45 protein-coding genes, 10 pseudogenes and 1 riboswitch (1 of these 56 running past the window's edge) are annotated in these 57,671 nt (G+C 59.7%); of the genes and pseudogenes, 26 read left to right on the forward strand and 29 right to left on the reverse strand.

Annotation, left to right across the window (positions count from 1 at the left end; all coding sequences use genetic code 11):
• Positions 1-226 (forward strand): annotated as a pseudogene (locus AC0L14_RS27315) (LysR family transcriptional regulator); the annotation flags it as partial.
• Between the two features lie 14 nt (positions 227-240).
• On the opposite strand, the gene AC0L14_RS27320 reads toward AC0L14_RS27315, so the two are convergent.
• The 4 genes from AC0L14_RS27320 to nodB form a co-directional block, all read right to left on the reverse strand.
• Positions 241-1,053, reverse strand: coding sequence for a TIM barrel protein (locus AC0L14_RS27320; RefSeq protein WP_473529166.1), 813 nt, complete (start codon positions 1,051-1,053; stop codon positions 241-243).
• A 296-nt stretch (positions 1,054-1,349) separates the two neighbouring features.
• Positions 1,350-2,000: a LysE family translocator gene (locus tag AC0L14_RS27325; protein WP_473751367.1), complete on the reverse strand. Its 651-nt coding sequence runs from the start codon at positions 1,998-2,000 to the stop codon at positions 1,350-1,352.
• Between the two features lie 27 nt (positions 2,001-2,027).
• Entirely contained in the window at positions 2,028-2,651 is a 624-nt protein-coding gene (locus AC0L14_RS27330) for an FMN-binding negative transcriptional regulator (protein WP_473751368.1), read from the reverse strand.
• A 490-nt stretch (positions 2,652-3,141) separates the two neighbouring features.
• Positions 3,142-3,801 carry a chitooligosaccharide deacetylase NodB gene (gene nodB, locus AC0L14_RS27335; RefSeq protein ID WP_473751369.1) on the reverse strand — a complete coding sequence of 220 codons (660 nt, stop codon included), beginning with the start codon at positions 3,799-3,801 and terminating at the stop codon, positions 3,142-3,144.
• Between the two features lie 329 nt (positions 3,802-4,130).
• Here nodB and AC0L14_RS27340 point away from each other — a divergent pair.
• Positions 4,131-4,289, forward strand: a pseudogene (locus AC0L14_RS27340) (LysR family transcriptional regulator); the annotation flags it as partial.
• A gap of 22 nt (positions 4,290-4,311) precedes the next feature.
• Here AC0L14_RS27340 and pdxR read toward each other — a convergent pair.
• The 9 genes and pseudogenes from pdxR to AC0L14_RS27385 all read right to left on the reverse strand — a co-directional run.
• Positions 4,312-5,781, reverse strand: coding sequence for a MocR-like pyridoxine biosynthesis transcription factor PdxR (gene pdxR, locus AC0L14_RS27345; RefSeq protein ID WP_473529162.1), 1,470 nt, complete (start codon positions 5,779-5,781; stop codon positions 4,312-4,314).
• Between the two features lie 897 nt (positions 5,782-6,678).
• Entirely contained in the window at positions 6,679-8,700 is a 2,022-nt protein-coding gene (locus AC0L14_RS27350) for a carbamoyltransferase family protein (RefSeq protein WP_473751370.1), read from the reverse strand.
• Positions 8,701-9,003: 303 nt separating this feature from the next.
• Positions 9,004-9,792, reverse strand: a complete 789-nt coding sequence (locus AC0L14_RS27355; RefSeq protein ID WP_010913823.1) for an ABC transporter permease — start codon at positions 9,790-9,792, stop codon at positions 9,004-9,006.
• A 3-nt stretch (positions 9,793-9,795) separates the two neighbouring features.
• A complete protein-coding gene (gene nodI / locus AC0L14_RS27360; RefSeq protein ID WP_473529189.1) occupies positions 9,796-10,818 on the reverse strand; it encodes a nodulation factor ABC transporter ATP-binding protein NodI in 1,023 nt (340 codons plus the stop codon).
• Positions 10,819-10,867: 49 nt separating this feature from the next.
• Positions 10,868-12,142 carry a chitooligosaccharide synthase NodC gene (gene nodC, locus AC0L14_RS27365; protein ID WP_473751371.1) on the reverse strand — a complete coding sequence of 425 codons (1,275 nt, stop codon included), beginning with the start codon at positions 12,140-12,142 and terminating at the stop codon, positions 10,868-10,870.
• Positions 12,143-12,197: 55 nt separating this feature from the next.
• Positions 12,198-12,794 carry a NodA family N-acyltransferase gene (locus AC0L14_RS27370; protein ID WP_473529159.1) on the reverse strand — a complete coding sequence of 199 codons (597 nt, stop codon included), beginning with the start codon at positions 12,792-12,794 and terminating at the stop codon, positions 12,198-12,200.
• Positions 12,795-13,741: 947 nt separating this feature from the next.
• On the reverse strand, positions 13,742-14,350 hold the full coding sequence (nodS, locus tag AC0L14_RS27375) for a nodulation methyltransferase NodS (RefSeq protein ID WP_473751372.1): 609 nt from the start codon (positions 14,348-14,350) through the stop codon (positions 13,742-13,744).
• 584 nt (positions 14,351-14,934) lie between these two features.
• A complete protein-coding gene (gene ubiM / locus AC0L14_RS27380) occupies positions 14,935-16,116 on the reverse strand; it encodes a 5-demethoxyubiquinol-8 5-hydroxylase UbiM (RefSeq protein WP_473751373.1) in 1,182 nt (393 codons plus the stop codon).
• 419 nt (positions 16,117-16,535) lie between these two features.
• Positions 16,536-17,106: pseudogene (locus AC0L14_RS27385) on the reverse strand (hypothetical protein); the annotation flags it as partial.
• 23 nt (positions 17,107-17,129) lie between these two features.
• Between AC0L14_RS27385 and AC0L14_RS27390 the strand changes: the two are divergent.
• The 7 genes and pseudogenes from AC0L14_RS27390 to tdh all read left to right on the forward strand — a co-directional run.
• Positions 17,130-17,324 (forward strand): annotated as a pseudogene (locus tag AC0L14_RS27390) (IS6 family transposase); the annotation flags it as partial.
• A 396-nt stretch (positions 17,325-17,720) separates the two neighbouring features.
• Complete coding sequence (locus AC0L14_RS27395) at positions 17,721-17,885, forward strand: hypothetical protein (protein WP_473751374.1); 165 nt, start codon at positions 17,721-17,723, stop codon at positions 17,883-17,885.
• Between the two features lie 317 nt (positions 17,886-18,202).
• Positions 18,203-19,288 (forward strand): HlyD family secretion protein, encoded by a 1,086-nt coding sequence (locus tag AC0L14_RS27400; RefSeq protein WP_473751375.1) that lies wholly within the window; start codon positions 18,203-18,205, stop codon positions 19,286-19,288.
• A 32-nt stretch (positions 19,289-19,320) separates the two neighbouring features.
• Positions 19,321-21,477: a peptidase domain-containing ABC transporter gene (locus AC0L14_RS27405; protein WP_473751376.1), complete on the forward strand. Its 2,157-nt coding sequence runs from the start codon at positions 19,321-19,323 to the stop codon at positions 21,475-21,477.
• Positions 21,478-21,594: 117 nt separating this feature from the next.
• The gene (locus AC0L14_RS27410) at positions 21,595-22,560 is read left to right on the forward strand and encodes an adenosine kinase (protein ID WP_473751417.1); all 966 of its coding nucleotides are present in this window, start codon (positions 21,595-21,597) and stop codon (positions 22,558-22,560) included.
• A 404-nt stretch (positions 22,561-22,964) separates the two neighbouring features.
• Positions 22,965-23,163: riboswitch (cobalamin riboswitch) on the forward strand.
• Positions 23,164-23,279: 116 nt separating this feature from the next.
• On the forward strand, positions 23,280-25,625 hold the full coding sequence (metE, locus tag AC0L14_RS27415; RefSeq protein WP_473751418.1) for a 5-methyltetrahydropteroyltriglutamate--homocysteine S-methyltransferase: 2,346 nt from the start codon (positions 23,280-23,282) through the stop codon (positions 25,623-25,625).
• Between the two features lie 647 nt (positions 25,626-26,272).
• Positions 26,273-27,307 carry an L-threonine 3-dehydrogenase gene (gene tdh / locus AC0L14_RS27420; protein ID WP_473751377.1) on the forward strand — a complete coding sequence of 345 codons (1,035 nt, stop codon included), beginning with the start codon at positions 26,273-26,275 and terminating at the stop codon, positions 27,305-27,307.
• A gap of 240 nt (positions 27,308-27,547) precedes the next feature.
• Here the strand turns inward: tdh and AC0L14_RS27425 are convergent, their stop codons facing one another.
• Positions 27,548-28,516, reverse strand: coding sequence for a cytochrome-c peroxidase (locus tag AC0L14_RS27425; RefSeq protein ID WP_473751419.1), 969 nt, complete (start codon positions 28,514-28,516; stop codon positions 27,548-27,550).
• A 585-nt stretch (positions 28,517-29,101) separates the two neighbouring features.
• On the opposite strand from AC0L14_RS27425, the gene AC0L14_RS27430 reads away from it, so the two are divergent.
• Both AC0L14_RS27430 and hemN read left to right on the forward strand, forming a co-directional pair.
• Positions 29,102-29,569 carry a Ros/MucR family transcriptional regulator gene (locus AC0L14_RS27430; RefSeq protein WP_473751420.1) on the forward strand — a complete coding sequence of 156 codons (468 nt, stop codon included), beginning with the start codon at positions 29,102-29,104 and terminating at the stop codon, positions 29,567-29,569.
• A 202-nt stretch (positions 29,570-29,771) separates the two neighbouring features.
• Positions 29,772-31,109 (forward strand): oxygen-independent coproporphyrinogen III oxidase, encoded by a 1,338-nt coding sequence (gene hemN / locus AC0L14_RS27435; protein WP_473529151.1) that lies wholly within the window; start codon positions 29,772-29,774, stop codon positions 31,107-31,109.
• Between the two features lie 386 nt (positions 31,110-31,495).
• On the opposite strand, the gene AC0L14_RS27440 is transcribed toward hemN, so the two are convergent.
• The 7 genes and pseudogenes from AC0L14_RS27440 to AC0L14_RS27470 form a co-directional block, all read right to left on the reverse strand.
• Positions 31,496-32,329 (reverse strand): prephenate dehydratase, encoded by an 834-nt coding sequence (locus AC0L14_RS27440; RefSeq protein WP_473751378.1) that lies wholly within the window; start codon positions 32,327-32,329, stop codon positions 31,496-31,498.
• 375 nt (positions 32,330-32,704) lie between these two features.
• Positions 32,705-32,917: a cold-shock protein gene (locus AC0L14_RS27445; RefSeq protein WP_008874821.1), complete on the reverse strand. Its 213-nt coding sequence runs from the start codon at positions 32,915-32,917 to the stop codon at positions 32,705-32,707.
• A gap of 1,055 nt (positions 32,918-33,972) precedes the next feature.
• Complete coding sequence (locus tag AC0L14_RS27450; protein ID WP_473751379.1) at positions 33,973-34,311, reverse strand: hypothetical protein; 339 nt, start codon at positions 34,309-34,311, stop codon at positions 33,973-33,975.
• Positions 34,298-35,329 (reverse strand): aspartate aminotransferase family protein, encoded by a 1,032-nt coding sequence (locus tag AC0L14_RS27455; RefSeq protein WP_473751380.1) that lies wholly within the window; start codon positions 35,327-35,329, stop codon positions 34,298-34,300. Before AC0L14_RS27455 ends, AC0L14_RS27450 begins: the two co-directional genes overlap by 14 nt.
• A 1,147-nt stretch (positions 35,330-36,476) precedes the next feature.
• The gene (locus AC0L14_RS27460; RefSeq protein ID WP_473751381.1) at positions 36,477-38,030 is read right to left on the reverse strand and encodes a ParB/RepB/Spo0J family partition protein; all 1,554 of its coding nucleotides are present in this window, start codon (positions 38,028-38,030) and stop codon (positions 36,477-36,479) included.
• A 78-nt stretch (positions 38,031-38,108) separates the two neighbouring features.
• A complete protein-coding gene (locus AC0L14_RS27465) occupies positions 38,109-38,528 on the reverse strand; it encodes a DUF2958 domain-containing protein (protein ID WP_473751382.1) in 420 nt (139 codons plus the stop codon).
• 245 nt (positions 38,529-38,773) lie between these two features.
• Positions 38,774-39,070: pseudogene (locus AC0L14_RS27470) on the reverse strand (zincin-like metallopeptidase domain-containing protein); the annotation flags it as partial.
• 197 nt (positions 39,071-39,267) lie between these two features.
• On the opposite strand from AC0L14_RS27470, the gene AC0L14_RS27475 reads away from it, so the two are divergent.
• From AC0L14_RS27475 to AC0L14_RS27490, 4 genes are all read left to right on the forward strand, one after another.
• The gene (locus tag AC0L14_RS27475; protein ID WP_473751383.1) at positions 39,268-40,092 is read left to right on the forward strand and encodes a hypothetical protein; all 825 of its coding nucleotides are present in this window, start codon (positions 39,268-39,270) and stop codon (positions 40,090-40,092) included.
• Between the two features lie 92 nt (positions 40,093-40,184).
• The gene (locus tag AC0L14_RS27480) at positions 40,185-41,408 is read left to right on the forward strand and encodes a tyrosine-type recombinase/integrase (protein ID WP_473751384.1); all 1,224 of its coding nucleotides are present in this window, start codon (positions 40,185-40,187) and stop codon (positions 41,406-41,408) included.
• The gene (locus AC0L14_RS27485; protein ID WP_473751385.1) at positions 41,405-42,349 is read left to right on the forward strand and encodes a tyrosine-type recombinase/integrase; all 945 of its coding nucleotides are present in this window, start codon (positions 41,405-41,407) and stop codon (positions 42,347-42,349) included. The genes AC0L14_RS27480 and AC0L14_RS27485 overlap by 4 nt, the downstream gene beginning before the upstream one ends.
• Entirely contained in the window at positions 42,346-43,338 is a 993-nt protein-coding gene (locus tag AC0L14_RS27490; RefSeq protein ID WP_473751386.1) for a tyrosine-type recombinase/integrase, read from the forward strand. The genes AC0L14_RS27485 and AC0L14_RS27490 overlap by 4 nt, the downstream gene beginning before the upstream one ends.
• Here AC0L14_RS27490 and AC0L14_RS27495 read toward each other — a convergent pair.
• Positions 43,260-44,093: an ArdC family protein gene (locus tag AC0L14_RS27495; RefSeq protein ID WP_473751387.1), complete on the reverse strand. Its 834-nt coding sequence runs from the start codon at positions 44,091-44,093 to the stop codon at positions 43,260-43,262. The genes AC0L14_RS27490 and AC0L14_RS27495 overlap by 79 nt on opposite strands.
• A gap of 510 nt (positions 44,094-44,603) precedes the next feature.
• On the opposite strand from AC0L14_RS27495, the pseudogene AC0L14_RS27500 reads away from it, so the two are divergent.
• The 4 genes and pseudogenes from AC0L14_RS27500 to AC0L14_RS27515 all read left to right on the forward strand — a co-directional run.
• Positions 44,604-45,231: pseudogene (locus tag AC0L14_RS27500) on the forward strand (aldehyde dehydrogenase family protein); the annotation flags it as partial.
• A 148-nt stretch (positions 45,232-45,379) separates the two neighbouring features.
• Positions 45,380-45,816: pseudogene (locus tag AC0L14_RS27505) on the forward strand (transposase); the annotation flags it as partial.
• A 308-nt stretch (positions 45,817-46,124) separates the two neighbouring features.
• Positions 46,125-47,096, forward strand: a complete 972-nt coding sequence (locus AC0L14_RS27510) for a glycosyltransferase family 10 domain-containing protein (protein WP_473751388.1) — start codon at positions 46,125-46,127, stop codon at positions 47,094-47,096.
• 201 nt (positions 47,097-47,297) lie between these two features.
• A pseudogene (locus AC0L14_RS27515) lies at positions 47,298-48,200 on the forward strand (IS630 family transposase); the annotation flags it as partial.
• Between the two features lie 82 nt (positions 48,201-48,282).
• On the opposite strand, the gene AC0L14_RS27520 reads toward AC0L14_RS27515, so the two are convergent.
• From AC0L14_RS27520 to AC0L14_RS27530, 3 genes and pseudogenes are all read right to left on the reverse strand, one after another.
• Positions 48,283-48,654: a hypothetical protein gene (locus AC0L14_RS27520; protein WP_044549118.1), complete on the reverse strand. Its 372-nt coding sequence runs from the start codon at positions 48,652-48,654 to the stop codon at positions 48,283-48,285.
• Between the two features lie 55 nt (positions 48,655-48,709).
• Positions 48,710-49,930 (reverse strand): acyltransferase family protein, encoded by a 1,221-nt coding sequence (locus AC0L14_RS27525; protein WP_473751389.1) that lies wholly within the window; start codon positions 49,928-49,930, stop codon positions 48,710-48,712.
• A 188-nt stretch (positions 49,931-50,118) separates the two neighbouring features.
• Positions 50,119-50,223: pseudogene (locus AC0L14_RS27530) on the reverse strand (transposase); the annotation flags it as partial.
• 352 nt (positions 50,224-50,575) lie between these two features.
• Between AC0L14_RS27530 and AC0L14_RS27535 the strand changes: the two are divergent.
• Positions 50,576-50,710, forward strand: a pseudogene (locus tag AC0L14_RS27535) (hypothetical protein); the annotation flags it as partial.
• 98 nt (positions 50,711-50,808) lie between these two features.
• A complete protein-coding gene (locus AC0L14_RS27540; RefSeq protein ID WP_473751390.1) occupies positions 50,809-51,096 on the forward strand; it encodes an aldehyde dehydrogenase family protein in 288 nt (95 codons plus the stop codon).
• On the opposite strand, the gene AC0L14_RS27545 is transcribed toward AC0L14_RS27540, so the two are convergent.
• From AC0L14_RS27545 to AC0L14_RS27555, 3 genes are read right to left on the reverse strand one after another with little or no spacing between them, the layout of a single operon-like run.
• Entirely contained in the window at positions 51,097-51,498 is a 402-nt protein-coding gene (locus tag AC0L14_RS27545) for a ubiquitination-like system serine protease family protein (protein WP_473751421.1), read from the reverse strand. It lies immediately after the preceding gene.
• Positions 51,498-52,688 (reverse strand): ThiF family adenylyltransferase, encoded by a 1,191-nt coding sequence (locus tag AC0L14_RS27550; RefSeq protein WP_436258181.1) that lies wholly within the window; start codon positions 52,686-52,688, stop codon positions 51,498-51,500. The genes AC0L14_RS27545 and AC0L14_RS27550 overlap by 1 nt, the downstream gene beginning before the upstream one ends.
• A complete protein-coding gene (locus tag AC0L14_RS27555; RefSeq protein WP_244420604.1) occupies positions 52,663-53,319 on the reverse strand; it encodes a multiubiquitin domain-containing protein in 657 nt (218 codons plus the stop codon). The genes AC0L14_RS27550 and AC0L14_RS27555 overlap by 26 nt, the downstream gene beginning before the upstream one ends.
• A gap of 147 nt (positions 53,320-53,466) precedes the next feature.
• Between AC0L14_RS27555 and AC0L14_RS27560 the strand changes: the two genes are divergently transcribed.
• From AC0L14_RS27560 to AC0L14_RS27575, 4 genes are all read left to right on the forward strand, one after another.
• Positions 53,467-53,673: a ribbon-helix-helix protein, CopG family gene (locus AC0L14_RS27560; protein WP_010913797.1), complete on the forward strand. Its 207-nt coding sequence runs from the start codon at positions 53,467-53,469 to the stop codon at positions 53,671-53,673.
• Between the two features lie 69 nt (positions 53,674-53,742).
• Positions 53,743-54,318: a hypothetical protein gene (locus AC0L14_RS27565; RefSeq protein WP_473751391.1), complete on the forward strand. Its 576-nt coding sequence runs from the start codon at positions 53,743-53,745 to the stop codon at positions 54,316-54,318.
• 15 nt (positions 54,319-54,333) lie between these two features.
• Positions 54,334-54,861, forward strand: a complete 528-nt coding sequence (locus tag AC0L14_RS27570) for a helix-turn-helix domain-containing protein (RefSeq protein WP_010913795.1) — start codon at positions 54,334-54,336, stop codon at positions 54,859-54,861.
• Entirely contained in the window at positions 54,858-55,814 is a 957-nt protein-coding gene (locus tag AC0L14_RS27575) for an ImmA/IrrE family metallo-endopeptidase (RefSeq protein WP_473751392.1), read from the forward strand. Before AC0L14_RS27570 ends, AC0L14_RS27575 begins: the two co-directional genes overlap by 4 nt.
• Before the next feature lie 589 nt (positions 55,815-56,403).
• On the opposite strand, the gene AC0L14_RS27580 is transcribed toward AC0L14_RS27575, so the two are convergent.
• Positions 56,404-57,372, reverse strand: coding sequence for an omptin family outer membrane protease (locus AC0L14_RS27580; protein ID WP_473751393.1), 969 nt, complete (start codon positions 57,370-57,372; stop codon positions 56,404-56,406).
• Positions 57,373-57,508: 136 nt separating this feature from the next.
• On the opposite strand from AC0L14_RS27580, the gene AC0L14_RS27585 reads away from it, so the two are divergent.
• A protein-coding gene (locus AC0L14_RS27585; protein ID WP_473593782.1) for a hypothetical protein crosses the window boundary here: on the forward strand, positions 57,509-57,671 show its 5' portion. 5 nt of this gene lie beyond the right edge of the window; only the first 163 of its 168 coding nucleotides appear in the window; its start codon is at positions 57,509-57,511; its stop codon lies off the right edge, out of view.

A 57,671-nucleotide genomic window follows, 5' to 3' on the forward strand; every position in this document is an offset into this window, starting at 1 on the left:
TCGTATAGCGACAATGCCCTTCCGGCTGGTTCAGCATTTCAAAAAAACCTTTCCCCTGCGGATCATCGAACTTCCGCTGCCGCTTCCCGCATTCACCGAGGCCGTTCAATGGCCCGCCCTTCACAACAGTGATCCGGCAAGCATCTGGCTGCGAGAGATATTGCTACAGGAGGCGTCTCGAATGACTTCTCCGGGGGACGCCAAAAGGCGCCCCAGGCAGCCCTAATTTACTCCCGCGTCTCACGCCGGCACTCGCGTCAATAGCCCGTGTCGGAAGAGAGCGATGCTCGCGGCAAGTGCGCCTGCGAGGTCGTCCAGCGGGTGGGCTGCGTCGACAAACGGTGCGAATGAGAAGGGCCCCCCATAGCCGCCATCAAGCAGCGCCCGGATCTGGCTGCCATTGTCGGAACCGACTAGGACGCGATCCGGGTAAATCCAGTGGATCGGATCGTTCACGCTTGAAATGTGGACGAGACCGGTCAGCTCGCAGGAGAAGAACGTCTCCCCGGCAAGCGTGTGGTGGAACGTGTCGTGCACGAGGCGGAAGACGGATTGGCCATCAATGGCGGCAATGGCCTTAGCCGCTTCGTTCTTCGATCGAAGCGAGCAGGTCCGGAAGCCCAGCGGCTCGATGAGACCGATCAGGCCGCGCGACTGGAGGATCGGCTTGAGCGCCTTCAAGGCGACGCGGAGATCGCCCCGGCGCTCGACATTGGCGGGCCAGGAGCCGTCGTTGACCGGCACCAGCATGAGCGTCTTGGCTCCGCAGGCCGCCGCATAATCGGCGAGCTTGCTCGCTTCGGCTTTGCGGGCGGGGGTCCACTCGTTGAAGCGCTGCAAGGCATTGATGGAAATAATCCCCACGCCTGCTTCGGCGGCGGCAGCCCGGACGTCCGCCGCCGGCATGCCGCGTGCAACAGCATTGCTGTACGGTTGGCTGCGGATCTGGACATCGGTCAGGCCCTGGTCACGGGCAAAAGCGAAAAGTGCCCTGACGTCGAGTCCGGGCGTCGCCATGTAATCGAGTGCAAAGCGGGGCGATGCTTGGCGCATGGCTTGGCTTTCCTTCCATGAAACGGGCGTCATTCTCGGCTGACCGGCTTCTACCGTGCGTTGATTCGCGAGGGCCGAAATGATGGGTATGAGCGAGGCGAGGCAGTCGTACTCACGTTTCTCTCACGCTAGTTTTTCTCTCATTTATGAGCCGACGTTCACCCAAACGAGTGGTGCCGCGCCTCCTGAGACATGACCCGAATAGCTGCAATGACCGAAACTGGCTCGCAGCTATCCAACTGCTTCCGCAAAGTGTCCGCCAACCCTGAAAGATGCCCAACCGATCAGATTCAAAATCAGGCAGTAGGGTGTTTCGCCAGAGCGAGGCCGACGCCCAGCGCGATCATCGCGCCGCCTGACGCCTCCCTCAGGCGGCGGATCAACCCGGGACGCGCTGCCGCACCGTCTTGAATGCCGCTGGCCACGACGGCAACCACGATGTCGGCGAGCGTGTTGAGCGCAATGGACACGGAGCCAAGCACCACGAATTGCAGAGCTACGAGCCCTGCGCTCGGATTCACGAACTGCGGAATGAAAGCGAGGAAAAAGATTGCCGTCTTCGGGTTGAGCGCCTCGACCAGTACCCCTTCACGAAACGCCCGCCGGGGTCCGACTGGACCCACTGCGGCGCCGTCATCGCCGCCAGTCGCTCCCTTGAGGCGGGCGGCTTGAAAGGTGCGAAAGCCGAGCCAGACGAGGTAGACCGCGCCGAACAGCTTTAATGCGGAGAACAGTTCCGAGCTCTCGAGCACGATCGCGGAAACACCTAAGCTTGCGGCGAGGACGTGGATCATGCCCCCCAACCCCGTGCCGAAGCTGGAAGCGATACCTTCCCGACGACCACCGGCGAGCGTGCGCGCGGCAACGTAGAAGATGCTCGGACCGGGGGTGATGGCGAGCACGGAGGCCGCGGCGAGGTACAGGGCGAGTGGGGTCAGTTCTGGCATGATGGTCGATTCCGACGAAGTTCATGATTATTTTGGGATGAGAGCGGCGACGTCGCGGTCAGATGCCCGCTCGCTCGCCGCAAGGCCCGCCGCCACGCCAGCGCGGTCGGCCGCGTTTCGATTCTGGCTCATTTTGCGCTTGCCCTCCAGCCTCGTGATTGGCATGCGCAGGCCGACGATTCCGCGGAGTTGCGCCTGTACAAAATCCGGCGGCGCGTCCGACACGGCCCAAGGCGAGGCGCGCTCGCCCTCGTGGTGGTCGGTCAGCCGATTCACGACGTCCAGCAGTCTTCCCGCATCCTCGAAGAACTCGACCGGGCCATAGGCGTGGACGGCGACGTAATTCCAGGTCGGGACGACCTTCCCGGTTTCCCGCTTGGTCGCATACCATGCCGGCGTCACGTAAGCGTCCGGCCCCATGAAGATGGCCAAGCCGTCGCCCAGCGGCGGAACACGGCACTGGGGATTGGCCTTCGCCAGGTGCCCGTAGATCACGCCGTGCTCGCCGTCGCTCTCGTCAAGGAAGAGGGGCAGTGGCGTTGCGAGCGGCCCTTCCGCCGTGACGGTAACGAAGTTCGCCAGCAGCGCCGCGCGAATGGTCGCGCGCAGGCATTCCTTGTCGTCGTCGCGGAAAGCGGGAGGGATGTACATCGCGAAACTCCTTGCGTTACCAAGTCAGGTATCGGCAAGCTGGCCTGTTGGAAACAGCCAGTCAGAAGCTATTGAGGTAGTCCAGTTGGTGAAAGATGGCATCGCGCGCCGCATCAGAGCACCGGAATCCCCCGGTGCCGGTCACGGTATGCGAATTGCTTGCCAAACCTTTTGGACGCAGCCAGCGATCCCGCTTGGTCGCGCTATGTGAGCCTGCGGCAAGCCCAATGAAATTGATCCAACGCGAAGTGAACCACATTCAAACAATCGTCGAAAAGTGAACCTACCGGCGATGCTAGGCACGCCGATCGCGTGCGCGGGTCCTCACTGTAGCAGGTGACAGCACTACCCTTAGCCAACGGGTCGGAGCCGACCAGTTCGTCCGATGTCGACGAAGTGCTTGTTCGCAGGGCGTAAACGGCCTGTAAGCCTTCATAAGCGAGACCACACAGGTACTGGCTGGGAAAGCAGGTCCATGCGATCTCGCATTTCAGTGATGTTCTGGAAGCGAGCGAATTTCATATCCCCAGGCATCCAATGCAGGAATCAGATTGGACAGCGCCATAACGGTCTGGTTGCGCAGACTGGCTTGAGTGCTCCGTGTCGACTCGTCGGGAGGGCATCCGTCGTGCAAGAGCACGATTGCGCCGGGGCGTACCGAGGCGAGCACTGCATCGACGATCGCGTCGGTGCCGGGGCGCGACCAGTCTCTTGGGTCGATCGACCAATGAAGGGCCGCCAACCCCGCGATCTCTGAGGCAGTGAACACTTCTTCGCTCCAGGCGCCGTATGGCGCGCGAATGTAGCGGATCGAGGCCTGCGGGCATGCCAGCATGATGGCCTGGTTCGCCTCAAATACCTCACGTTGCACTTCGCCCAAGCCGCATTTGGACAGGTCCGGATGAGACATCGTGTGGTTGCCTACCTCATGCCCTTCTGCGATCATTCGCTGGATGAGACCCGGATGCTCTGCGGCGTAAGCACCAATGACGAAGAATGTCGCTGGCACCCGATTTTGCGCCAGCACATCGAGTATCTGTGGTGTGAAACATGGATTGGGACCGTCGTCAAACGTCAGATAAACGCTTCGACGCCCGGTGCCGTCAGCGCATTCACTCTGCACCTCCCATCTGTCATCGAGACGTCTCATAGCTGCGAACCCTTGCGGTCAATTGTTGTACCGGTCGGCCATTCGCAATCGGCATAACCCCGATCCTTGAGGTAGGGGCCTACGCTATCGGGGGGAGCTTGTCGCGAAGAGCCGACGCGATGCAGCTTGCGCCGATCACCGATGTACCTGGTCGAAAAGGGGATCGGCTCGCTTGATGTTCGGCGCAGACCAGGAGGGACACACCAGAAAATGCTCCTCGGAGCCAACGCATGCATCGACAATCTCCTTAGGGCTGCATCCTTGAATTCTTCCTATGGGACGTTCTGTCGAATCGGCAAAATCGATTGTTTCGATGACAAGCATCCACGTTGCGGATAGATGAGACAAAGGCTTGGATCGCGCGCAACCTCACGGCGGCAGCAGCCATCAACCTTAGTCAGCCGGCCATGAGCGCGGCCGTCGCCCGGCCGCGCGACTATTTCAACGATGAACTGTTTATGATGAGCGGCCGCGAATGCGTTCTAACCCGCGTGCGGAACCGTCAGCGTCTCAGAGTCGAGCGACGACGTCCCGCAGCATCTCGACGCCTTTTTCGATCTGCCGGATGCTCAGGGCGGAATAGCCCATGACAAGCCCGACGCGGTCGGCTTCGCCTGCTCCCGACTGCCGATGATAAAGCGGCGAAATCGGGTGCAGACCCAGACCCGCGTATTGGGCAGCTTCGACCAACGCCGTTTCACGCGATCGCGGCAGGTCGTTGAACCATATGACGACGTGCAGTCCAGCCTCTGCCCCCTGGACGGCGATCCGACCTTGAAAACTCCGCTTCAGGGCGGTCAGCAATGCCTCCCGGCGCTCGCCATTGATGCGGCGCACGCGGCGCACATGGCTTTCATAGCCACCGCTCTCGATCAGAGAGGCCAATGACTCCTGCCCCGCCATCGGAGAATGCCGGTCGGCAAGCTGCTTGGCGGTTTCGAAAACCTGCAGGAATTCCGCCGGGACGACGAGATAACCGATCCGCAGCATCGGCGAGAGCGTCTTGGAGATGGTGCCGAGGTAGATGACGGCCCCATGATCCTCGAGGCTATGCAGCGGGGGAACGGGGTTGATATCGTAGCGATATTCGCTGTCGTAGTCGTCCTCGATGACATAGGCGCCCTGCTCCCGCGCCCATTCCAGAAGCTGATGCCGCCGCGGGATCGGCATGACGCCGCCGAGCGGAAACTGATGCGAGGGCGTCACATAGGCCAGCCGGGCCGCGACCCCCGCCAGTTGCTCCGTTTGCATGCCGTGATCGTCAACCTCGACGGGAACGGGCGTGGCACCTGTACTGGCAAAGACCTGGCGCGCCATCCTGTAGCAGGGGTCCTCGATGACGAAGCTGTCCCCGGGGTCGAGCAGCAGGCGCGCGCAGAGATCGAGGCCCTGCTGCGAACCATTGACGATGACGATCTGCTCGGGGTCGCAGCGCACAGTACGGGCGCGCCAGAGATAACCCTGAAGCGCTTGGCGGAGCCGGCTCGAACCGCACGGATCGTCATAGGCGAGCCGTGCCGGCCGCTGCGCCATCGCCGCGTTCATCGCGCGTTTCCAAACCGATGCGGGGAAATCTGAGGGCGCCAGGACGCCATATCGGAAATCAACCTTCAGCGTGTTCGGCAGGTAATCCGGCCAGCGCGGAGTACCACGCAGCCGTTCGCCATAGCTTGACAAGTGAACCGGGCCGAACCGTTTTGGGGGATTGGCGGTCAGCTCATGTCCCAGCAGTGAGGATGCGACACGAGGGCGCGCGCCTTGACGGATGTCGATGAAACCTTCCGCGGCCAGCTGCTCGTAGGCGACGGTGACGGTCGTTCGCGAGACTCCAAGTTCCTCGGCGAGACCACGGGAGGACGGCAGCTGGCTACCGGTGCCGTAAACGCCTCTGAGGATCTGCTCGCGAAGCGCTTCGTAGATCTGGCGCGCGCCCATGCCATGCGAGCGGGTTGAGGCACCGGGACCTGGAGACTGGACCATTTCTTTTCCTGCCAACTGGACATTCCATATCAACCAGTTTGCGGCCACTCCTTCCGAAAGCCAAGAGCACGTCTTAAGCCGATGCCCGAGACCGCAATCCAAGAACGGCAAAGTGGCACATCTGCGAGCGATGCGAAATTCGGCTTCGCTACCCGCGCGATCCATCACGGCTACGATCCGGCTGGTTTTCCCAATGCCGTTCAACCACCCGTCTTCCTGAGCTCGACCTGCGATCGAAAGCGTTGCGGCGAATGAGGCCGCCGCCTTGGCGGCGCAATCCTCGGCGACGCGAAAGCCCTCCACACGCTGTACGAATCGGACTTGCGCTACATCTCCGGCGCGGCGCTCTCGCCCATGTCAGCCTTCCTGGTTATGCGCGGGCTGAAGAAGACTCTCACGCTTCGCTTCGCATCGCATCGCCAGCGCTGACCGCGCGGGGGCCTTGACCAACAGATCTCGATTTCCTGAAGAAAACGCCGGCGAAATCCGCAATGGCCTCATGATTGGAGGCCGAAGGGTCAACCGGCGCTAAGACATGATCGTCGCCCCACCGACGCATTTTGCCAAAAGCATCTCAACGACGAATATGCCGGGGCCGCCGCCTTATCCCGCGAGCGGCCCAGCCCGCTCGCACGTCCCGTCCCGTCCGCTATGCGTAACACCAGGCTGATGCCGGAGACGTAGGCAGTCACCGAACCGGTACTCCGTCGAGACACGACAAATTGGTCTGTCTTGAGCCACCGGCAAGCAAATCCATTACTGATCCTCGACTGCCATAAGCGTTAGATGGGTTGAACATGACATGCTCGCAGCAGATGCAATCGTCAGGACCCTTGCCTCAGATGCTTGGACAGACCGGTGTTTCGGCAAGTGTTATCTGTCGTCCAGCGATTGGCATCAGTTTTGATGGACGCGAGTAGCTTGCGAGGGACGCATGCGAACGCGGCGCTGCTCCCACAATCGTCGCAGTTCTCCTGTGAGAGCCTCGCGCTGGGCCTGATCCAGCGTAATTGTATCGAGGAGATCCGCGAGCACGGCTTCGCCTTCGATCCGCGTCAGCAGATCGAACAAGTCATGTGAAATACGCACACCGTCACGGCTGGAGTGATCCGTTCGGATTTCGCAGACAGTCTCCTGGCGATCCAGCGCCGTGTGAGCGCGGACCTTATACAGGGATACATAAGGCGGCAATGAAACCGCGAGCGCAGTCCAATCCTCCAGCGTTGCGGCCCGTTTTTTGACGAGGAACGGCCCGACCACAAGTCCATCCAACCCTGTCGTCAGGAACGTGGCAATCGAGTCTGCAACTGAATCCACGATCGGCTCGGCATTGTTGTTAAAGGACGTGTTGAGCAGAATTGGGATGCCAGTGCGCTGCTTGAATGCATTGATGACGTCCCAGTAGGCCGGACTGGCCTTGCGCGATACTGTTTGCAGCCGAGCCGTACCGTCGACGTGCGTGATGGCGCCGAGCAAACCACGCTTGGAGTCGCGCACACGGACCACGAAATTCATGAAGGGAAAATCGCACGCACTGCCTGGGAGGTCGAAAAATTCGCGCGCATCCTCCTCCAGCACTGATGGGGCGAACGGGCGATACCCTTCCCGCTTCTTGACCATGGCGTTGATCCGGTCCTTGTTTGTGGCGGGCCTGGGGTCGGCAAGAATGCTGCGATTTCCGAGCGCGCGCGGCCCGAACTCCGAACGACCTTGCACCCAGCCGATCACGGCGCCACCGGCCATCCACTCGGCTGCCCTATCCGCCACCGCCTCAGTGCGTTCAAACTCCAGGTGCCCCGCCCATGCCTTTAGTTCCTCCTCGACAGCGTGATCGCTCGTGAGATCCGGCCCCCAATAAACCTCCTGCAATCGCGCACGCGGCGCGGGGCGGCCCAGCTCACCAGACACGATGAGTGCAGCGCCCAATGCGCAGCCAGCGTCATGCGACGCGGGCTGCACGAAGATGTCTTCGAAAAGGCCTGAATAGAGCAGCTTGCCGTTCATCGAGCAATTGTGCGCAACGCCACCGGCCAGGCACAGCCGCGTCATCCCGGTGGCCTCACGATGATGCCGAAGAATGTGAAACACGATGCGTTCGAGTGCTTCCTGTAGCGACGCACTCACATCTTTGTGCTGCTGAGTGAATGGCATTCCCTTTTGCCGGACCTGAATGGTGCGAAGCAAAGTCGGACCGATGCGGTCCAGGTGGACGCGATACTCGCCGTTCGCAGACAGTTCATAGAACTGCTCGAAAAGCTCGCGATAGGGAACGGGATCGCCGTAGGGGGCAAGCCCCATTACCTTATATTCATCGAACAAGCCGTAGCCGAGATACCGGATCACCTCGAGATAAAATAGCCCAAGGGAATTGTTCTCTGGGAAAGTCGCGAGTTGCGAAATTTCAGCACCAGATCCTACCGCCACAAGACCCGACTGGAAATCACCAGAGCCATCAATCGCGAAAATCAGACTTTGCTCGAAGCCCGACATTGCAAAAGCACTCACGGCGTGCGCCTGATGATGACTTACGAATGAGATACGCGAAGGGTCGAGCTCGCTACCGAACTCCTGCGCCAACAGCTGCTGCACCAAAAGTTTGGCATCCAACGGAATGGAGGCGTCCGGCTCGGAAGCAAGCATGTTTTCGAGCATGGCGTTGCAATAGGCTTCGGTAGCGTAGTACGCCACATGATCGATTTCGCTGAGCTGAACCCCAGCGGCTGAAAGACAGTATTGAACCGAACTGATTGGGAGCTTGTTGGAGTGTTTGATCCGATTGAGGCGCTCCTCTTCTACGGCCGCGATGACCTGTCCGTCTCGGACGAGCACCGCAGCGCCATCGTGCATGAATGTATTCGCAATCTGGAATCGGTTTTCATAGACTTTGTCTAATCCGCCGCTCAATCCTAGACACAGCATCTCGCTCTCCGTTTATCGTACAGGAAGACTGAATTGGCCTGTCTCAAGGCCGTTTGATCAAAAACACAGGCTGCGTTGTCGTTCGCCGCCGCGAACGCCAGTCAGACATCACCAACCTCAAAGAAATTCTCTTACGCCTGGATCAACATGAGATCCTGTGAACGAGGTCCCGGGCGTTCCATAACGTTGAGAGATTGAGTGAATGCCACGAAGACCCTGGGTTGGATGCCGATTTGCGTTGGCGATGTCGTTTTTATTTGCAGCACGAAGTCCGTAGCGCATTGTTTATCTCACTCTCTTTCGTCAGCGCATTAGTCGGCGGCGCAACAGCGCCATCGAGAGGAAGAATGGCAACAGCGCGTACAGGCCGAGCACACCGACGTGCAGGGCGATGCCGCTGATCGGGCGATCAAGCATAACCGGACGAATGAGGTCGATCGCATGTGACAGCGGCATGCATCGCGCTATCTGCTGAAAGGCGCCAGGCAACTGGTTCAATGGGAAAACGGCGCCCGACAGGAACAGCATAGGTGTGAGGACAAGCGTCTGGTAAAACACGAAGTAATCGTAGCTGGGCGAAAGTGCGGTGACGATCATCGCGAGGCTCGCAAATACGCACCCTGTCAGAGCAATGATTGGCAGCGCATAGAGGACGGAAGGCCAGGCGGCATAGCCCAAGGTTGCGGTGACGATGGTAATAGCCGTACCGGCCATGAAGGCCTTGGTGGCTGCCCACGCCAGTTCACCCAGAACGATGTCGCCGAGGGTAACGTGCGTATACAGCATGGCTTCCCATGTGCGTTGAGAATGCATGCGAGCGAAAGCCGCGTACAATGTTTCCAGGGTAGATGCGGTCATCGCACTTACCGCGACCATGCCGGCCGCCAAAAAGGCGATATACGACGCACCGTCGACGCGGCCGACCATTATGCCGAGGCCGGTGCCTAGGCCGAAAAGGTAGATCATAGGATCGGCGAGGTTACCGAGAAGCGACACGAGTGCGACTTTCTTCCATGCCAGATAGTTGCGTCGCCATACCGCAACCCAGTTCCACGCATTGGCCGGCAGCGCCGCCGCAAAACCTTCAATCATCGTTCACTCCTCCATCTCGCGCCCGGTCAGCCGCAAGAAAACATCCTCGAGATTGGCTGGACGCAGAAGAAGACGCAGACCTGCTCGCCCCTGCAGTTGCGTGCGCACCTGGTCAGGGTCTGGCGCATAGCAATAAAGGGTTTCGCCGCTGACCTCGATGCGCTGGGAATGTGGCTTGACCAGCGACAGCAACTCGTGCGGATCGCCGCCATAAATCTCCATGACCTGGCATCCGATATGCTCGTCGATCAGCGCCTGCGGGCCGCCTTCGGCGATGTTGCGGCCCTTTTCGAGCACGCACAGCCGATCGCATAATCGCTCAGCCTCTTCCATGAAATGCGTCGTCAGGATAATCGTCTTGCCGCGTGCCAACAGGGCGCGCAGCCGCTCCCAGATCAGGTGGCGCGCGTGCGGATCGAGGCCGGTGGTCGGCTCGTCCATCACAATGAGCTGGGGGTCGTTGATCAACGCCCGCGCCATTGTCAGGCATCGCTTCATGCCGCCGGACAGTTCCGAGACGCGCGCATCCGCCTTGCGCTCGAGGCGAGCGAACTCGAGAAGCGACGGGATGACCGCTTCGCTCTGACGTGTGCTCATGCCGAAGTAGCGTCCGAACACCAGCAGGTTCTCGCGTACGGTGAATTCCTGGTCAAGATTGTCGAATTGCGGGACCACGCCAATGCCCCTGCGTGCCAGCCGAGCGCGCGCCGGCACCGGGACGCCGAGCACCGTGATCGTGCCCGCGTCAGGGCATGTCATGCCGAGGAGCATACGCGCAATCGTGCTTTTGCCCGCCCCGTTTGGTCCGAGGAGGCCGAAACACTCTCCCGACGCAACGGAGAACGACAGTTCGTCGACAACGATCTTGTTCCCATACGACTTGGTTACGCCGGCAAAATCGACTGCCACGGTCGACAGAGAGTCAGGCACGGAGCTTTTCGTGCTTGTTTGCCCGTGAGACTCCCGTTCGATCGCAGGAGTCTCGAATCGCCGCAAATCCTCTGGGCCCAACTTACGCTTCAACAGTTGATGTTTCTGGTCCTGGCTCAAAACTCTTCCACCTGAGATCACGTGACTATTGCTGTTCGCTGTAAGCTGCGTCAGATCCCACCAAGTTCGGCTTTGAACTGGTGCCGCCAGTGTCTGTCACATTGGCGGCAGAGCTGCGCGACAACCAATCGCTGTTGCTCAATGTGCACAGCGCGTATGCTTTCAACGGGAGCAAGAGAAAGATGTTGATGAGTGTGTGGAGCGAGAATCCGAGAAATCGAAGTTGGCGCGCACGAAACGCTGCCACGCCGCAGCGAACTATAGTCATGGCCGCAATCGTCAGGCATGCCGTCCAAGGCACAGTACCTGCCGTTACCAATTGCGCGAGTCCCGCCAGGATCGACAAAGAGAGCAATAATGGGCCAAGATTCTGGCCAATCACGTCCAATGTGAGATAGATATTAAGGCCGCGCAGTAGTTCGAGCCCCAGCAACGTGTCACGGAAAGTGCTCCGGGCCCAGCGAAGTTGTTGGCGCAGATAGGGACCTATCCTGTTGGGAACGACTGTTGCCGCGACGGCGTCTGGAACATACTCTGTTCGAAAGCCTGCTTTCAGCATCAGGATCGTAAGATGGCGGTCCTCACCGAAGTCGCTCAGCTTCCCTCGAAAGCGTTGCGTCTCGTACTGATCCAGCAGCGAAAGAAGCGCGGATCGCCGGTACATGGCACACGGACCGCAGCAACACATGACGGCACCGAACCGAGCCTGCGCTGCCCGCTCTTCGTTGCAGGCGAGCCAGTATTCCATGTCAATCAACCGCGTCAGCCAAGTTTCACTGCGATTGCTAGCCGCCAACTGGCCCATGGCGGCGCCGACCGTTTGATCTTGCATCTTTAGCGCAAGCCTGGTGATGACGTCCGGGGCGAGTATCGTGTCCGAATCTACATTGAGCACCAAATCTCCGCACGAGCGGCGAATGGCGGCAATCTGCGCCTTGCGCTTTCCGACATTCTTTGGGAGCGCAATGAAGTTGAACCTCGGGTCGCCCGCGTATTCCTCGTGTACACCCACGAGGGCATCGCGGTTTGCAGAACCGTCATCAACAACATAGACCTGCAGTTTGCCGGCGTAGTCCTGACTTGCAATGGAAGCCAGGCAGTCCGAGAGGGTGCGAGGCGCCTCGTTGTAGCACGGGATAATGACATCGACGCTCGGCCAAGGCTCACCGCTGGGCGGGTCGCCCGAGGTCGGCGGTACGTTTGTAGGCAGGGTATAAAACACCTGCGCGGTTTTGTAGACGGTCGACAGCAGCGCATAAGAGCAGATGGCAACAGTACTGGCTGTGGCAAACAGGGTCATGAGATGTCAGATTTTTCTGTGAATTTGAGGAAGCGAGCGGATAACAGATCCGCGGTCATAGCTCTGGACCGTTCCGATCGATCAAAGTGCCGGCCGGCCACTCGCTCATCGAGCGTCCAATTGGGAGCACCATGAGGAGTACGTCGTCGTCGACTCGCGTCGTGGAAGGCAGATCGGGGTACACGTCCGGGAGGGTTGAACGCACGCGAACGCCCGTCAGAATGTTCGCCAAGCCTTTGCGGCAGAACCTCCCAACATGGTTCCGGAGCGCTTGCCGAACCGTGCCGAAAGCGAATGGAACGCCAAGCTGCTGCAGCACTGGATACATGACGCTAATCGAATGGGCGATTCCCAGCCCCTCAAGATCCGGACGCACCCCGTATAGACCGAGTTCAGCGACCAGCAGATCAACGTCGCCAACTTTGATGTATCGGCGCAGCACGCCCATGTGAGCCGCTACCCCGTGCACATCATAGCCGATTGCGCGGACCTCCGGCCTTGCACCGGCCCAACTTCGACCGCCTTCGAATTGCTTCCCATTAAAGGCTCCGGTCGGCTCATACGTCTTCCGGAAGAACTCAGAGAGTTCGAGGTGATCGGAAAGCTGCAACTCATTTTCCCAGCACAACCTCCACTGCACGTCAGGGCGCATGCGAAGACTTCCTCTTTTTCGGGTTCTTTTGTGCACCTCACGCGGTAGAGCAATGGCGGTGCATGTCATGGGTCTATGAACGACCCTCCCGGATTGGTAAAATTGATTGTTTAGATCGCGAGCATCCACGCTATGGATGTTAAAACCATGCCTTTCAAAGGCCCTGATCTGAACCTTCTGGTCGTGCTCGATCGGCCTGATAAAGCGACGGCGCTACTTCGAACGAATTGTTTGAGGTTTTGGCCGACTGGAACACCCGGCTTGAGCACCTGAAGCCTGAAGTGAGCGAAGGGGCTGGCCCCTAAGTCTTCATTCCGTGCGAGGGATCAAAGATCGCCGCACACAGAAAAGGCAGCCTAAGGAGCGTCAGCACTTGCGCCCGCCGAAGGGCCGGGACGCGGGACTGACTGCAACGAGGAGATCGGTTAAAAGGGCACCCGTAGGAGTGTCAGCATAGCGCCGCCTAAGGCGGGACGCGGGACCGACGGCCCCCGACGAGGAGTGCCGCATTCCCGGCTAGGGATCGTCACCCACCTGGGCCGAAACCCCTTTGAGGTTTGGTGGCGGCAGCCACAGAGCCCGTCCCGCATAGGGAGAGCCAGGCAAAATAAGGACTTCGCTTCATTTGGGTATTTATGGGTCATTTATTGGGTAAAGCCGTTACGCAAAATGGCAGAGGTGGGGAACGGTCACCCCGTCGCTTCCGAACCTGATGTCTGGACCGGAAAGGCTTCGGCCGACGTGGGGGGCCGTTGAGGTGGAAGCCGGCGAAAACCCCTCGAGGCTCGCGGCGCAGAACATCGAGCCGCATGAAGAAGCCGGATGTAGTCAGCAGTTGTTACCATCAACCGGATCCAGCTAACTTGTTGCAATCGGGCGCTCTTATACGTCCCCATATTGGGTCAGCTTGACACCACAGAAAGCGCACAGAGTCTCCAAGTGTTTCATCAGGAAGCGGAAATCGGCTTTCGGAAGAGGGCCAACAGGCAGTCTTCATTGATCGACGCGCCCCGGCACTCGATGCACTCGATCTCGGTCAACGATTCGTTCAGCATGGCGATGGTGGTCTCTGCACCAGCAGCGTGCCCCCAGCGTTGGCAATTGGCGTCACGTGCCGACCCGAAAACCAGCTGCCCGCCTGGCGCAAGCAGGCCTACCAAGTTGCGGACTGCCGCGCGGATCTGAACGAGGTCTCCGACGTAGTAAAGAACCTCCGCCACGACGATCAGGTCGAACAGCTCATCACTCGAAAACTGTTGAACATCGGAAATTATCCAGCTGATGTGCGGCGGCTCCTTCATGCGTAAACGTGCTCGCGTAATCGCTGCCTCCACGACATCGATCACAGTGAGCCGCTGGCAAATGGGGGCTAGCCGCTCCGTAAAGGCGCCGGCAGCGCACCCGACTTCGAGCGCATTTGCGACTCGACCTTGCGCAAGTGACAACCGGAGAATTTGGGTGTGGCGCTCCCGCTCGAACGGGTTGCCATCAAGCCGCCATGGATCGTCTGCGGCCATTTCTCGAATTAGCAGTTCATGATCGATTTTATGGGTCAAATTCGCACCTAGCTAAGGCAGCAATCACCGGCGCTGCAAATGCCGTCAGATGTCGGTAGGGTCGGGACCCGCGCACGCTCATTCTGAGAAGCGGGGGCGTTCGTGAGACCCGAGGTCAAAACACCGCCACGGTTCATCGTGTGGCCCACCTCCCGGCACCAATTTCCACTGCCTTCGGATCGTTGCTTTCTGCTGCTCCCTTGGGCCCAGGTGGTTGGTGCTCAGGCTTTTTCGTCGGACGTACTTCGGGCCGAGGCAGTTGATTTCGGTCACGCTCCTAATTGGGTCGGCAGGATTGGCAAAATTGATTGTTTGGATGACAACCATCCACGCGCTGAACACATCGAAGGCGGAATTGGGCGTGGCTGGGTCCACTTCTGTGTGGCGCCGGCCGACAAACGCTTTGCGGCGGTCGGGAATTCCGCGCACACACGGCGATTGACACGCTGACGATCCGCGATGGAAGGGACTCGCGGCATTCAGCAGCCCGTCTTCATCAAGCTGATCCCGCGCAGCCGCGACCGCACCACACTCGCCCGCCTGCTACGACGCCGCACTGATGCTGACACTATGGTGACTGGGGTTTACCGCCTCAGCATGGCCGCAATGCCATGACGGACAAAGGGAAGATGTTGGCCGAGGCGCAGCCCCACATGCCTTGCAAGCCGTGCCGCCGGATGCTCGCTTGAGTAGAGTCCGACGAGGATATTCGTAGCATGGTAGAGCGGCGCCGCCGACAGGCGCAGTCGGCTTTCATATCTGTGGAGCATGTCAGGGTCGGCAATGTCGCGACGGTCGCGCCATGCGGTCTCTATACCGCGGGCGAGCTGCTTCTGGCCGCCGAGGCCGATGTTGAAGCCATGCGCGGTCACCGGGTGCATGCCAATGGCAGCGTCGCCGATCAATGCGGCGCTCGGCGCCCGGAACCTGTGCGCCCAGGTCGTGGCCAACGGATAGATATAGCGTTGGCTTGCCAGGCTCATGTTGCCGAGGCGCCCTCGACAGCGCTTTGTCAACTCCCTTAGGAACAACTCGTCGTCGAGGGCAAGCAGTCCGTCGGCCTCGTTTGAGGGCAAAGTTAGAAGCAGCGACGACACGCCTGGCGCGAGAGGCAACATCGCCACCGTCTGATGGTGATCGAACCATTCGATCGCGATCTGATGGTGGGGGCGCTCGTGCCTCACCCGGCAAATCAGCATCGACTTGCCAAGCCGATTGATATCGGCGCCGATGCCGAGCAGATTGCGGGTCGCGGAAAAACGCGAATCGGCTGCAACGAGAAGCCGAGCGCTCAGCTGCCTGCCATTGGAGAGCGTTATCACTGCTCCTTGACGGCTGTTTGTTGCACGCACGACCGAGTGGCCGCACAGCAGCCGGGCATGGCCCTGCAAGCGGATGATCTTGAACAGGGCATCGCGGATCTGGCAATTCGGGACCAGAACGCCCAGTGGTTCCGCGGATCCGCCGGGGGAATCGAAACACAGCGCAAAAGGGCTCGATCCGTTGAGGACGCGTGCGCCTTGAAGCGGTGACTTGTCCGAAGCAGGGATAACATCCCAGGCGCCGAGCTCGCGAAGGATTCCCATCGAGGCGTGGGTGAGAGCGATCTCGCGACCGTCGAAAGCCGGACTTGCTAGTCTTTCCAGGGATTGCCCTTCGACAACCGCCAGTTTGAGCTGGCTATGGGCAAGCGATGCGGCGAAGGAAAGTCCGACCGGCCCGGCGCCAACGACGATGATGTCGAAGCTGTCGTCACAGCCGGCCATCAGCGTGCCGCCAGCGCGTCGGCTCTCTTCGTGAGATGTTGAGGGAGTCGAGCCGCAGGTCGTGCATCGATTGCGCTGTGATCTATTGCCCGCATCGCCTCAGGCGCGTTTCTCACGTCGGTTCCTGGCTGGTGAAGCGTCATTTGCCTGCTGTATGATCTGGATTGTCAAGACGTTGGGAGCGACGACCAGGCTGTCGGTCAGCACATGCGTTTTTCCCTGAAGGACTGATCGATCAAACCACGCCGACAAGGGCATGGCCCTGATCTGGGTCAGTCGAGGCGGAACCGGCGTCAGATGACATCGATCCCATCCAGTCATGCGTCAGCTGATCCCATGGCGGCGCAATGGCACCGCCAGCCCGAGGGAGAACCAGGCACGTCTGGTCTGGGGAAGGCGGTTTCAGGACTTTTGCGAGATCAGCGAATGACCGGCTCGCCATGGAAGCGCCGGCGCGAGGGCGGCGAGACACCGAAGCCGACTTCCATCATCAGCCGTGGCGTGCGCGAAGGCACGGTGCCCATGTGAAAGCCGAACGGATCCTCGACGAAACCGCCATAGACGTTGAGAACCTCTTGCGCCGAAGGGCCGACGAGCAGCGTCAGCTGATGCTTGAGGACGCGCCGCTTGTGGCTGCCCCGGACATAGACATGCGGGCCGGTGCCTTCGTCGACGGGCGTCAGGTAGAAGAAGAATTTCAGCATCCGCCAGTCATCGAGATCGAAATGATGCTTCCCGAGCGAGGCACGGTTCTTGTCGGCGTCGGAAGCCTGGCCGGTCGGAAAGCTCCACCAGACGCGTGTGGTGATCAGTTTCGCCTGAGCGCCAGATAATGCGCGGCGATGTCGAGCAGCAGCGGGTCGCGCTGTACGGCGAGCGCTGCCTGGCAATAAGGCCGCGTTCGAAATAATGGTCGCTGAGCAAGGGGCGGCCGAAGCGGACCTCTGCCTGCGCATGCTCACCGGCCAGGAGTTCGAGACGGCGATCGAAGGCGTGCACCGGGCGAAGTGAGGAGAGCGGTTGATCAGGACGGATATGTGCGCGACGAGATCGTCCAGACGTGTCGCAACACCAAAGGCCGCCAGGCGCTTGCTGACGCGACCTCTGAAGAAGCGGGTCTGCCGCCAAAGCGTATGATCACCGACAAACTGCGCGCCTACGGGGCGGCCCAACGCCAGATCATGCCGAACGTGGAACACCGCTCGCACACAAATTCGGATCCATCGACGCCAGGCAATGGCCGCGTGGGAAGCCGTGAGTGCACGGCCTGCCTGAAAAAGCGCGGTGTCGGGCTCACGCGGCCACATTTCAAACGACGTGACAACGCCATGGCCTGCCACCGCAGAGCGCATCCTCTCCCGACGAGCAGGACCAACTTTCGTCATCTCTATTATCGGGTTTGTCGAGTTCGCGACACCGCGATGTTCGGCCCGGCGTGCCGCCGCGCTCTCAATTGAGCAATTGAATCAAACCCATAAGCGCCGTTCACAGTTTCCTGTGCAGTTGGCACGTCTCTTGATGTTCTCGTTATGCGGCGGCACACGCCGCTGACCGTGCATTACTGATTCATCCTCTTATTTTGAGTCCTAGGAAAGGAGAAGACAATGAAGGCGGAAATGTCAGCTTATGGTGTGACCGAACTGGCTCCCGAAGAAGCATCTACAATTGCGGGAGGGATGTTTTGGGCAATAGCTTTCGCGATTTTGGGGACGTTAGGCCTTGCGCTTGTTTGTATAGGTGCAAAAATCCTCGACGAAAAAATCCACTGATTCACCCTCCTGTTTGAGATTTAGGAAAGTAAGACAATGAAGTCAGACCTGTCGTCTTATGATGTGATCGAATTGACTCCTGAAGAGGCCTCTGCAATTTCAGGAGGGTTTTGGCAACTAATTTGGGCAGCTGCTACGATAATAGCCTTTGTAGCTGCATATGTAGGGGAAGCGATAGTACGTCAGTCATATACGGATAGAACATAAGTGCCAACCCAACTATGCTTCATACTGAACATGGACCAGCAGTTCCCCTTTCTTCTGAGATAGCCTGCTACACCGCAGAGAGCATCCTCTCTCGCCGATCAGGGCGATCTTTGGCCATCTACAAGGTGGTTGTGCTCTCTGTGGTTGCGGCATTGTTGTCGCTGCCATTTATCACCATATCGGTGTCTGTCCAAAGTGCCGGTATCATTCGCCCCACCGTCGAGAAGACGCCCTTGGTCGCGCCCGTCTCCGGACGCATCTCCCGCATCCTTGCCGCTGAAAACGATCTGGTTGCTCAGGGGCAAGAGATCCTCGCCCTCGATGATGGGGTGGTTGAGGAAAAGCTCAGGGCGCTTACAGGCGATATTCGCGCAAAGAGCGATTTTGCCAGTGACCTCGAAACCCTGATCTCCTCCGGCACGCAAGCCAAGGACCCGATCCGCCTGTTGACCGAGTTCGCCACGGCCGAGCGCGCCCATTTCCTCAACCTTGTGCGGGAAAACCAATATGCCCGCGGTAATGCGGCTGCGGAACTTCAGCGTGCCAAGCGACTGCTCTCCGCTGCTGTAGCACCGGCAAAGGCCGTTGAGGAAAAGGCCTTCGCACTTCAGCAGGTTGAGATCGAGGGCGAGATCCTCGCCCGGCGCAAATTCGCCGAATGGAACCAGCAGCTGTCCGACGTTAAGCTGCGCCTTGAGGAACTCACGGCCGCCTTGCATCAGCTTGAGAGCGAACGGGACCTGACTCTCATTCGAGCCCCCGTATCAGGCGCTCTCGAGCAATTCTCGGGCCTCACTTCCAGCAGCTACGTCCAGGCAGGGCAAACCGTCGCTTGGGTTTCGCCGGATGGTGAACTGGTGGCGGAAATCTTCGTTTCTCCCAACGACATCGGCTTTGTGCGCCCCGGCCAGTCGGTGCGTCTCCAAGTGGATGCCTTCAACTACAATCAATGGGGCGTCATTGACGCGACGGTGCTCGACGTGGCGCACGACTTCACCCTGCACGACGGGAGCCCGGCCTTCAAGGTCCGCTGCGCGCTCTCTCGCCGCCATCTCGCCCTCAAGCACGGGGTCATCGGTAACCTGAAGAAAGGCATGACCGTGCGGGCCCGCTTCCTCCTGGGCGACCGCACAGTCCTGGAGCTCCTGTACAACGAGGTCGACGATTGGCTCAATCCGCTCCTGGCGAGCCACTGATTCTCCATTTTTCAAACAGTCAGCGAGCCGCTATGTCGAGCAAGATCATCAAGTTCAAGCAGCGCGACATCACGGATTGCGGTGCCGCCAGCCTTGCTTCTGTCGCGGCCTTCTATGGCTACAAGCTGCCATTGTCGCGTATCCGACAGTATGCCTCGACCGGCCGCTCCGGCACCACTGTGCTGGGCCTCGTGGAAGCGGCCCGGAAGCTGGGCTTCGTTGCCAAGGGGGTAAAGGGTGGCTTCGACAGCCTATACAAGATCCCCAAGCCCGCCATCGCGCACGTCGTCGTCAGCGAGGTTCTGCATCACTTCGTCGTAGTCCAGGCGATCAACGCCAGGTGGGTCATCGTCATGGACCCAGCCTATGGTGAAATCCGCAAGCTGGCGCACGAGGAATTCAAAAAGCAATGGACTGGCGCCCTGGTGCTCCTGGTTCCCGCAGACACCTTCAAGCGCCGCGACGAGACCACCTCACCCCTGGGTCGTTTCGCGCGTCTGCTTGCGCCACACAAGGCGGCGATGGCGCAGGCTCTCGCGGGGGCGCTGGTGACGACGATCCTTGGCCTCTCGACTGCCATTTACGTGCAGAAGATCGTCGACCATGTGATTACAGCGGGCAACCGCAATCTGCTCAACCTGATGAGCGTCGCCATGCTCTTGATCTTGGTTGTGCAGATCCTGATCAATCTCCTCAGAAACCGGCTCGTCCTGCAAACGGGGCAGAAGATCGACGTCCACCTGATCCTCGGCTACTACAATCATATCCTAAGCCTGCCTCAGAAGTTCTTCGACAGCATGCGCATGGGCGAAATCATTTCCCGCATGAATGACGCGGTGAAGATCAGGAGCTTCCTGAACGACGTCTCGATCAACATGTTCGTTGACGTGCTAACGGTACTGTTCTCGTTAGGGCTGATGTTCATCTACTCGTGGAAGATCGCCTTGGTCGTGGCGGTCTCCATTCCTTTGTACCTCTCGGTCTATTGGATCATCAACCGGCAGAATAGGAATCGTCAGCGCGCCGTAATGGAGAACGCTGCCGAATTAGAGACACAACTGGTGGAATCACTGGGAGCTGTCTCCACAATCAAGATCTCCGGCATGGAGAGCTTCGCCAACTTCAAGGTGGAGACCCGCTTCATCAAGATGCTGCACTCCGTCTACAGCTCCGGCCTGATCTCGATCTTCGGAGACAGCACCTCGACATTCCTCGCAACTTTATTCACCATCGTGCTGATGTGGTTCGGAACGACACTTGCCCTCGATCAGACCGTCACGCCTGGCGAATTACTCTCCTGCTATACCTTGCTAGGCTATATCACCCGGCCGATTGCCAGTCTGATCCAGACCAACCGGATCGTTCAGGATGCTTTTGTCGCAGCGGATCGCCTGTTCGAGATCTTCGACCTGGAGCCGGAAAGCGGTGGCGGCATCGATGCAGACAAATCCGACATTGGCGACATCCAGCTGGAGAAGGTCACGTTCCGATATGGTAGCCAGTTCGAGCTTTTCCAGGATCTTAGCGCCACCTTCCGCCGGGGGGAAATGACAGCAGTGGTGGGGGAAAGCGGCTCGGGCAAGAGCACCCTTGCGGCGCTGCTGCAGAATGTCTACCCGCTTGAGGGTGGATACATCCGGATCGGCCGTTATGCCCTCCAGGACCTGTCGACCGTATCCCTGCGCAAGGTTGTCGCTGCGGTGCCGCAATCGATCGATGTGTTCTCGGGCTCGGTGATCGACAACATCGCCCTTGGCGAGTTCGAGCCGGACATCGAAAAGATCCTCCAAATCTGCGATCAAATAGGGCTGCGGGAGGTGATCGAGCGCTGGCCCGGTGGCTTCCAGGCCTATCTAGGCGAAAACGGCGTACGCCTCTCCGGGGGCGAGAAGCAGCGCCTTTCGTTGGCTCGGGCTCTGTACCGGGATCCGGAGATCCTGATCCTCGACGAAGCAACCTCCTCTCTCGACTCGGTCGCCGAGGCGTTTGTCCTGCGAGTGGTTGAGGATCTGCGTCGGGGCGGCAAGACCATCGTCATCATCTCTCATCGACTCAGCACCATCCGTTGTGCCGACAAAATAATGGTCTTGGACAAGGGGCGGGTTGTTGCGGAGGGGAGGCATGCTGATCTGCTGACAGCTGAAGGCGCTTACGCTCGCTTGTGGCGGGCGCAAACCGGATCCAGCTAAACAGCTTCAGGTGAGGGGCACGGCAGAATTTTGGGGCAGTGAGGCATGGAACAGCAGCGGCGAATGTATATCGCCGTCGCTTAGTTTCAACCTTGTGGGTGTGCCGCGGTCGGCCATATCCTTCAATGCGAAAATGCGAGTTCATGTTTTGGGCGCCACGGAGCGTCCGAAAATTGTAGCTTACTTGGGGGCGCGATGAACCTGATCGATACGAGGCGCGCCGAGCTGCTCTACAGCCGCATGGGCCCGGCCATCGAAGCCTCCGGCGGCAGCGCCGGCAACACGGCGGCGGGTGTCGCCAGCTTCGGCGGACGCGCCGCCTTCTTCGGCAAAGTCTCGAACGATGCGCTCGGCGAAATCTACGCCCATGATATCCATGCGCAGGGCGTCGCCTTCAACACCAGGCCGCTCAATGGCGAGCCACCGACGGCGCGCTCGATGATCTTCGTTACCCCAGACGGCGAGCGCTCGATGAACACCTATCTTGGCGCCTGCGTCGAGCTCGGGCCTGAGGACGTCGAGCCCGACAAGGCCTCGGGCGCCAAGGTCACCTATTTCGAAGGCTATCTGTGGGACCCGCCGCGCGCCAAGGAGGCGATCCGGCAGACGGCCAGCCTGGCGCACGCCGCGGGCCGCGAAGTATCGATGACGCTTTCGGATTCGTTCTGCGTCGACCGCTATCGCGACGAGTTCCTCGACCTCATGCGTTCGGGCACGGTGGACATCGTCTTCGCCAACAGCCACGAGATCAAGTCGCTCTACCAGACATCGTCCTTCGACGGGGCACTGGCTCAGATCCGCAAGGATTGCCGGATCGCCGCCGTGACCCGTTCGGAAAAGGGCTCGGTGATCGTGCGCGGCGACGAGACCGTCACCGTCGAGGCGACCAAAATCCGGGAGCTGGTCGACACCACCGGCGCCGGCGATCTCTATGCCGCCGGCTTCCTGCATGGTTACACGCAAGGCCGCGACCTCAAGACCTGCGGCGACCTCGGCTCACTGGCGGCCGGATTGGTGATCCAGCAGATCGGCCCGAGGCCTCGTCAGAATTTGCGCCGCGAGGCCGAGCAGGCCGGGTTGTAGGGACGCATCTCGGCGAGGTGCTGCTCACCCTCCCCTTTTTGCGGGCTGTCCAGACAAGCGCTGGGAAAACACCGCGTACCCGTCCGTGAAGGATGGCGGTTCTTCTACAAATTTCTGATTATGAAGGCTCAGGAACGTTGTCGCCCTTCGGCCCAGTACTGCCGGCCGATCATGATGGTCAACACGCCCTCTTACGAAAATCGTTCTGAGCCGGGATCGTACAATTGACAGATTGCCCGACCGGCCAGCCACAGCCACCGGTCAGCCACAGCCTGCGAACCGGAGAGGGGCGCAGATGGTTCAGCTCTACCGCGATCTGCGAATTGAGACACGCCGCGGGTGAATGATTCACATAAACACATAAACATTTCTTTATACAGCATTGACAAGAAAGCGGGCAGCTGCGATTGTCCGCATGTCGTGGTTCTCCGCAAGGCGTTGCCCTAGCGGAGCTAAGAGGGAAGCCGGTGCAATGCCGGCGCTGCCCCCGCAACTGTAAGCGGCGAGCCAACCCACCAATGTCACTGGGGCGAACTGCCCCGGGAAGACGGGCAGAGGCTGTGACCCGCGAGCCAGGAGACCTGCCACGGTGAACAACGTCCACGGGCGGGGTGTCTGGTGGCCGCGGCAGCTCGGCGTTGATGCCGGCCTGTTAGCGCCTTCCTTGTCCCCGCCGCTAACCATCGGGGTATGGAATGAATGTCTCCCAGCAAGTTCCCATAGCAACGCTTGGTGTGCCGCGTATCGGTCGCCGGCGAGAACTGAAATTCGCGCTCGAAAGCTACTGGTCCGGAAAATCTTCTGCTGCCAACCTTCTGGCGACGGCGAAGGCGCTCCGTGCCGCCAGTTGGAGCGAGCAGCACGACCGGGGCGTGTCGAAAATCCCGTCGAACGATTTCTCACTGTATGACCATGTGCTCGACACCGCAGCAATGGTCGGCGCCGTGCCAACTCGTTACGGCTGGACGAGCGGCGAGGTCCCCCTCGACATCTACTTCGCGATGGCGCGCGGGACGCAAGGCGATACCGCGGGTTGCGGACATGCCAGTCACGGGCATGCCGTTCAGGGACAGCGCGTAACCGCGATGGAAATGACCAAATGGTTCGACACGAACTACCACTACATCGTGCCGGAGTTGGGCGACGATCAGACATTCGCCCTCTCGTCGACGAAACCAGTCGATCACTTTCTGGAGGCAAAAGAGCTCGGCATCCATACACGCCCGGTCCTCCTTGGACCGGTCACCTTCCTCAAGCTGGCGAAGTCTCCCGACCAAGGTTTCAATACCATGGCGCTGCTACCGCGCCTGCTGCCCGTCTACGAGCAACTCCTGCGAAATTTGGAGCTCTCTGGGGCCGACTGGGTTCAGATTGATGAGCCGGCGCTTGTGCTCGACCTTAACCCGAACGAACGAGCTGCCTTCGAATTCACCTACGGCCAGCTGTCGAAAGCCGCGCCCAAGTTGAAAATCATGCTGGCTACCTATTTCGGTCCGCTGGGAGACAATCTCGAGACCGCGCTTTCGCTGCGCCTGGCGGGCCTACATCTCGACCTTGTGCGCGCTCCCGAGCAGTTGGAGACGGTTGGTCGGCTCGCACCGAAGGATCTGGTGCTCTCACTTGGCTTGATCGACGGCCGCAACGTCTGGCGCGCGAACCTGACTGCCATTCTCGACCGTATCAAGCCGGTCATTGCCGGCTGGCCGCTGGACCGCGTCGAAATTGCGCCTTCCTGCTCGATGCTTCATGTGCCGATGGACCTGCGGATGGAGACCGCGCTCGATGTGGACGTCAGATCATGGCTGGCATTCGCCGCCCAGAAGACTGAAGAGCTGCTCGTGCTGGCCCAAGCCTTGTCCGAAGGCAGGGATACTGTAGCGGGCGCGCTCAAGGCTTCTGAAGAGGCCGCCGCCGCGCGCGCCATGTCTGCAAAGGTCCATGATCCGCTCGTCCATGGGCGAGTTGTCGGCATTGACGGCGACATGAAGCAACGAAAGAGCGCATTTGCCAAGCGCTCCAGAGTCCAGGCTGACACGCTCGGCCTGCCGCCATTCCCCACGACGACCATCGGGTCCTTCCCGCAGACGGCCGAGGTGCGCAGGGCGCGCTCCGCTCATGCGAAGGGCCGGCTGAGCTATATCGACTACCAGGCCTTCCTGAAGAAGGAGACCGAAGCGGTGGTCCGTTGGCAGGAGGAGATCGGGCTGGACGTGCTGGTACACGGCGAGTTCGAACGAAACGACATGGTGCAGCATTTCGGCGAGCAGCTGTCCGGCCTCGCCTTCACCCAGCATGGCTGGGTGCAAAGTTACGGCTCCCGGCTGGTGCGCCCTCCCATCATCTTCGGCGACGTATCGCGGCCCAATCCGATGACGGTTCTCTGGTGGCAATTTGCCCAGTCTCTGACGAATAAGCCGGTGAAGGGCATGCTCACAGGGCCAGTGACGATTCTGAACTGGTCTTTTGTTCGCGACGACGTACCCCGCGCCGAGACCTGCCGCCAGATCGCGCTCGCGATCCGCGATGAAGTGACGGACCTCGAAAGAGCTGGCGCAAAGGTGATCCAGATCGATGAGGCCGCATTTCGCGAAGGCTTGCCGCTGCGGAAGGCCGACTGGAAACATTATCTCGGCTGGGCTGTCGAATGCTTCCGGCTCGCTTCGACGGGTGTGGAGGACGCGACCCAAATTCACACCCACATGTGCTATTCGGAGTTCAATGAGATCATCGACTCGATCGCTGAACTGGACGCGGACGTCATTTCGATCGAGACGTCGCGCTCTAAAATGGAACTGCTAGACGCCTTCACGAAGTCCAAATATCCGAACGAAATCGGTCCTGGCGTCTACGACATTCACTCACCACGTGTCCCGGAGATCGGCGAGATTTTGCATCTCGCCCAACTTGCCCGCGAGCGACTGTCGGACAGCCAATTGTGGGTGAATCCGGACTGTGGCCTCAAAACAAGGAAATGGGAGGAGGTCCGCCCTGCCCTCGTGAACATGGTCGCTGCAGCATTCGCCCTGCGGGAGAAAGCGCAGGCGCAGGCCGCTGGGCCACTGTGACCGGCAAACATGTGACCAGCGGGCTCCGCGGATGAGTTCAAAGCAGAAGGGACGGCATCGAAAAGCCGCCCAATGATTGGTAGAGGCCCCACCCTTGTCGTCCAGCCGAAGGCCCGCTGGACGGCTGAGCGGCGGAGCAGGATCTCGGAAGCCGCTTCTGGTCCGAGGACGGATGATTTCAACCAGGAACTGGAGTAAGGCGGCTTTGCCCGTGAGCTTCAGCCTCTCACAGCGCCAGCGGTCAACAGACACTTCACCGAGGGGCGAACGATGCCGCCTGTGCACCGACACATCAAGATATCGGCGGCCAGACCGACCATCGAGAGCATCGTGTCGAGTGATTGCGTCGCATGTGGCGGACATCGACGAAATAGCCATGCCGCCCAGCTGCAAGCTGCGACCATTCCTCATCGCTTGAATTGAAACTTCGCTGCATCTGGCGTGGCGCTTGCTCCGCTTCCGCTGAGGTTCGCTGGACTGGGTTTTCAAGCGCACGGATCGCTGTGGAATGTTGCTTCGACACAAAGGAAGGCGTCAACATTACGATCGGTCCAAGGATCTCAGGTGTTCTCCGAGCCTACCTTTTCGTTGCGCAGGCTACCGGAGCAGGGCGAGGAGCGAAATCAACCAAGCGTAAGGAGCACCCGATGTCGAACATGATGAAGGCGCTGGTGAAGGCCAAGGCTGAACCGGGCATCTGGATGGAAGAGGTGCCGGTGCCGGAGATCGGCCCAAACGATGTGCTGATCAAGGTCAGGAAAACCGCGATCTGCGGCACCGACGTCCATATCTACAATTGGGACCAGTGGGCGCAGAATACGGTGCCGGTGCCGATGGTCACCGGCCATGAGTTCGTCGGCACGGTCGCCGATTTCGGCGCCGCTGTCACCGAATACAAAGTCGGCCAGCGCGTGTCGGGCGAGGGTCACATCGTCTGCGGTCATTGTCGCAACTGCCGCGCGGGCCGGGGACATCTGTGCCGCAACACGCTCGGCGTCGGCGTCAACCGCCCCGGCGCTTTTGGCGAGTATCTGGCAATCCCGCAGCACAATGTCGTGCCGATCCCCGACGATGTGCCGGACGAGATCGCCGCGATCTTCGATCCCCTCGGCAACGCGGTCCACACCGCTCTGTCCTTCGATCTGGTCGGCGAGGACGTGCTGGTCACCGGTGCCGGGCCGATCGGCATCATGGGTGCGCTGGTGGCGCAGTGCGTCGGCGCGCGAAAAGTGGTCATCACCGACATCAACCCGGTGCGGCTGGCGCTGGCGAAAAAACTCGGCGTCCAGCATGTGGTCGACGCGTCGAAGGAGAAGCTGCGCGATGTCATGCCGGCGCTCGGCATGACCGAAGGTTTTGACGTCGGTTTGGAGATGTCGGGTGCGGCGCCCGCCTTCCGCGACATGATCGACACCATGAACAATGGCGGCAAGATAGCGATTCTGGGCATTGCGCCCACCGGCTTCGAGATCGACTGGAACAAGGTCATCTTCAAGATGCTGCATCTCAAGGGCATCTATGGCCGCGAGATGTTCGAGACCTGGTATAAGATGATCGCGCTGGTGCAGGGCGCGCTCGATGTGAGCGGCCTGATCAGCCTCCGCATCGGCATCGATGATTTTCAGGTAGGCTTCGATGCGATGCGCAGCGGCAGTTCCGGCAAGGTGGTGATGGACTGGTAGGGCGATTGGCCGGAAGTAGCCTTTCGGCAACGCTGGAGGGACAGCACCCTCTCTGGCCTGCCGGCCATCTTTCCGCGGAGGGAGCATGGCTGGTGCAAGCAATAGCTCCTCCGCAATGTGCGCCGCTCAATCGCCCGCGACGCATCGTGGGCGATCAGAGGACGCTGCGCTTGTGGCAATTCGCCCAGATCGGTCAAGGAATGCTCACAGGCCTGACGCGATCGGCTGTTTTCCAAACGCCTATGATCGAGGCCGAGGTGTTGTGGGCCTTTCAGTCGGCAAGATGGGGTATGTTTTCTCCGACAGCTTCCCGGTCAGCGAATGAAGAAAGGCAACCAGCTGATCGATTTCCTTTTGCGTTAGTTCTTCGCCAAGCTGGGTGGTGCCCATGATTGCGACGGCCTCTCTCAGGTCCCAGACCTTGCCGGAATGAAAATATGGCGCGGTGATTGCTACGTTGCGCAGCGAAGGCACGCGAAAAACATAGGAATCCTCTGGTACATTGGTGACGGCGAATCGTCCCTTGTCGTTCTCCGGCAGAACGTCGGCGGTGGGCTTCTCCACGAGGCCGAATGGATAATAGCCTTCCCCACCAAGATTGACCCCGGAATGGCAGGACGAGCAGCCCTTTTCCATAAAAAGGCCCAGGCCCTGTTTCTCTTCGGGACCGATGGCGGTGTCATCGCCATTGAGGTAGGCGTCGAAGGGGGCCGGCGTGACCAGTGTCACCTCGTAGGCTGCGAGTGCATTGGCTACGTTATCGAGGGTGATGGGATCGGCCTCCTCCGGGAAAGCTGAATGGAACCACTCCACATATTGCGGCATCGATTTGAACGTCTCGACCACTCGAGGCGACGTGTTGGCCATTTCGCCACCGGCTTGTATCGGCCCTTTGGCCTGAGCTTTCAGGTCTTCGGCGCGACCGTCCCAAAACTGTGATTTGTTGAAGACAGAGTTAAACACCGTCGGCGCGTTGCGCTGCCCCTTTTGCCAACCGTGGCCAATCGAAGTTTCACGATTGTCGTCGCCCCCGGTGGCCAGGTTATGGCACGAATTGCAGGAGAAAACGCCTGAGGATGAGAGGCGTGGATCGAAGAACAGTGCCTTGCCGAGGGCAATCTTCTCCGGCGTGCTCGGGTTGGTGACTGCCGGTATGGAGGGCAGGGGCTTGAAGATGGCCAGTGCCGTTTCTCTCAGGTCTGGCAGAATGGACTACGCAGCAAAAGCTGTGGCTGCCACAAGCGCAACAGCCACCGCAGGGGATAGGATTTTCATAGATGGAGTCCTTACGATGTGCACGCAAACCATTCTCCACATGCGGCTCGCGAACGCCCTGCGCTAGATCAGCAGATGAAGGGAACCGTACCTGCCGAGCAAGCCAATCGAGCGGCGGAGCAGTGACTGCGGTTCATCGCCCGACGGCGGACTCCAACGGTGGGGCGCGCGCAATCGCTGTTTGTTCGGTGAGGGTTTGGTCGGTTCCGTGGCCTGTCGCCGCATGCTGCCGCTGCGCCAACCTGTTTCATAGGCGCCTTCTGCCCACCGAGTGCACGGCTCATGGTTTACAAGGTTTCTGCGTCTTGCCTCTGCAATTCAGACGGACGAGATCGGGACTGAACGGCGGATAACGGCGCAGTTAGCGATTACCGCGCAGATCAGTGTCACGACAGCGTGAAGTGGACTATGACCTCAATGCTGGACGAGCAACGAACAATCCTGTCGCGAGATTTGTTGCTTTCATCGGAAATCATCACTAGAAGCGACGCTCCGCAGACCAATCCACTGGAGAGTTTCATGCCAGAAGAAGACCTCGAAAACACCAACAATCTCATCGACCTTACCGCGGATGTTGTCTCAGCCTATGTTTCCAACAATCCCGTACCGGTGGGGGAGCTGTCTGCTCTGATCGGCCATGTGCACGAAGCTTTGAAACGCACGGCGGCCGGTCGCGTCTCGGCACAAGAGCCGACGGTATTGACGCCGGCCGTCCCGATCAGAAAATCGGTGACGCCGGACTACATTGTCTCCCTTGAGGACGGCAAGAAATTCAAGTCCCTAAAGCGTCATCTGTCGACCCATTACGGGCTGAGTCCTGACGAATATCGCGCCAAATGGGGTCTGCCGGCGGACTATCCCATGGTCGCGCCGAACTATGCGGCTGCACGCTCTGCCCTGGCCAAGACGATGGGACTCGGCCGCAAGCCGAAAGAGCCCGAAGTCTCGGCGCCCGAAAAGCGGTCTAGAAAGAAGGTACTAGCGTGACTTCCTCCATCCAGACCCGTTGTGGGGCTGGCGGCTCGATCGGCATGATGTGAGCGAAACACTCGAAAAGGCGGGATCAAGTCCCGCCTTTTCCTTGCACGGTGTGATTGCACACCGCGAAGCGGAATGGAACTGACATAGCGCAGAGACACAGGGAACCGCAGCGGTAAAAGGACCAACTTTTCAGCTTGGGACGGAACCGTTGCAGACCTCTACCCTGAAAGAATGTCGCGAGGCTCTCCTGCCTTGGTACACCATCTATCCGACTGTGCCGGAGTTCACCGCCAGCGTGGGGGTCGTAAGCTATGAGGAATGGCTAAGAGGTCTGCCGGCTGACGATCCGGTGTCGCTCTATCTTCACATTCCGTTCTGTCGATCGATTTGCTGGTATTGCGGCTTTCCGACCACGATTGCCCGCAATCAGGGTCCGATCCTCGATTATCTAGCCGTTCTGCGCGACGAGATCCGTTTGGTCTCGGATCAAGTGCAGCAGGGCCTCGTCATCAACGACGTGCATTTCGGCGGTGGAACCCCGACCCTGATCGGGGCAGCGGAGTTCTTGGCCATGATCGAACTCCTGCGCCGCCGCTTCGCGTTCAGGGAGTCCGCTACGATCGCCGTCGAAATTGACCCGCGCACGTTCACGGCCGAGATCGCCGAAGCATTGGGAGCAGCCAATGTGAGCCGCGCGAGTCTCGGGGTGCAGAGCTTTGATCCGATTGTTCAAAAAGCGATCAACCGGGTCCAGAGCGAGGCGCAGACGGCCGCTGCCGTCGAAGAGCTGCGCCGGCATGGAGTAAGCGGCATCAACGTCGATCTCATTTTCGGTCTTCCGAACCAGACGGTAGAGTCCTGCGTCCAGACTGCGGCGGCGACTGTCGCCATGCGTCCTGACCGGCTTGCTGTGTTCGGCTACGCGCACATCCCATCGGTGATAAGGAATCAGCGCCTGATCGAGAAGACTGCGCTGCCGGACAGCGCCGCCCGCGCCGAACAGGCTGCGGCCGTGGCAGAGACGCTGGTTGCGGCCGGCTACCGAGAGATCGGCCTCGACCATTTCGCCTTGCCGGACGACGAACTTACAATGGCGCAGACCAGCGGTCGGTTACGGCGTAACTCGCTGGGTTACTCGGCCGACACTTGCAAAACCCTGATCGGTTTCGGCGCGTCGGCCATCGGGCGGGTCGGCGAGGGTTACGTCCAGAACGAAGTGACACGTGAGTCCTACAACCGGCACATAGCAGCTGGCCGCCTGGCGACGTCAAAAGGCTACCGGCTCACAGACGAAGACCGCGTGCGAGCCGCAATCATCGAGCGGCTGATGTGCGATTTGCAGGCCGATGTGCCGGCAATTTGTGCGGCCTTTGGATTCGATCCAACTCGCCTCCTCGATTCGGCTGCTGAGCGCCTGGCGAAGCTCGCCGAGGAAGGGATACTTGACATCGAAAAGGGTTTCATCCGGGTGCGGCAGGAGCATCGCTTCGTGGTTCGCGCTGTTGCTGCCGCATTCGATGCTTTTCTCGACCGGGTTGTCCCATAAGCACAGCCAAGCCGCGGGCGGGAGGCCAAAGCGATAAGTTCGTGCAAGCGGTAAAACTGCCGTAGACCCCCGTCACGGCGCCCCCTGCGCGGATTTGAAGTGTTTGATTTCCCGAATGGGCAAGCGTACCGCCTATAAGCGTCACAGTCATACAACGGTGATTGGTTTTGCGAGATGCCCGGCCGGTCGACATCTGTGCCTATGAATACCACCGTTTCGCAGGCAAGAAATTGGGCCGACGAAAGATCGTCGGCGCTATGATCTCGTCCACTTGCCAAGGCACGGATACACCGCATCAAGTTTCGATGCGGCGGTCCCCTGTTCGTCAGTAATGGGTAATGGGGATCAACAGTCTTGGGGTTATGGGCGGAAACTAGCCTAGCCGGCTAATAGCGACGTGGGTAGGATCCGAGAATTCTCAGGCCATCAATCTCGGCCAACGCAGCCAGCGCCGGGTGCGTCAAAACGTGGCCAGCGACGTCGACGACATATTGATGGGCGTCCAGCCGCTCGCATGTCGGACGCTGGTAGACATTGAGAACGGCTAAATTGTCCTTCGAGAACCTGTTCAGGACAAAACTGAGATTTTGCTCTGAAACGCGGAGGTGAAGTGTTGTCCGGTCAAATCCTGAAGGCTCAGGGGTCCTGCGCCCGAGCACCCACCACCGCGTAACGTTATGCAGCCCTTCTTCAATTCCTGTTCGCAATATCTGCAGATTGTACAGCTTGGCACCAAGCGCAGGACCAAATGCCGCTATCCAGGGAGAGTTTTGCTCAGCCACGAAACATGTCGCTCCCCCACGGCTCTCTCGCTCGACGTTGGGCATGTTCTCGTCGAGCCACCCGGCCACCTCCTGCAGGGCCACGGGGTGGCCCACCACCTTTGTGATCATCGAGAAACTCGCGTCCTTGCTGGCCATGAGGCTGTAGCTCAGGACCTTCGGGTACTCGGCGACAATCGTGGGAGACCTCAAGCTCAAGACTTGGTCGAGGTAGGGAGTGGCTCCGACCAGAGAGGTCGTAGCTGGGACGCAGGCAATGTCGACGCAGCCATTCTCATATGCTTCGAACAATCCGTCGCTGAACGGGACGAGTTCAACTCGGTCACCAAAGAGGTCCAGCGAGGCTTGATGGGTCCAGGTCCCCTCAGGGCCAATGTACCCTGCCCTCTTGATTCCGGAGGTGTCGATGGCTGGAGGCTGGCTGAATTGCTCGTTCATTCCCCGGCACACTCGATCGATAATGCGTCAGAGCCCTCATTCATGAAAATCACACGCACGGGGTTCATGACCGAAAATATAGCATTGATCGATGTGAAGCGACCGGACCCACAAGAAGCTCGCAGCTCGATCTCATTTGTCCAGATTCGTTCTGACGCGACGCGGTTGCCGTCGGCCTCTGCTGGTAAGAATCTGCTGCAGAAAATAAGAGGCTGGGGACCCGCCCCTCTTCACTTGCAAACATCTTGTTTCAGTAGAACTTAGCAGCTTCCCGCAATCCGCCGCCCGGTTAGCGGGAGATCCGTGTTCTTGCCCGCTCCTATAGCTGGTCAGTGGCACTTCTGCCCGGCTCTTGCCGGGCAGAAGCAGAAAAAGTCAGCCAGCTTTGCTGAGACTGCCTGCGGAGGACTTGCCGGTACGGCGGTCCTGTTCGACCTCGTAGTTGATCTTCTGGCCCTCATTAAGGGTCGAAAGGCCCGCTCGTTCGACAGCGGAAATGTGGACGAAAACGTCCTGACCTCCGTTGTCAGGCTGGATAAAACCGAATCCCTTGGTGCTGTTGAACCACTTTACCGTTCCAGTCGCCATAGCGTATTCCTTTGTAACCATTCAATGCAGGCAGGCCATAAGCCAGGTCCGCTTCATATCCGAGATTTTAGAGGCAGCAAAAGTGAAAATAGCAAAAGCTCGGTTCAAATCGCAAACCGGCTCGCGCTCCTCGTGACCGCCTGTCGCCCCGAAGCGTCCCGCCCTGGCGCTCCGTTATGGCCTGAACCGCCCAGCCATATAGCGTTCGAGCTTGAGCTTGCGCTTTTCCCAATCCCGCCTCCCCTCCGCGCCCAATTATTTGACCCCTTATGGACTGTGCGACGGTCAGCGTTCGCCCGGGCGGAACTGGTCAAGGTTGCGTAGCCCGGGCGAGCGCGGATCGCGCTTGGCAGCTGGAGGGTGATCAGGGGCGGCTCTTGAAGCGCCAGGACTCGTGTGGAAAGCTGTCAGGCATTGGTGCTGCTGCCTTGCAAGTTTTTGCTGTCGTGAAAGGACAAGTTTTTACTTCACATCCCATGAGGATGATGTTCCCATAGTCTTTTTGCGCGAGGATCCTCACCCGTATGGGGCAAGACCCTGCCTCGCCGAAGGCCGCAGGGGCTTAGCCCACTCTACAACGACGCGATAGAAGCCTTCTTGATGGGGCAGGTCCGGGCCATTGTGCAGGAACCGGGCTCCCACCGAAAACAACTCACACTGGGTAGAAAGGCTCGGAAACGCCGCAAACCAACCCTGCAAAATCGGAAAACGGCAGGAATGCTGGAAATTCGGTGAAAAAAGCCGCGAAGCCGATGGCGCGTCCTTGCGCGGAACCCTCGATTGGCTCGTGTCCACGGGCAGGCAAGCTGAGACTTACCGGTCGATCGCGGACCAGCCGCGCGCTCGCATACTGCGCCACGGCAGTTAGCCCTTTGAATTGCAGCGTTCTCGACATGGCGACGGCTGGCGGCGCGCCGTTCGACGTTATTGTCGTGCATTTCTTTTCCCGCTTTGCCCGCGATCATTTGATCGCTCGGATTATCATGATTAGTGACAGGTATCGGCGAAGCCGCCAACGCGACGCTGCCGCGACTGCGCTTTCCACCGTTGCTCGATCAGTCCCACGGAGATTGTTTCCAGGTTTCATGAACGGCATCCACGAGCGCTGCGGCTAGATCTTTGACATCGGTTTCGCTCATTGGGGTCGAGAGCGCGCCAGAGCAATTCGTCGTCATTAGAAAACTCCGTTCCAGCATTGCAAGGTGCACCTTTGCGAGCGCCGCCTTCTGCAATGCGCTCGGGAACGAGGTCCGGTAGTTTCGGATCACTTCAGTCTTCAGGTGGAGCCGAAAGAGGGAGCTCGCGCCGGTAAGCTGCGCGGGGAGTTCGCGCCTTCTGAGTTGCTCGATGACTTCGCTGCGAAGCGTGTCGCCCATCTGGTTAAGGCGGGCCACGGCATCCTTCGTGTATGATTGCAGTGCCGCCAGCCCAGCTGTCATGCTGAGCGGGTTTGCGCTGAACGTGCCGCCGTGGGGACACGGCTGGCTTGCCCCTGGTGTGATCGAAGACCGCCATGTACGACGCAGGCCCCGCTACGGCTCCAACGGGCAAACCTCCGCCGATGATCTTGCCCAAAGCGACAAGATCCGGCTCAAAGCCGAAGATGTCGTGGGCGCCACGGAAACCGACGCGGTAAGAAACGACCTCGTCAACCACAAGCAGGATGCCGTAGCGGTTACAGCAATCCTGGATGACCTCCCGCAAATCCGCCTCTATCGGAAGCATGCCCACGCGGGAAGCAACTGGATCGAGAAGGATCGCGGCGAGGCGCTCATGGTGTGCACGGATGAGCTCTCTGCACGTCTCGGGCTCGTTGTAAGGAAGGACAAGGACATCCGCGGCAGTGGAGGCGGGAGTTCCTTTGGCATAGAGCACACTGCTAGGCGACGAATCGCCCCAGTTGTCTGGTGTAGAATCAAGGCTCACTTCCACATAATCATAGGCGCCGTGATATGCGCCCTCGAACTTGGCAATCATCGGGCGCCCTGTAATAGCGCGAGCGGCCTTGACGGCGAACATAACAGCCTCGGTGCCGGAGCTCGTAAAGCGGACCTGCTCAAGTTTCGGCGAACGCGTCGTGATTGCTTCCGCAAGTCTGGTCTCGCTTGTGGTCGGAAGCCCGAATGCGGTGCCGTCGTCCAGAACCGTGTGCAGCGCCTCGATCACCGGCGGAAAGGCATGGCCGTGAACGAGCGAGAAGAAGTTGTTTGCGCAGTCGAAGACCTTGCTGCCGTCCGCGTCAGTAATCCAGCAGCCCGCTCCTGCCACAGCATAAGGCGGGTGGGGAGCGAAAAACTGCGCAGCACGCATGCTGCCGCCGGGCGTGATCTTTAGTGCTCGTTGAAACTCCTCGCGAGATTTTGGCCCAACGACCTCTCCCCGGTTGTGGCCTAGCCCTGAAATGCGCTGCATGTCCGAACTCCTTGACTACCTTTGTCGAGATGGCGAGGCGCTACGAAAATTTGCTGCCATTTTTTGCGCTGACAGCGAGTTCTGATGGAGGCTTACACCATCAACACGGATCGAGAATGCTGCCTGCTTTCGTGGCGGAATCGCAGCCCGCCGGCACTCTGGTGCCGCAACGATCACGCAAAAGTTCGGGGTCAGCATGCCGGCATCGCGGACTAGTTTCTGGCAATGATCTTGTCGAGCGCTAGCCATGTCCGAGCGGCCCGGTCCGGTGTACGGGATGCCCGCCGGGTAGGCGGGAAGGTGGGTGAGACCGCTTCTCGCCCTGACTACCGTACGCATGTTGAAGGCGATCCCCGAGGACCCCGGCTTGCGGAGGGGCGGCATAAACCACACGAGCGAAGCGAGCAGATCTTTATCGCCGTTGCACCGCGGCATCTGGTGGCCGCCTCTCGCAGTACCGCGCCGTCACGCTTTTGACCTCGCCGCGGTGGTCGGCCTCCAAGGCGCGGCTATCCGAACCGATTGATCATTCCGGTGTAATCATGGATTTATACGACGACTACGCGCATCAGCTACTCCCTGAGATGCGCACCGTCACGTTCCGCGCGCAGTTGGATGATCGAGAGGAACAACTCGTCTGGCCCCCCGGACGTAACTGCCACCATGCAATTGACGTACCACCGAGGAGTGCGATCAAAGGACGAAAACCACGCATTCATGACACTCGGGCGGGATGCCGGCGCGTCAGTTGTGTCGGGTTTCGAACCTAAGACGTCTTCATTCGGACACGGCCGGACACAAGAACAGTGAAGTCGTCTCCTCGACTCAAAAGTTAGAGGCCCGAGCTCGAGGCAACAAGAAACATGCGATCGGCGCCCATGCTATCTACAAATTGGATCCCTCCAACTCGCTTGCAGCCCCGCTCGTCGGAGCGGAGCTCGAGAAGCTCGGCATCGACAACATTCAGCGCCCCACAGCCTGATTCATCCGGTGATGCTCGATCAAGTCAGGGCAACGGCGGAGCTGCTTCCGGCCGAGCCCGCCATTACGATTCGCGTTCCTTCTGCCTTTTCTCGGGGATTTAATGCGGTTCGGTGAGAAAGGCCGGCGGAGCTGTTTCTCGCGGGCGTGCGAAGCACCTGCCGATTCAGTCGACCGATCCGCCGTGGGCGACATGCTTGCCGCCGATATCGGCGAGTATCAGATTGGCAATTTCCTTGTCGCGCATCAGGTCGAAGAGGGCGTCGTCGGCTTGCCAGCAAGCGGCCATATCGACATTCAGGTGATTGCCAAGCGCCTCGATGACGGCGCTGCCGGCTTCGACCGTCTCGGCCATGACAAGGCTGAGAACGCGCAGGACATCGTCGTCGCAAAGTGCCAGCAAACGGGCGAAGACGGCGGCAAGCGCAAAGGCGTCGCCATTGCCGCCGGCTATCGCACCCTCCTCGTCGGCCTGCCCAAGCAGCGCAAGCACCGCGCGCCGTTTTTCGGCGAATACAGCTTCGGCCCTGGACGCGGCAAGGCTTGCCGCCACCGCTTCATTGGCGGTGCGCTGCGGCTCGACACGCACCTGCCACAGGCCCGAGCCTGTGATGGCATGCGCCACCATCAGGCGCAGCGCGACACAAGGATGGTCGAGCATGGCGGTACGCACGGCACCGTGGCGGTGCAGATCGACATAGTTCTGCATCGGCCCGGTGAGCTCCGGCCGCGACGGCTTGGCGGGGATTTCGTCGAGCGCGCCGGCTTCGCCTTGCGCACGGGCGCGGCGGGCCTCCTTGCGCGACAGCCAGCCCTCATGGCACTCGACCGCGCCGCGATGCGAGACTGAGATGAAGACCTTGCCGCCCTTCTTCCTCGGCGTCTTTTCGTAGTCCCATGACTGGAAATGCTGCCCCGGTTCCAGCACGGCCACCTCGGGCCAGCCGGCTTCCAGATAGGCATCGCGTCTGGCGGCGATCGCCTCGTTCTGCTTTTGCCAGAACAGGTCGGCATCGGCGAAATAGCTGTCCTCGCCGAACAGATCGGAGATGATCAGGCCGGGATAATCCTCGGCGGCAAACAGCGCCACCTTGGTGGAAATCGACTGACCGCCGAACAGCCATTGCTTCAACTGGAGGCCGCGCGGCGCGTATTGCTCGGGATCGGCATAAAGCGCCAGCCAATCCTTCTGCTGCGCCTTGGAGGCCATGGTCAGATGGCGCGCCGTCTCGGCGTCGATGTCCTCGCGCCGATAGGCTTCGCGGATCTTGGGCAGAAGATCGCCGAGCGCCAGAATGCGTTTGACCAGAAGCTCGGTGATGCCGAAAGTGGCGGCGATGTCGGCAACGCCGCGGCCCTCCTTGATCAGCCGCGAAAACGTCTCCCACTGCGACACCTCGTCGGGATCGAGCCGGGCGAAGTTTTCGATCAGCGAGGCCTCGAGCGCGTCGGCGTCGTCGCCCTCTTCCATGATGGCGCAGGGCAAGGCATCGCCCTCGCCTCGCTCGTCGGCGAGCGATTTCGCGGCGAAATAGCGGCGCCGGCCGGCGACGATCTCGAAGCTTTCCGGCGTGCCGTTGGGCCGCACCAGAAGCGGCACCAGGACGCCGCGCGCGCGAACGGACGGCAGGATGTCCGACACGTCGGGCGCGCGTTTGGAATGGCGCATGTTGAGCGCGGAAATGTTGAGCTTATCAAGCGGAATGTGGGCAAGTTGCATGGTTTGTCTCCTTCGTTGAGGGGTGGGATTGCCCCGCCGCAGAGGCTGCAAGCCGGCGCGGCGGGACGGTTTTCGCGCCTAGCGGCGCGTCTGTTCCGCCGTGTCGGGCGGAAGCTTGGAATGGGCGTTGCCAAGGGCTTCTGCTGCCTGTCGCAGCAACCGCTCGTCTTCGGTGATGTGGCAGGACAGCCGAGCGGCTTCGGCATAGACAGAGAGCGGAAAGCGCGCCTTGAAGCAGAGGTCGCGCTCGATGCCGAGGCCAAGCCGGCCCTTGACGCTTGCAAGCTCGGCAAGGCTGACGCTGCCGAGTTCGGGGAAGCCGAAGCCGAGGTCGCAAAGCCCGAACATTGTGTCGCCGTCGGCGTCGAGTTCGGTGAGAAGCCAGGTTGCTGGCCCGGTCGGATCGAACAGTTTTACCACCGGGACATGGTCGGTTTCGGTGTCGGTTGCGCCATTGGCGAGCAGCCGGGCGCAAAGGTCGTCGGTGATCAGGATCATGGGAAAACTCCTCTCAAAACAGGTTCACTTGATTTCTGGCGTTCGGCGGGAGAAAGATTCACTGGATCTTTCTCTGATCCGCCTCACCATCGAGCAGCCCGATATCGAGCGGCTTTTGCGCCGCGCGCGGGCGCATCGGCCAAGAGGGCAAGGCGGTCGCGTGGTGACCCGCCGGACGCCGGGAATGAGCGTCTGCTCGCCTTGCGGCGTCGGTTCGGTCCGCAGGGTGTCGGGATCGCGCGCGCTCATGCCGCGATCTCGTCTTGCTGGGCGCCTTCGGCCTCGGCGTTGAAGCCAAGAAGAAAATCGGCGGCTTTGGAGGCAAGGCTTGCGGCGCGGAAGATGGCGCGGTTGTCCTCGCGCAGCACCTTCAGCCATGCGCCGATATAGTCGGCATGGCGCACGGTCGGCTCGATGCCGAGGGTCGAGCAGACAAAGGCAGCAGTGATTTCGGCAACCAATTCCTCGCGCGCATAGGTCTTGGAACCGAAGGCGCCGGAGAGGTCGCGCGCCAGCCGCGCCGGGTGGCCGGTCCAGTGGCCATTATGCCGATATCGGCATAAGACCCATTATGCCGTAAGCTGGATTATGCCGCATAGCCGAGGTTGGCGACTAATGTGCCGGCTTTTTGGCCGTGCGGCAGTCCGGCATAATCGAGCTACCGGCAAACCACGAGTTACGATGGGAACTGGACGTCCCACTTTGCTAGCATGGTCATTCTGTTCGGGAGAAGACAGCAATGTCGGATGACACTGAGCTGCGTGTAGGCAGCGGTTGCTTCAGCTTCTGGGACATCGGGGCAGGAGCGACTGGAAAAGTACGCGTATTCTATCATGTTCCGGAGCGGGTAAATCCGGCTTCCCGCATGATGATCGCGCTGCATGGCCTTGACCGGAAGGCATCTGAATTTCGCGATGCGTTTGTGGAAACCGCCGAACAACTCGGCAAGGTCGTCGTTGTCCCGGAATTCGATCTGGAGAATTTCCCGACCATCTATTCCTACAACTTTGGAAACGTGATCGACACTCTACCGGGTCTGCCGTTGAGGGACAGAGGGGCTTGGAGCTTCAGCCTTGTCGATCGATTGTTTGCCGCGCTTAAGGGGACCAATCGATATCAGCATCATCAGTTCGACATGTACGGCAATTCTGCCGGCTCGCAGTTCGTCTTACGCTATGTTGCACTCACCGAAGGCTCGTTGGTTCATACGGCAATATCGTCGAACAGCGGAATTTATATGCTCCCTAGGCTAGATCTGGCCTATCCCGCCGGCTTGGGCGGAATCGGCATTACCGAAAGCAATCTGCGTCGATACCTGTCCCGGCCGCTTCACATTCTCCTAGGGGAGAATGACGTCGACACGACCGCTGCCGACCTTCCGCGCGGCCACGAGGCCGCCGCTCAGGGTCCACACCGTCTGGCGCGCGGCCTCTGGCACCATGATCACTGCAAATCACTCGCAACGACGCTCGGGATTGATCTCGGATGGACAGTCGAAATCGTGCCGAAAGCAGGGCACATCAGCCAGACCATCTTCGATCGGGCTTTGATGATCTCGGGGTGAAGCCTGAGTTCGGTCGGAACGTGCTCCAGGACTGGTCAAAAGCTGAGCCTTGGGCGTGAAGATTGTCGCTCCAACAACATGGAGCACAGGAAATGGAAATATCCGATCAGACCACCTGCCTCGATCCCTTCTTCGCGTCGTTCGAGGAAACTCTTTCGTCGAGAAACTACAAACCCGACACCTTGGCGAACTATCGCTACCTACTTCGGCGCTTCGGTCGCTTGCTCGAAACCGAGGGCATTACGCCGTCGGCGTTGACGCCCGACCTTGCTGTCGAACTGGGCCGGCGGTTGCCCGTCACGCCGAAAAGCCAGATCAAGGTTCCTAGTCTTGCCAGGCTGTTCGTCGCGCATCTTATTGAGATCGGCGTGGCGACACGACCACCGCTGAGCCCTGCGCAAGCCGAGCGCGCTGAACTGCTGGCCAATTTTGAAACCTACCTTTTACGGCAACGTGGCCTCAGCCCACGATCAATCGATCATGTTCGGCGGTTTGCATCCCGCTTTCTCGGTCACCGCTTTGGTGATCACATGCTCGATCTGGCAGCGCTGAATGTCCGAGATGTTGTTGCGTTCATGGAGCATGTCCTCACGCGGCACACGACCCCATACCGGGACAAGACGTTAGCCACGCATCTGCGCAGCTTCTTCCAGTACTTGTTCGCGCAGGGTCTCACGTCCACAAACCTGTCCTTATGCGTACCTCGTGTGCGCACGCCTTGGGGAGCAAGGCTTCCACGATATTTGTCGCCGAAAGAAGTAGAGGCCGTTTTGGCGTCGGTGCGCGCAAATCCACGGCATGGTGCCCGCGACTATGCAATGCTGCTGCTGATGGCCCGCCTTGGCCTGCGTGCGGTCGAGGTCACGGCGATCCAGCTCGACGATATCGACTGGCGTTCAGGCGTATTGCTGATACGCGGAAAGGGGCAGCTTCACGACCGGCTGCCGATTCCGCCAGACGTCGGCGAAGCGATCAGCAGATATTTACGGGAGGATCGAACCTCAACGACCACGCGCACGCTGTTCGTGACGCATCGGGCGCCAAATCGTCCATTCAAGGACAGCCAGGTGATCAACGACATACTGAAGGAGGCTTTCACCGCGACGGGCGTCAAGCCGCCGACACCCTATGTGGGATCGCATGTTCTGCGCCACAGTCTGGCGACGACCATGGTTCGCGCCGGCGCTTCACTGGAAGAGATCGGCGATCTGCTACGACATCGATCGCGCGCGACGACGATGATCTACGCGAAGCTCGACACGGATGGCTTGCGCTCTATCGCCCAACCTTGGCCTGTCGCGGAGGTGGCACGATGAGCTTCCTTGCCGAAATTGACCGCTACCTGACTGTCAGAAGACGGCTCGGTGCCAATCTGAGTACCGATGAACGGATACTACGGCGCTTCGCCACCTTCGCCGACCGCGATGACGCGGAATGCGTCAACACCAGCCTGATCATGCGTTGGCTTGAGAGCTTGCCATCCGCCAGTCCCGGAACACGGGCAACGCGCTTCAGGGTGGCCCGCCAGTTTGCGGAATGGCTGCATGGCATTGACCCCAGGCATGAGGCGCCGCCCCGGGGATTGGTGCCTGGCCGCCTTCAACGTGTGCATCCATATATCTACAGTGAAGCCGAAATCGTTGCGATCATCGAGCATGCGCGGACGCTGCCGTCCGTCTACGGCATACGTGGTCTGACTTGCTCGACGCTCTTCGGCCTGATCGCAGTGACCGGACTTCGGATCAGCGAAGCTCTCGGTCTCGATCCTGCCGATCTCGATGTTGAATCCGGCGTGCTCCATGTCCGGCAGGGCAAGCTCGGGAAGGAGCGGCTACTGGCGCTGGACCGGAGCGTTGTGCAGCGGCTGGAAAGTTACGGTAGCGAGCGGGATAGGCTGCTCGGGCGCAGGCCCGAGGCATTCTTCGTGACCTGCGAGGGACATCGTCTTGGCGATTGCGGTGCACGCTACAACTTCGCGCATGTATGCCAACAGATTGGGTTGCGCGAACCGCAGCTTCATCTTCGGCACGGCCGTGGACCGCGCATCCACGATCTTCGCCACACCTTCGCGGTGCGTACCATGCTGAACTGGTATCGGTCGGGCAACGACGTCGGTCGCGAGATGATCAAACTCACGACATGGCTCGGCCACGCGAGTCCAGCTCATACCTATTGGTATCTGGAAGCAGTCCCGGAACTGCTGGAGCTGGCCTCTGCCCGAATGACTGGCGTAGCGGCGGAGGTGGAAACCCGATGAAGGCGACCAACTTCCCTGCGCTGATCCAGCGCTTCTTCACCGACCGGCTCTCTACGCAGATGGAGGCGAGCCGCCACACCATCGCTGGCTACCGGGACACATTCCGGCTGCTGATCCAGTATGCAAGTTCAAGGTGTGGAAAGCCGCCCACGAAGCTGACGATCGAAGATCTCGATGCCGATCTTGTCGCCGACTTCCTGAGCCATGTGGAAACGGCGCGCGGCAACACGGCACGCACCCGCAATACGCGCCTTGCCGCGATCCGATCATTCTTCCGTTACGTTGCTTTGACCGACCCGGGTTGGCTTCTTCATTGCCAGCGTATTCTGTCGATGCCCAACAAACGGTACGTGAAGCGGAGCGTGACGTTCCTTGACGCTGAGGAGATAGCGGCGCTGCTGGTGGCGCCGGATCGAACGACGTGGGTGGGGCGACGTGATCATGTCCTGCTGGTGCTGGCACTTCAGACCGGGCTGCGGGCCTCCGAACTGATCAACCTGCGCTGCAAGGATGTGATGCTTGGCACGGGTGCTCATATCCGCTGCATCGGTAAGGGACGAAAAGAACGCAGCACACCGCTTCGTCGCGATACGGCCAAACTGATCCAGGTCTGGATAGGCAAACGCCATGACATCGACGGGCCATTATTCCCGTCGATCCGGGGCGAGCGGCTCAGCCGTGATGCTTTGGAGCATCTGGTGCGAAAGCATTGCCTGACAGCATCACGAGTTTGCCCGAGTCTCGCAGGCAAGCGCGTCACGCCGCATACGCTGCGGCACAGTATGGCGATGGAATTGCTGCATCATGGCGTCGACCAATCCGTGATTGCGCTATGGCTTGGACACGAATCCGTGGAAACAACCCAAATCTATATCCACGCCGACATGCGGCTAAAGGAAAAGGCGCTCTCTCAGGTCGCCAGCCCAGAAACGCTTCCCGGACGGTATCGCCCCAGCGACGAACTGCTCGCCTTCCTCGAAGCGCTCTGATTATGCCGAACTGCCGCACGGCCAAAAAGCCGGCACATTAGCCGCCAAACTCTGCCATGCGGCATAATCCAGCTTACGGCATAATGGCCAAGCTCGTGGAAGCAGGTGCGGTAATAGTCGATCTGCTGAAAGAATGCCGGCTGCGGCGGCACCTGAATGGTGTCACTGCCCGGCAAGTAGAAAGCGCGATCGCCGCCGATGCGGAAATCCGCGCCGCTTCCTCGAATAAGCGCCTCGGCCTGCGGGACGATCTCGCGTTCGGGCAGCGGTTCGGCGTTGCGGTAAAGGTGCTCGGGCAGGCCGTCGCACTGCGCGACGTTGAAGACGGTGAAGCGCTTCAAATACGGTACCGCCTGCGGCTCGTCGCCGTCTGTCTTGGCGCGCTCCTTCTCGTTTTTGGGGACAAAGCGGTCGGCATGCACGATTGTGGTGCCGCGCTCGCCCTTCCTGACATTGCCGCCAAGGGCAAGCGCCTGCCGGAAGGTCAGCCAGTTCTGGCCGGAATAGCTGCGCTCGATGACGGCGCCCCACAGGATGAGGATGTTGATGCCGGAATAGCGGCGCCCGGTGGCCGCGTTGCTGGGCAGGCCGAGGTCGGCCTTTGCGCTGCCCCATGGCTTGACCCATGGCACGGTGCCGCGCTCCAGTTCGGCAATGATGCGGTCCGTGATTTCCTGATAAAGGCTGGCGCCCGAGCGCCCGCCCCTGCCCGCGCCAGCCTCTCGGCTGCCGGAACGGTTGTGTTTTGCACGCATCGTCTGGTCCTCCGCTCTTCAATCCCGCGCCTTTCCCCGGAAGCGGGGTGGGCGGCGAGACGCGACCGGAAAGGCCCGCCGTCGGAGGCGGACCGCATCCGAAGGACCGGAACGAAGAGGAGGACCCGAAGCGAAGCGAAGGGTTGCGGGATGCCGCGGCGGGCCTAGAAGGGAGTGCCGCCCACCCCGCGCCGCCGGGAAAGGCCAACGAACAAACCGCGCCGGCCGACAGGCCGGCGCCCGTCAGCAGCCGAAGGCTGCCCGCGCCAGGGGGCGAAGCCGGATGGCCGAGACCGCCTGAGCCTGGCGAAGAAAAAGCGGGCTCGGTTCACGAGCACCCGGCACGCGCCGTCAGGCGCGCGGGCGCCATCAAGTGCCGGCAGATTGCCGCTTGTCGCGGACGCCTGGATGCCATGCCTTGCGCTGCGGTTTTATCAGCTCGCAGGGCTCATCGCCCGGTGCCCCCGCCAGGCGTGCCTCTGTGCCAACCGCTGATGCTCCACCTGAAATCTGCATAGCTGTTCGTCTCTATGGACGCATGCCGGCACTCGGCACGCCGCCTGGCGAGCGAACTTTCGAGGGCTTGATCCATCCACTGGCGAAGTGTTGGCAGAGCTACCCGACATGGGCGCTGAGACGAGCACGGCGATCGACGAGGCTTATACGGCCCAGGCTGGATGGGCGGCGTTGACCGCCCGGGATCGCAGGGACATGCTCTGGCGCTGGCATCAATTGATCATCGACCACGCCGCCGACCTCGCTGCCATCCTCACAGCTGAGATGGGCAAGCCGCTTGCCGAAGCCAAGTCGGAGGTCTCGCATGCGGCGGCATATCTGCAATGGTATGCCAAAGAGGCCAACCGCATCTATGGCGAGACGATCTCCCCGCCCTCGACCGACCGGGCATGCTGGTGATCAAGCAGCCAGCCGGCGTTGTTGGCACGATCACGCTATGGAATTTCCCGGCTTCAATGGTGGCGCGCAAGATCTCACCGGCACTGGCGGCGGCTGCACCGTGATATTGAAACCTGCCGAACAGACGCCGCTTGTTGCAGGCGCAATGTGCGCGGCCGGCTTTCCCGAAGGCGTCGTCAACCTGATCCATGCTTGCAAAGGCGATGCCGTCGGCCGCACGCTGATCAACCGATGAACTTGATCCACAGGCGCTTGAACCATGCGACGATGGCCTTGAGCCCTTTCGGCTGGGCGCCGCGCTTGAGAAGGCGTCATAGGCACGGCCGGCTTCGATCTGCTCGCGAGACATCTTGCCGGCCCAATGGATCGATGATGACTGCCTGCAGGAACTGCGCTGGATGTATGACCGGCGCGACCTTTCCGAAATGCGGCGCGACCTCGCCCAATGGCTGGCCAAGTGGGAGACGCGCTGCCCCAAGCTGTGCCAGTGGGCGGAGGACAACGTCGAGGAGACGCTCACCTTCAACCGGCTGCCACGCCAGCATCACAACAGCCTGAAGAGCGCCAACAGCCTGGAGCGGCTCAAACAGGAGATCAAGCGGCGCACCCATGTGGTGCGCATCTTTCCCAGCGCCGAGAACTGCCTGCGGCTCGTCCGCGCGCTCGCCGTCGAAACACACGAAAACTGCTGGAGGCGATTCGCTATCTCAACAGGGAGCACCTGGCCGAGCAAGGAGATGCCGCGCAAGCTGGAGGAGCCCAAGGCCTCCTGACGGCGGCGGGCGGGCTGGGCGCTTGCGTTACTTGAAGACGCCGCGCCTGACCCGCCAACACCGGCGACCGTGATCGCAAATTTGCAGAAGACTCTCGACAGAACTCCCAAACTGCATCAAAAATCGTCAGAGCTAGATTATGGAAGCCGATTGAGATGGAGGAGCAGGGGTTACAAGCATAGTTCTCCCAGACTTTTCGATATCGAAGGGCTTACCTGCGTACCGTTTAGCCATCGATTCCGATCGTTTTAGCTTCATCTCACGACGGGAATAGGCGCAGAGAGGTCTGATCCTGGTGCCGAAATTACTGCCGGTACCACCGAAGTGAAGGAGTCGAACTGCTTTGTCTAGCGCCAAATTGCTGACGGAACGTCCGGCGCCCATAGTTGCTGCCTGCCTCGATTCTTGGGGCGGTCTGGAAGACGCAATCCACCATCTCACTCCAAAGGGCAGTGGAATCTGGAACAATGTCGCTTTTGTACGCAAGACGTCCTTCACGCCGGATTGGCATATAATCTTTAACTCTCCTTCTGTTTTTGGACTTCCTGTTGATATCGAGGCGAGCCCGAACAGGACCATTTTTGCAATCGGCGAACCGCCGACGAAAGCTCATCGCGCCCTCCATCTTGGGCAGGGGGAAAATACCATCGTTCTGACGTCTGACGCAGAGCTGGTAGCTCGGCAGAATGCAGGGCGTCGATTCGTCTTGTCTCCACCTATCACTCGGTCTTGGTCTGTAAGAAAGACGTATGACCAACTTCTGGTCAGCGAAGTCGTTGACAAGCCGCGTCGGCTCTCATGGATTACCAGCAACATCGCCATGCTTAAAGGACATCGATATCGGCTGGCGTTTTTGGAACGGCTGAGAGGGGAGCTCGAGTTCGACCTGTTCGGCCGAGGCTTTCACCTGATTGGAGATAAATGGGACGCACTTGCACCTTACCGCTACAGTATAGCTTTCGAGAATACTAGAGCTGATTACTATTTTACAGAGAAGCTTATGGACTGCTTCGTTGCTGAAACAATGCCGATCTATTACGGTAGCCCGGCAATCACGAGGTTCTTTCCCCCGGACTCAATGGTTCTGATTGATCCAGAGGACAAGAATGTAATTCAAAAGATCCGAGAAATCATCGAATCGGACCTCTGGAAGGAACGTCGCGATGCAATACGAGAGGCGAAGCGGTTGGTACTTGAGAAGTACAATATATTTGCTTATCTCGCGGGCTTCATCGAAAGCGTTCAGGATAAGCCTTTGCCGCCTAAAGTTATGCACATCGGTACGCCTGCAGTCGATTTTGGGGTAGACGAATGAACTCCAAAGTTCATTCGCTTTGCGCGCCCGGCGGTTGGTAGTCTGGCAGGGTCTGTACGGAACACGCGGCGGAGAATACCTCGAGCATCTTTTGATGAACACAGAGTCGGTTTGGGAATCACGCGATAGATCCTGTCTGATTCACTGTCCCGGTGATTTACGAGGATGTGATGATGACGAGGAGCCTAAGGGCGGTCCTTCGTGGGCGCGGGATTGCGGCCATTGAAGTCGGGGGTTTCGACGCGCGAGGCGACGCGTCGCTTCCGGATCGGTATTTCGACGGCCGGGAGTTGGTATCGCCGCTATCGCGAGACCGGCCAGATGGGAGCGCGCAAGCAGGGCCAGCCGTGGCGTTCGAAGCTCGATGCGCCCCTTCATTCTTGGCCTCATCGAGGACGCGCCGGACATCACGCTTGCTGAGATCGGGGAGCGCCTTGCCGCCGAGCGCGGCGTGCGGGCAGCGTCGTCCACGGTCCGGCTGTACCTCGACCGGCGCGGCATCACGTTTCAAAAGAAGACGGCGCACGCCGCCGAACAGCAGCGCCCCAATGTTCTGCGCCGCCGCAGAACCTGGTTCGATGGGCAGCTCGATCTCGACCCCGAGAGGCTGATTTTCATCAATGAGACCGCAGCATCCACAAAGATGGCGCGGTTGCGTGGCCGCAGCCTGCTCGGCGAACGATTGTCGGGCGGCCGTTCCTCAGGGCCATGGGAAGACCACCACATTCACGGCCGGCCTGCGGCTGGGCGGCTTGGCGACGCCAATGCTGCTCGATGGCCCTATGAATGGTTCTGCCTTCCTCGCCTATGCGCAGCAGGTCCGCGCACCCGAGCTTCGCCCCGGCGACATCGTGGTCATGGACAACCTGCCCGCCCACAAGATCAGCGGCGTGCGCGAGGTGATCGAGAAGGTTGGCGCGGCTCCTGTTCCTGCCGCCATACTCGCCCGACTTCAACCCGATCGAGATGGCTTTCTCGAAGCTCAAGGCTCTCCTGCGAAAGGCTGCAACCCGAACCATCGACGAACTCTGGTCGGTCGTGGCCAACTGCCTTGCAGCCTTCACAGCCGAGGAATGCAGGCATTATTTCGAGGCAGCCGGCTACGTCGAATCTGCTCTAGCTGCTCTAGCTGCGCAAGAGGGCCGAGACGGGCGCACGACATCGTACGCCACCCGGCTGCTGCTGATCAGGCGAACTGGGGAAGGCCGGGAACGGAATTGAGGACCTCGTCCACGAGTTCGTCTCCGGCATGTTCCTTGGCGAAGGCGATCATCTCGTTAGCAAGGCCGGCGATATTTCCCAGGCTGAGACCCTCGTTCATCAATTGCTGGCCGAAACCCACCACGCCGCCTCCGGCGAGGACGCTGCCGCCCTCTGCGTCCTCACCATCATGCTTCGCCACTAATTCCGAAGCTCCGGGAATGGCCTCGATCATGCGCGCAGCGGCACCGTCGGCTGCCTCGCGTTGCAGGAAACCCAGCATCATGCCAACGGCCTTGTCTGCGAGAGCCGGGTCGACGCCGACATTGGTGGCGATGCGTGATACGAATTCTTCCAAGGCAGGGCACCTTTCGTTTTATTGAGGTCAGAATGATTAGCTATGTTTGTCCCGCTCAAATGGTTGAGCGCAGCGCCAGTCTACGGCTCCGCAGTCTTACACAAAAACCTCTCAGGTATTGGTCCACCCTCTTGGCCACTTCCATGGACTTCACGTCTACAAGGCGCTGAAAAGGCACCGCAGCAATGATGGTGGTTACAAGTACAATGACGACAGTGCTACTAGCCGCAATGGCATGCCCCCATTGGATAGTCCAGAGATAGACAAAGCACCCGAGGGAACAAAGGATAGGGAAATGAAGAAGGTAGACCGAGAACGACAATCGACCCAGGAGTGGGAAAAAGTATGACGAGAAGGCTCGCTGAAGCGATGGAAGCGCGAGAACGCTAGCGACAAGGAAGGTTGCACCGACGCAGTGCATTGCGTCCTTCAGGGGATTAAAGTCGATTGGGGAGAGTTTGATGATCGGCTCATACAAGATGTCGTTTGAGAAGCCGCCAAGATAGATGGCAGCAAGAAAGATTGCGATCTTGGCTTTGTGAGACCATTTCGCTGGAGAAACGCGAGTCAGGAGGACGCCGACCCCGAACGACAAGGCGAAGGGCAGGTAAGCTATATGGACCGCAAAAGAGAGAGCCGCGGCAAAAACTGTGACGAGGGCGAAGGTGAACCACCTCGTAGCGAAGGCGAACGTGAAGGCTAAGTATGAACCGACGAGCTCAATGGACATCGTCCAGAGTGGTGAATTGAGTTTGTTCTTACCGAGAAATAAGGACTCATATAGGGCCTCCTTGGCGATGTTCGCGGCCGTAATTGAGCTAGGGTAATACCAGGTCAGCCAGATCGAGCCCGTGAGTGGAGCAACTTCAAGATTTCTCATCAGCCCCATGGCAAAAATGGCACCGGCAAAAACGATTGAAGCCGCGATTGGAATGCCGAGGCGGGGTATCCGTCGGATTGCTCTGGATACAAGCACCGACGCATTTCCAGTGTCAGCAAAAGACTTGGTAAGGACGAAGCCGCTTAGAACGAAGAATACACAAACCGCAAAGCTTCCGTTGATAAGCATGCTGAGTGGGGGGAGAGTTAGAAGCTGAGCAGGCCATCCGATTTCTGGCCACGCTGCTTGCGCCAACGGGTACATGGTTTTGAATATCCCTGGCTCGACAGCGAAGAGGGCGTGAGACAAGAGGACGCCAACTGCAGCCAGCCCCCTCAACCCCTCTAAAGCAATAAAACGTTCAGATCCGGCCTGCCCCGCCGCCATTGCGTTCATGGATACTCTGCCCCTTATGATGCGCCGGTTTCGACTTGGTTCTTCCTACAAAGTCCACGCTCGTGAACGTGAGCTGGAAAGCACGGGACATTGGCTTTCCTGCGCTATGCAGCATCATGACGGATGGGTGAACTTGATTGTTTGGATATAATGCATCCATGGGATGGATATGGGGCCATGCCCACCGGCGACAGCCGGTCCTGGATCTGAAACTCGGCCTGATCGTCCGAGAGACAGTAGAGCGCCTGAAGCACCATGATCTTCAACATCATCACCGTATCAAAGGGCGGCTGGGTCCGCCCTTGGCGCTATAGGAGATGGCGAAGCCGGATGGCTGAGGCCGTCTGAGCCTCGCGAAGAAAAAGCGGGCTCGGTTCACGAGCGCCCGGCACGCGCCTTCAGGCGCGCGGGCGCCATCAAGTGCCGGCAGATTGCCGCTTGCCGCGGCCGCCTGGACGCCATGCCTTGCGCTGCCGTTTTATCAGCTCGCAGGCTCAACGGCCGGTGCCCCCGCCAGGCGTGCCTCTGTGCCAACCGCTTGCACCTGAAATCTGCATAGCTGTTCGGCGCTATCGACCGCATGCCGACACTCGGCACGCCGCCTGGCGAGCAAATTTTCGAGGGCTTGATCCATCCACTGGCGACGTGCTGGCGGAAATTTCCCGACATGGGTCGAGGAGGCGCGCAGCGGTCGACCAGGCGTATATGGCGCAGGCTGGATGGGCGGCCATCACCGCCCGGGAGTGCTGCGACATGCTATGGCGCTGGCCTCAGCTGATCATAGACCATGCCGTCGGCCTTGCTGCCATTCTTACGGCGGAGATGGGCAAGCCGCTTGGCGAAGCCAGTTCGAAGTCTCTCACGCGGCCGTATCTGCGATGGTACGCCGAAGGCCAATCCTGTCTATGGCGAGACGATCTCCCCCGCCTTCGTCGGACCGGCGCATGCTGGTGGTCAAGCAGCCGGTCGGCGTTGCTGCCTCGATGGTCGCGCGCAGGATCCCGCCGGTGCTGGCGGCGGGCTGCGCGGTCATCCTCAAACCTGCCGAACAGACGCCGCTTGTTGTTGCAGGCGCGATGATTGCGCTCGCGGCGGAGGCCGGCTTTCCCGAAGGCGTCGTCAACCTGATCTATGCTTGCAAAGGCGATGCCATCGGCCGCAGCTGATTAGCCGATGAACTTGATCCACAGGCGCTTGATCCATGCGAGGATGGCCCTGAACCCCTTTGGCTGGGCGCCGCGCTTGAGAAGGCGGTCATAGGCGCGGCCGGCTTCGATCTGCTCGCGAGACATCTTGCCCGCCCAATGGATTCGGCCATGTTTGACAATGTAGTGTGCGCCACAAGGGAAGTCGTGGTTGCCAATCGACGGCCAGATCGAAGCGCCCTCGTCCTCCATGACAAGGTCATATTCGGTTGGAACGAGCGGTGTCGAAACCTCCTCGCCACAGCCACAGGCGCAATTGTGGAGGGCAACGTGGCATTGGCGCGACACGTAAAGAACCCCGTCTTCCAGCTGTTCGGGAATGTCTTCGACAAAGACGGTTGTAAGACGATCCACCCGAGCCATCATGCCCCCCGGTTGGTGATGTTGTTGCCCTCGATCATGTATGTCGCGTTTCTTTCGTTGCGCTCATCACGATAGAAGGTCAGCCAGCGCTTCCAGCGCATGATCGCCATGATCGCGTTCAACGAATTGAGCTCGGCGGTCTGGATCTCGGTTCCGTACACATCGGCCTCTTCATCGTCGTCACCGAACGACAGATGGGTCGCCACCTCCGCCCACGGCGTGCCGGGGGCAATGAAAGTCGCCCTTGCGCAACCATCGAGCGTGTTGTCGTCGAGTCCAAGACCAATGCCAGTGTCGACGAACGGAATGCCCAGGCGAACCAGCCCTTCGGCAATCACGCGCCGCGACGATCCCTTGTCAACACAGACGAAGACGAAGTCATAACCGGCAAATTCGTCAATGTTGTCAGCCTTGACCCTGGTGGGGTGCGGCTTCACGCCCTTGTGCATGCGCGCGTAAAGCGCTGCGTAATAATCGACCTTGCGGGGAAAATTCTTCGCCAGCACCGGTTCGGGAGCACCAGGCGAACGGAAAAGATTGTGGTTGAGAAGTTGGTCGTCGTCGTAGAGGTGGATCTCGGCAACGCGGGTCTTGGCGGCGAGATCGAGCAGATAGGCACCGGTGCCGCCGAGGCCGATGATCGCGACGCGGCCTCTGAGCTTGCGATTGGCGGCAACGATTCCGTAGCGGGCTGACGCAGAATCGGGGATCGCGAAGGGGCTATCGTCCTGCGCGCTGGCTAGCGTGACGCCTGTGCGCGCGTTCGCGGTCTTGTCGTGCGACCGCGCGGCGGCGCCGAGGTGCGATTCGTAGGTGACAACCTTGTCGTAAATGTTGGCATACTGGCCGGTCCCTTCTGGCTTCGACGAGAAATAGTGGTGGACCTTGATGTCGGACCCGACAGTCGCCTCGTTGCTGTTGTGAATGATATTGGTCATCGGCGCACCATCGCGATGGCAAGGCGTCTCTCCGGTGAACCACATGGTGTGGTCGGTCTGTGGAGATGCGGTCAGGCCTTGGGTATCCAGCGACAGAGTGCAGACAAGCGTGCCGCGGCCAAGCGACTTGTCGCGCTTCACGTAGGGGACGCTGTGAACGAGGAGAAGAACGAGCTCGCGCATCTCGAGCTCGAACCCCTCGTCCAGCAGCCGCTTCAGATGCGGATCACGACTTATCAGATCGGCGGACATTGAAGACCATCCCGTTCTTGACTTCGATGTTCTCGCCCTCCACCAGATCACCTTCCGCGCCGTGGACACCTTTCAGGTAGGTGATCGTGTACTTGAACTTCTCAAAGTTGGCGTCGGGGTAGGCGAGCAGTGCAATCTCGCGATAGCTGTGCTTTCTCCTGGGTACCGTGCGCGATCGACCGTTGACCTTGATGACGACCGTTTTCGCCTCGCGGCTGCGGATGCGCTCCACGCCCTGTCCGCCAAGAGTCACCGCGCCGTCAGCGGGAATGACCGTATCGCCGGCGCTGTCCAGGATCAGCTCGAGATCCTCGTCGATGCTCGCGTAGCGATAGATGTCGGCCGCGGAGATTGTCGCCGATCCCCACTCCCAGCCACGCTCGTTGACGGTGAAAGAAAAGGCCCTGTCGCCTTGGAATGAAAGGAACTCAGAGTGGGGCATCTCCCTGAAGTCGATCGCTTCCTCAAGGCCGATCGAACGCGATGTCCTGTCCGCTATCTGGATGAGAATATAGTCGCTGGCCGGATCAAGCCCACCGAGGGCGCGGACCTCGCGACCAGAAATGATGGCGTCATTGGTAGCCACCACGCGGCCGTCCAGCTTGAATGTAAAGTTCGTCACGTCAGGCATCGAAGCCTCCTTGTCTCTCATTCTGCACAAGACATATATGCAATTTTTAGCCAATGTCTAGCTAGTTAATAGCTATTTTATCCTCATTTTTTGATTGACAATTGTGGACTTTATAGCTACATAAAAAACACCGGTTAGGAGGCGCCTATGAAGCGCACGATGACGCTTAACTTGTCGGACGCGGAAATGAGCGTCCTTGAAACCATGTGTGAAGAAAAAGGACTGTCCAAAACCGCGCTCGTTCGCCAGGCGCTGCGGCTGTACAAATCAGTCGACGATCGACTGGCGCGTGGCGAAAAGGTGTTTGTCGAAAGCGCGGATAAGTCAGAAAAAGTAGAGCTGATGGTTCTATGAAAGAGCTGATCGATCGCGTCTTTCTCTTAAATCGCGCAACAGGCCGGTTCGAAGATGCAGATCTGTATCATGGCCTGGACAGCACGAATCTGGCGCATATCGAAGGACGCTGGCGGCCGCTTTTTTGAGCTGCGTCGCAGGGAAGCCAAGGCCTCTCTTCAGACTCTAGCGGAGGTCAATGCCGAAGACGCCCATTGGGAATGGGGCAAGAAGGCGCTGGCTGCGCTGAACGACCCGTTCCTGTTCGATTTCTTCGTGCTCGAATGTGGTGGCAGCACACAGGCCATCATGATGACGCGCAAAGGTGGCCAAGACTGCTTCAGTCGCCATCCCGAGCATCAGCGAGTGCCGCTGATCTACGTGGAGTTTCTGGCGACGGCGCCATGGAATCGACCAAAGCTGGTTGCTGAGCCGACTTACAAGGGTGCGGGGCGTGCGCTCGTTGGCACGGCCGTCAGCTTGAGCCTGGAAGAAGAGTTTGGTGGCCGGATCGGTCTGCATTCCCTTCCTGGCGCAGAAGTTTTCTACCGGGATGCGATCGGAATGACGGATCTTGGAGCGGATAGCGAAGGAGTGCATAAAGGGCTGAGATACTTCGAGCTTTCCAGCAGCGATGCTGCGACTTTCCTATCCGTGCAACACTAGCAAGAGGAGTCGACCATGAAATTACATTTCACTGCCGATTGGCTACGCAGCCATATCGAACATGATCCAGATGTCGATTGCGACGCGGGACTCCCGCTGCGCGATGCAGCTCCGCTTGAGCGTCTTATGCAGGAGAAGTCTCGTCACCAAGCAACTGCGGGGCAGCCTTCGGCTGCCTCTGAACACAAAACTGTTGTGCTGTTTAAATTGGTGCATCAGCTTCGACGCAAGGACGGATTGAGTATTGCGCAGTTGGCTGCCAAAATTCGTGTTGATGCGGCGGAATTGGAGAAGGTGGAGAAGGATCCCTGCTATGTTCCAGGCCCGCGTACCGTTCATCAGCTAGCCGAGTTCATTGGGGTTTCAGCACGTGCTGTGGAACAGCTGACCGCGGCGTCGTTTGCGCAGAACGACAATCTCACCGAAGCGGCGCATCGTTTTGCCGCGAGTTCGGACGACCTGTCGAAGCTAAGCCAGGCTGAAAGGCGCGACCTCAACGATTTCGTCAAGGTACTGGCGTCAATCGATAAGAAGAATGGATGACCATGTCCGCGATTGAGCCGATAATCGGGGACTTTGAGCGCCGAGATATCCATGAGCACATATCACGTCTGCTGCGTGATCTCGGCAATCCAGAGCCCCCGTTACGGCTCGAGCAGGTACGCGCGCTGCAAAAGCTTGACCTTACCTATTATAGCAAAGCGAACCTGAGCCTACTGGATGAGATCGCCCACCGGGCGCGAATCGCTGGCAACGAGATCACCAGCACGGCCAAGCGCATGGTCGATGTAGTCCAGCAATATGGCCTTCGTGGTATCCTGATGCTGAAGGAAGGCGACAAGCGAATCTTCATCGATGATGATGTAGCCGAGCTGAAGCGACGCTTCCTCATCGCACATGAGATTACACATGATCTTCTGCCTTGGCATCGCTCCCTGCTTCTGGGCGACAATGAGTCCACGCTGAACCCGACATTCCATCAGGCAATGGAGGCGGAAGCCAATTATGGCGGGCGCCACCTCTTGTTTCTCGGGGGAAGATTTCGTCCCGAAGCGCTGGACTGCTCATTTGAATGGAAGAGTATCGAGCAGCTTCGCAAGCGCTACGGGAACACCCTTACGACAACGCTTTGGCAAATGGTTTGCGAACGCGATCCGGACTTTCCTGCCTTCGGCGTTGTCAGCCGGCATCCCTATCACAGAGATATCTGCGAGAAGGCGGGGATCGACAATGTAGCCTATTTCCCGAGATCGAAAGCGCTTGCTGAGCACTTTCCCGGAATCACCACCGAAGTTGCCTATTCCGCGATCTGCGATCACGCAACCAGCCGCAAGCGGGGTCCGGTGGGCGAAGGCGAAAGCATCTTTTGTGATGCGAACGGCGAACCTCACATATTCTGGTTGCATAGCTTCTCAAATACCTATGATTTGCTCACTTACTGCATCTACAAGAAGAAACACCAACGCATTTCCCCCGTCGGCTACAGGGCAGCCTGATTCAGACGGTTATTTCAAGTGCCCGATGACAGCCAAAGGCGGCCGCTTGCGGCCCGAGGCTGCCGGAAAGCAATGCCCCGCATTCCAGCCGCTCAGTCGATCGTTGCGCTCTTTGAAGCGGACGAACTGTCGAGAGCTGTGGGATTCGGTAGCCGTATTTTGCCTTGTCGGGAGGCCTGAACGCGCTGCAGATAGCGGCCCATCAGCGGCCAAACGGTCGAGTCGATCAGTAAACCCTCGAGGACCTACCTGCCGTGGCTTTGAAAACGGCGGATCTGACAGATGCCCGTAAGGATCGCTGCCTTCGTTGGAAACCGGGTTTTCCCCGCTTCGCCTCGCAGCCGGAGCAGACCAGCTGCGAGATGCGGTCCGACGGATCGAAACTGCTGTCAGGGCGACCACACAAATCCGACAGCAGCCGACAGGCTGCCCGCGCCAGGGGGCGAAGCCGGATGGCCGAGACCGCCTGAGCCTGCCGAAGAAAAAGCGGGCTCGGTTCACGAGCACCCGGCACGCGCAGTCAGGCGCGCGGGCGCGTCAGATTTCTGCGCCGTGCGGACATCGGTTTGGGCCGGTCGGGTTCATTCAATCAGAACGAGGTCTTGATGCCGACCATCACCGTCGCCGCGGCAAAATCGCCGCCGATCCAGTCGTCTTCGCCGCCAGTCTCTGCGCCGGTCGCAATGTCATAGGTGTTGTAGTCGCCGCGAGCGGTGAACACCTTTTCGTAGGAACCGGAGACGAAGAAGCTGGTCCGCTGGTTGTACTGGTAGCCGACGCTGCCGCCGAACATCAAAACCGGCGCCGATTCGAAATCATCCTCGAAGCGCAGGTCACGCATCCAGTGATGATCGGTATCGCCGGCCGAGAAGGTCGTGCCGCCCTTCAGCGCAAAGCCGAAGTTCCAGCGATCCTGGACATAGGTCGCATCGATGCCGGCGAAGGCGACCGGCAATTTCTGCTGGTAGCTGATGCCCTTTGCGTCTCCTGGGAAGTCGCCAACCGAATCCCGGAAGCCGGCAACGCTGGAGACATAGGAGCCGCCATAGGCAGTCCACTTGACCGAGGTGTACTTGAAACCACCGTTGACGTTAATCAGCAGCTGGTCGCTGAACTGGAAATCGTGGCCGAGCGCGACGGTTGCCGAATAGAAGTAATCAAGATCGGTGTCGGAATGGCGCGAACGGTCGCTCCAGTCGTTCCAGCCATCATTGGTCGAGAATGGCGGCCTCCAGTCATAGTCTTCCATGTAGCTGTCGCCGCTGAAGGCGATCTGGCCGGAAAGCTTGGCGGTCCAGCCGGCCTCGCTGCGCGCCGTCATCTCGGCTGAAATGACCGGAGAGGTGCTTTCCCAGATAAGGTGGCTCAGCTTCGAGCCGCTGCCGGGAGCCTGATAGACTAGCTCGTTGGCCTCGATGTCGATGACGCCGACGCCGCCAACGAAAGAGAAATTGGGATTGTAGGGCGCCGGTTCGCTCGCCACCGCGTCGCTGGCCATCGCCGGCCAGGCAGCGAGCAACGCTGCCGCTCCACCAAAGACTTTCGCGTACAATTTCATAAAACTGATCCGCCATTCGGCTATACGCTGCGTAACCGGTGCACGTCACGTGCGGTCGTCTATGCAGCGCCCCTGTAGGTTGGCAAAATTGCCGCCCTCGGCTCTGTTCCTCAACACTCAAGGAAACGCCGTTAGCGTGACCCGATTGACGGCGGTTTTTGCCGATGCGTTCCGGGCGGCCGGCGTGACGGGAACCTTGCATTATCTGAGGCACACATTTGCGATGACGATGCTGGTACGATTGCAGCGGCAGGCAGCGACCACGCCGGACCTCAATCCGCTGAGATCGTGCAGGTTGC

The organism is Mesorhizobium sp. WSM4841 (assembly GCF_055811515.1).

Bases quoted from the DNA above. Each gene is read 5' to 3' on its own strand.
- AC0L14_RS27320 (WP_473529166.1), bottom strand. From the start codon at position 1,053: ATGCGCCAAGCATCGCCCCGCTTTGCACTCGATTACATGGCGACGCCC.
- AC0L14_RS27325 (WP_473751367.1), bottom strand. From the start codon at position 2,000: ATGCCAGAACTGACCCCACTCGCCCTGTACCTCGCCGCGGCCTCCGTG.
- AC0L14_RS27330 (WP_473751368.1), bottom strand. From the start codon at position 2,651: ATGTACATCCCTCCCGCTTTCCGCGACGACGACAAGGAATGCCTGCGC.
- nodB (WP_473751369.1), bottom strand. From the start codon at position 3,801: ATGAGACGTCTCGATGACAGATGGGAGGTGCAGAGTGAATGCGCTGAC.
- pdxR (WP_473529162.1), bottom strand. From the start codon at position 5,781: ATGGTCCAGTCTCCAGGTCCCGGTGCCTCAACCCGCTCGCATGGCATG.
- AC0L14_RS27350 (WP_473751370.1), bottom strand. From the start codon at position 8,700: ATGCTGTGTCTAGGATTGAGCGGCGGATTAGACAAAGTCTATGAAAAC.
- AC0L14_RS27355 (WP_010913823.1), bottom strand. From the start codon at position 9,792: ATGATTGAAGGTTTTGCGGCGGCGCTGCCGGCCAATGCGTGGAACTGG.
- nodC (WP_473751371.1), bottom strand. From the start codon at position 12,142: ATGACCCTGTTTGCCACAGCCAGTACTGTTGCCATCTGCTCTTATGCG.
- AC0L14_RS27370 (WP_473529159.1), bottom strand. From the start codon at position 12,794: ATGCGCCCTGACGTGCAGTGGAGGTTGTGCTGGGAAAATGAGTTGCAG.
- ubiM (WP_473751373.1), bottom strand. From the start codon at position 16,116: ATGGCCGGCTGTGACGACAGCTTCGACATCATCGTCGTTGGCGCCGGG.
- AC0L14_RS27395 (WP_473751374.1), top strand. From the start codon at position 17,721: ATGAAGGCGGAAATGTCAGCTTATGGTGTGACCGAACTGGCTCCCGAA.
- AC0L14_RS27405 (WP_473751376.1), top strand. From the start codon at position 19,321: ATGTCGAGCAAGATCATCAAGTTCAAGCAGCGCGACATCACGGATTGC.
- tdh (WP_473751377.1), top strand. From the start codon at position 26,273: ATGTCGAACATGATGAAGGCGCTGGTGAAGGCCAAGGCTGAACCGGGC.
- AC0L14_RS27430 (WP_473751420.1), top strand. From the start codon at position 29,102: ATGCCAGAAGAAGACCTCGAAAACACCAACAATCTCATCGACCTTACC.
- AC0L14_RS27440 (WP_473751378.1), bottom strand. From the start codon at position 32,329: ATGAACGAGCAATTCAGCCAGCCTCCAGCCATCGACACCTCCGGAATC.
- AC0L14_RS27445 (WP_008874821.1), bottom strand. From the start codon at position 32,917: ATGGCGACTGGAACGGTAAAGTGGTTCAACAGCACCAAGGGATTCGGT.
- AC0L14_RS27455 (WP_473751380.1), bottom strand. From the start codon at position 35,329: ATGCAGCGCATTTCAGGGCTAGGCCACAACCGGGGAGAGGTCGTTGGG.
- AC0L14_RS27460 (WP_473751381.1), bottom strand. From the start codon at position 38,030: ATGCAACTTGCCCACATTCCGCTTGATAAGCTCAACATTTCCGCGCTC.
- AC0L14_RS27465 (WP_473751382.1), bottom strand. From the start codon at position 38,528: ATGATCCTGATCACCGACGACCTTTGCGCCCGGCTGCTCGCCAATGGC.
- AC0L14_RS27475 (WP_473751383.1), top strand. From the start codon at position 39,268: ATGTCGGATGACACTGAGCTGCGTGTAGGCAGCGGTTGCTTCAGCTTC.
- AC0L14_RS27480 (WP_473751384.1), top strand. From the start codon at position 40,185: ATGGAAATATCCGATCAGACCACCTGCCTCGATCCCTTCTTCGCGTCG.
- AC0L14_RS27485 (WP_473751385.1), top strand. From the start codon at position 41,405: ATGAGCTTCCTTGCCGAAATTGACCGCTACCTGACTGTCAGAAGACGG.
- AC0L14_RS27490 (WP_473751386.1), top strand. From the start codon at position 42,346: ATGAAGGCGACCAACTTCCCTGCGCTGATCCAGCGCTTCTTCACCGAC.
- AC0L14_RS27495 (WP_473751387.1), bottom strand. From the start codon at position 44,093: ATGCGTGCAAAACACAACCGTTCCGGCAGCCGAGAGGCTGGCGCGGGC.
- AC0L14_RS27525 (WP_473751389.1), bottom strand. From the start codon at position 49,930: ATGAACGCAATGGCGGCGGGGCAGGCCGGATCTGAACGTTTTATTGCT.
- AC0L14_RS27540 (WP_473751390.1), top strand. From the start codon at position 50,809: ATGGTACGCCGAAGGCCAATCCTGTCTATGGCGAGACGATCTCCCCCG.
- AC0L14_RS27545 (WP_473751421.1), bottom strand. From the start codon at position 51,498: ATGGCTCGGGTGGATCGTCTTACAACCGTCTTTGTCGAAGACATTCCC.
- AC0L14_RS27550 (WP_436258181.1), bottom strand. From the start codon at position 52,688: ATGTCCGCCGATCTGATAAGTCGTGATCCGCATCTGAAGCGGCTGCTG.
- AC0L14_RS27555 (WP_244420604.1), bottom strand. From the start codon at position 53,319: ATGCCTGACGTGACGAACTTTACATTCAAGCTGGACGGCCGCGTGGTG.
- AC0L14_RS27560 (WP_010913797.1), top strand. From the start codon at position 53,467: ATGAAGCGCACGATGACGCTTAACTTGTCGGACGCGGAAATGAGCGTC.
- AC0L14_RS27565 (WP_473751391.1), top strand. From the start codon at position 53,743: ATGGCCTGGACAGCACGAATCTGGCGCATATCGAAGGACGCTGGCGGC.
- AC0L14_RS27570 (WP_010913795.1), top strand. From the start codon at position 54,334: ATGAAATTACATTTCACTGCCGATTGGCTACGCAGCCATATCGAACAT.
- AC0L14_RS27575 (WP_473751392.1), top strand. From the start codon at position 54,858: ATGACCATGTCCGCGATTGAGCCGATAATCGGGGACTTTGAGCGCCGA.
- AC0L14_RS27580 (WP_473751393.1), bottom strand. From the start codon at position 57,372: ATGAAATTGTACGCGAAAGTCTTTGGTGGAGCGGCAGCGTTGCTCGCT.